The organism is Hahella sp. NS-SX17, from assembly GCF_057367735.1.
Genome location: NZ_CM170632.1, coordinates 5,585,359 through 5,640,820, shown reverse-complemented (window position 1 = coordinate 5,640,820; position 55,462 = coordinate 5,585,359). Strand labels below are relative to the sequence as shown.

56 protein-coding genes and 3 tRNA genes (2 of these 59 running past the window's edge) are annotated in these 55,462 nt (G+C 53.6%); 41 read left to right on the top strand and 18 right to left on the bottom strand.

The window, feature by feature from the left end; translation table 11 throughout:
- Positions 1–1,233: the 5' portion of a M48 family metalloprotease gene (locus tag AC2IBB_RS25110; RefSeq protein WP_486329449.1), read on the bottom strand. The gene continues 318 nt to the left of window position 1, outside the view; the window shows 1,233 of its 1,551 coding nt (coding positions 1–1,233); its start codon is at positions 1,231–1,233; the stop codon falls past the left edge of the window.
- Positions 1,234–1,312: 79 nt separating this feature from the next.
- Between AC2IBB_RS25110 and AC2IBB_RS25105 the strand changes: the two genes are divergently transcribed.
- From AC2IBB_RS25105 to AC2IBB_RS25095, 3 genes are all read left to right on the top strand, one after another.
- Positions 1,313–2,026: a DUF599 domain-containing protein gene (locus AC2IBB_RS25105; RefSeq protein ID WP_486329448.1), complete on the top strand. Its 714-nt coding sequence runs from the start codon at positions 1,313–1,315 to the stop codon at positions 2,024–2,026.
- Between the two features lie 136 nt (positions 2,027–2,162).
- Complete coding sequence (locus AC2IBB_RS25100) at positions 2,163–2,654, top strand: PaaI family thioesterase (protein ID WP_486329447.1); 492 nt, start codon at positions 2,163–2,165, stop codon at positions 2,652–2,654.
- A gap of 2 nt (positions 2,655–2,656) precedes the next feature.
- Positions 2,657–3,091, top strand: coding sequence for a PaaI family thioesterase (locus AC2IBB_RS25095; protein ID WP_011398699.1), 435 nt, complete (start codon positions 2,657–2,659; stop codon positions 3,089–3,091).
- 102 nt (positions 3,092–3,193) lie between these two features.
- On the opposite strand, the gene xseA is transcribed toward AC2IBB_RS25095, so the two are convergent.
- Positions 3,194–4,528: an exodeoxyribonuclease VII large subunit gene (gene xseA, locus AC2IBB_RS25090; RefSeq protein WP_486329446.1), complete on the bottom strand. Its 1,335-nt coding sequence runs from the start codon at positions 4,526–4,528 to the stop codon at positions 3,194–3,196.
- A 167-nt stretch (positions 4,529–4,695) separates the two neighbouring features.
- Here xseA and guaB point away from each other — a divergent pair, with 167 nt between their 5' ends.
- The 6 genes from guaB to AC2IBB_RS25060 all read left to right on the top strand — a co-directional run bounded on the left by guaB (position 4,696) and on the right by AC2IBB_RS25060 (position 11,438).
- The gene (guaB, locus tag AC2IBB_RS25085; RefSeq protein ID WP_486329445.1) at positions 4,696–6,168 is read left to right on the top strand and encodes an IMP dehydrogenase; all 1,473 of its coding nucleotides are present in this window, start codon (positions 4,696–4,698) and stop codon (positions 6,166–6,168) included.
- Positions 6,169–6,351: 183 nt separating this feature from the next.
- Positions 6,352–7,932: a glutamine-hydrolyzing GMP synthase gene (gene guaA / locus AC2IBB_RS25080; RefSeq protein ID WP_486329444.1), complete on the top strand. Its 1,581-nt coding sequence runs from the start codon at positions 6,352–6,354 to the stop codon at positions 7,930–7,932.
- A gap of 125 nt (positions 7,933–8,057) precedes the next feature.
- Positions 8,058–8,582, top strand: a complete 525-nt coding sequence (tadA, locus tag AC2IBB_RS25075) for a tRNA adenosine(34) deaminase TadA (protein ID WP_486329443.1) — start codon at positions 8,058–8,060, stop codon at positions 8,580–8,582.
- Positions 8,583–8,625: 43 nt separating this feature from the next.
- Entirely contained in the window at positions 8,626–9,615 is a 990-nt protein-coding gene (galE, locus tag AC2IBB_RS25070) for a UDP-glucose 4-epimerase GalE (RefSeq protein ID WP_486329442.1), read from the top strand.
- A gap of 25 nt (positions 9,616–9,640) precedes the next feature.
- Entirely contained in the window at positions 9,641–10,990 is a 1,350-nt protein-coding gene (locus AC2IBB_RS25065; protein ID WP_486329441.1) for a UDP-glucose dehydrogenase family protein, read from the top strand.
- A 22-nt stretch (positions 10,991–11,012) separates the two neighbouring features.
- On the top strand, positions 11,013–11,438 hold the full coding sequence (locus AC2IBB_RS25060) for an HIT domain-containing protein (RefSeq protein ID WP_486329440.1): 426 nt from the start codon (positions 11,013–11,015) through the stop codon (positions 11,436–11,438).
- A 10-nt stretch (positions 11,439–11,448) separates the two neighbouring features.
- On the opposite strand, the gene fabR is transcribed toward AC2IBB_RS25060, so the two are convergent.
- The 8 genes from fabR to AC2IBB_RS25020 all read right to left on the bottom strand — a co-directional run bounded on the left by fabR (position 11,449) and on the right by AC2IBB_RS25020 (position 19,658).
- Positions 11,449–12,093: an HTH-type transcriptional repressor FabR gene (gene fabR, locus AC2IBB_RS25055; protein WP_486329439.1), complete on the bottom strand. Its 645-nt coding sequence runs from the start codon at positions 12,091–12,093 to the stop codon at positions 11,449–11,451.
- A gap of 71 nt (positions 12,094–12,164) precedes the next feature.
- Entirely contained in the window at positions 12,165–13,283 is a 1,119-nt protein-coding gene (locus AC2IBB_RS25050) for an HD-GYP domain-containing protein (RefSeq protein WP_486329438.1), read from the bottom strand.
- Positions 13,284–13,406: 123 nt separating this feature from the next.
- The gene (locus tag AC2IBB_RS25045; protein ID WP_486329437.1) at positions 13,407–13,850 is read right to left on the bottom strand and encodes a ferritin-like domain-containing protein; all 444 of its coding nucleotides are present in this window, start codon (positions 13,848–13,850) and stop codon (positions 13,407–13,409) included.
- 307 nt (positions 13,851–14,157) lie between these two features.
- Positions 14,158–16,116 carry a response regulator gene (locus AC2IBB_RS25040; RefSeq protein WP_486329436.1) on the bottom strand — a complete coding sequence of 653 codons (1,959 nt, stop codon included), beginning with the start codon at positions 16,114–16,116 and terminating at the stop codon, positions 14,158–14,160.
- A 17-nt stretch (positions 16,117–16,133) separates the two neighbouring features.
- The gene (locus AC2IBB_RS25035) at positions 16,134–16,589 is read right to left on the bottom strand and encodes a response regulator (protein WP_486329435.1); all 456 of its coding nucleotides are present in this window, start codon (positions 16,587–16,589) and stop codon (positions 16,134–16,136) included.
- Entirely contained in the window at positions 16,582–18,072 is a 1,491-nt protein-coding gene (locus AC2IBB_RS25030) for a sensor histidine kinase (protein ID WP_486329434.1), read from the bottom strand. Before AC2IBB_RS25030 ends, AC2IBB_RS25035 begins: the two co-directional genes overlap by 8 nt.
- On the bottom strand, positions 18,062–18,286 hold the full coding sequence (locus AC2IBB_RS25025) for a histidine kinase dimerization/phospho-acceptor domain-containing protein (protein WP_486329432.1): 225 nt from the start codon (positions 18,284–18,286) through the stop codon (positions 18,062–18,064). The genes AC2IBB_RS25030 and AC2IBB_RS25025 overlap by 11 nt, the downstream gene beginning before the upstream one ends.
- Before the next feature lie 34 nt (positions 18,287–18,320).
- Positions 18,321–19,658, bottom strand: a complete 1,338-nt coding sequence (locus AC2IBB_RS25020) for a sigma-54-dependent transcriptional regulator (RefSeq protein ID WP_486329431.1) — start codon at positions 19,656–19,658, stop codon at positions 18,321–18,323.
- A 267-nt stretch (positions 19,659–19,925) separates the two neighbouring features.
- Between AC2IBB_RS25020 and AC2IBB_RS25015 the strand changes: the two genes are divergently transcribed.
- The 16 genes from AC2IBB_RS25015 to nadA all read left to right on the top strand — a co-directional run bounded on the left by AC2IBB_RS25015 (position 19,926) and on the right by nadA (position 32,334).
- The gene (locus tag AC2IBB_RS25015) at positions 19,926–20,192 is read left to right on the top strand and encodes an FmdB family zinc ribbon protein (RefSeq protein WP_486329430.1); all 267 of its coding nucleotides are present in this window, start codon (positions 19,926–19,928) and stop codon (positions 20,190–20,192) included.
- A gap of 98 nt (positions 20,193–20,290) precedes the next feature.
- Positions 20,291–22,063: an aspartate--tRNA ligase gene (aspS, locus tag AC2IBB_RS25010; protein ID WP_486329429.1), complete on the top strand. Its 1,773-nt coding sequence runs from the start codon at positions 20,291–20,293 to the stop codon at positions 22,061–22,063.
- An 84-nt stretch (positions 22,064–22,147) separates the two neighbouring features.
- A complete protein-coding gene (locus AC2IBB_RS25005) occupies positions 22,148–22,894 on the top strand; it encodes a YebC/PmpR family DNA-binding transcriptional regulator (RefSeq protein ID WP_486329428.1) in 747 nt (248 codons plus the stop codon).
- A 144-nt stretch (positions 22,895–23,038) separates the two neighbouring features.
- On the top strand, positions 23,039–23,557 hold the full coding sequence (ruvC, locus tag AC2IBB_RS25000; RefSeq protein WP_486329427.1) for a crossover junction endodeoxyribonuclease RuvC: 519 nt from the start codon (positions 23,039–23,041) through the stop codon (positions 23,555–23,557).
- A 106-nt stretch (positions 23,558–23,663) separates the two neighbouring features.
- Positions 23,664–24,278, top strand: a complete 615-nt coding sequence (gene ruvA / locus AC2IBB_RS24995) for a Holliday junction branch migration protein RuvA (protein WP_486329426.1) — start codon at positions 23,664–23,666, stop codon at positions 24,276–24,278.
- 54 nt (positions 24,279–24,332) lie between these two features.
- A complete protein-coding gene (gene ruvB, locus AC2IBB_RS24990; RefSeq protein WP_486329425.1) occupies positions 24,333–25,343 on the top strand; it encodes a Holliday junction branch migration DNA helicase RuvB in 1,011 nt (336 codons plus the stop codon).
- Between the two features lie 35 nt (positions 25,344–25,378).
- Positions 25,379–25,798 carry a tol-pal system-associated acyl-CoA thioesterase gene (ybgC, locus tag AC2IBB_RS24985; RefSeq protein WP_486329424.1) on the top strand — a complete coding sequence of 140 codons (420 nt, stop codon included), beginning with the start codon at positions 25,379–25,381 and terminating at the stop codon, positions 25,796–25,798.
- A gap of 69 nt (positions 25,799–25,867) precedes the next feature.
- Positions 25,868–26,551 carry a protein TolQ gene (gene tolQ / locus AC2IBB_RS24980; RefSeq protein ID WP_011398674.1) on the top strand — a complete coding sequence of 228 codons (684 nt, stop codon included), beginning with the start codon at positions 25,868–25,870 and terminating at the stop codon, positions 26,549–26,551.
- A gap of 15 nt (positions 26,552–26,566) precedes the next feature.
- The gene (gene tolR, locus AC2IBB_RS24975; protein WP_011398673.1) at positions 26,567–26,989 is read left to right on the top strand and encodes a protein TolR; all 423 of its coding nucleotides are present in this window, start codon (positions 26,567–26,569) and stop codon (positions 26,987–26,989) included.
- Between the two features lie 24 nt (positions 26,990–27,013).
- Complete coding sequence (gene tolA / locus AC2IBB_RS24970) at positions 27,014–28,012, top strand: cell envelope integrity protein TolA (RefSeq protein WP_486329423.1); 999 nt, start codon at positions 27,014–27,016, stop codon at positions 28,010–28,012.
- Positions 28,013–28,040: 28 nt separating this feature from the next.
- Positions 28,041–29,333, top strand: a complete 1,293-nt coding sequence (gene tolB / locus AC2IBB_RS24965) for a Tol-Pal system beta propeller repeat protein TolB (RefSeq protein ID WP_486329422.1) — start codon at positions 28,041–28,043, stop codon at positions 29,331–29,333.
- Positions 29,334–29,360: 27 nt separating this feature from the next.
- Positions 29,361–29,924, top strand: a complete 564-nt coding sequence (gene pal, locus AC2IBB_RS24960) for a peptidoglycan-associated lipoprotein Pal (RefSeq protein ID WP_486329421.1) — start codon at positions 29,361–29,363, stop codon at positions 29,922–29,924.
- Between the two features lie 37 nt (positions 29,925–29,961).
- A complete protein-coding gene (ybgF, locus tag AC2IBB_RS24955; protein WP_486329420.1) occupies positions 29,962–30,798 on the top strand; it encodes a tol-pal system protein YbgF in 837 nt (278 codons plus the stop codon).
- A 93-nt stretch (positions 30,799–30,891) separates the two neighbouring features.
- Positions 30,892–30,967: transfer RNA gene (locus tag AC2IBB_RS24950), tRNA-Lys, on the top strand.
- A 52-nt stretch (positions 30,968–31,019) separates the two neighbouring features.
- Positions 31,020–31,095: transfer RNA gene (locus tag AC2IBB_RS24945), tRNA-Lys, on the top strand.
- A gap of 177 nt (positions 31,096–31,272) precedes the next feature.
- Entirely contained in the window at positions 31,273–32,334 is a 1,062-nt protein-coding gene (gene nadA, locus AC2IBB_RS24940; protein ID WP_486329419.1) for a quinolinate synthase NadA, read from the top strand.
- Between the two features lie 41 nt (positions 32,335–32,375).
- Here the strand turns inward: nadA and AC2IBB_RS24935 are convergent, their stop codons facing one another.
- Positions 32,376–33,824 (bottom strand): M48 family metalloprotease, encoded by a 1,449-nt coding sequence (locus AC2IBB_RS24935; RefSeq protein WP_486329418.1) that lies wholly within the window; start codon positions 33,822–33,824, stop codon positions 32,376–32,378.
- Between the two features lie 198 nt (positions 33,825–34,022).
- Between AC2IBB_RS24935 and AC2IBB_RS24930 the strand changes: the two genes are divergently transcribed.
- A complete protein-coding gene (locus AC2IBB_RS24930) occupies positions 34,023–34,262 on the top strand; it encodes a sulfurtransferase TusA family protein (RefSeq protein WP_486329417.1) in 240 nt (79 codons plus the stop codon).
- A gap of 35 nt (positions 34,263–34,297) precedes the next feature.
- Entirely contained in the window at positions 34,298–35,359 is a 1,062-nt protein-coding gene (locus AC2IBB_RS24925) for an AI-2E family transporter (protein ID WP_486329416.1), read from the top strand.
- 122 nt (positions 35,360–35,481) lie between these two features.
- Here AC2IBB_RS24925 and AC2IBB_RS24920 read toward each other — a convergent pair whose 3' ends face one another.
- Positions 35,482–35,943 carry a peroxiredoxin gene (locus AC2IBB_RS24920; RefSeq protein WP_486329415.1) on the bottom strand — a complete coding sequence of 154 codons (462 nt, stop codon included), beginning with the start codon at positions 35,941–35,943 and terminating at the stop codon, positions 35,482–35,484.
- 111 nt (positions 35,944–36,054) lie between these two features.
- The gene (locus tag AC2IBB_RS24915) at positions 36,055–36,591 is read right to left on the bottom strand and encodes a glycine cleavage system transcriptional repressor (RefSeq protein WP_486329414.1); all 537 of its coding nucleotides are present in this window, start codon (positions 36,589–36,591) and stop codon (positions 36,055–36,057) included.
- Positions 36,592–36,944: 353 nt separating this feature from the next.
- On the opposite strand from AC2IBB_RS24915, the gene dapA reads away from it, so the two are divergent.
- The 10 genes from dapA (at position 36,945) to AC2IBB_RS24865 (ending at position 44,951) form a co-directional block, all read left to right on the top strand.
- Positions 36,945–37,826 (top strand): 4-hydroxy-tetrahydrodipicolinate synthase, encoded by an 882-nt coding sequence (dapA, locus tag AC2IBB_RS24910; RefSeq protein WP_486329413.1) that lies wholly within the window; start codon positions 36,945–36,947, stop codon positions 37,824–37,826.
- Positions 37,827–37,901: 75 nt separating this feature from the next.
- Complete coding sequence (bamC, locus tag AC2IBB_RS24905) at positions 37,902–38,873, top strand: outer membrane protein assembly factor BamC (RefSeq protein ID WP_486329412.1); 972 nt, start codon at positions 37,902–37,904, stop codon at positions 38,871–38,873.
- 26 nt (positions 38,874–38,899) lie between these two features.
- Positions 38,900–39,610, top strand: coding sequence for a phosphoribosylaminoimidazolesuccinocarboxamide synthase (gene purC, locus AC2IBB_RS24900; protein ID WP_486329411.1), 711 nt, complete (start codon positions 38,900–38,902; stop codon positions 39,608–39,610).
- Between the two features lie 197 nt (positions 39,611–39,807).
- On the top strand, positions 39,808–40,539 hold the full coding sequence (locus tag AC2IBB_RS24895) for a TIGR04219 family outer membrane beta-barrel protein (protein WP_486329410.1): 732 nt from the start codon (positions 39,808–39,810) through the stop codon (positions 40,537–40,539).
- Positions 40,540–40,649: 110 nt separating this feature from the next.
- On the top strand, positions 40,650–41,657 hold the full coding sequence (locus AC2IBB_RS24890) for an NAD-dependent epimerase (RefSeq protein WP_216737235.1): 1,008 nt from the start codon (positions 40,650–40,652) through the stop codon (positions 41,655–41,657).
- 3 nt (positions 41,658–41,660) lie between these two features.
- On the top strand, positions 41,661–42,296 hold the full coding sequence (can, locus tag AC2IBB_RS24885) for a carbonate dehydratase (protein WP_486329409.1): 636 nt from the start codon (positions 41,661–41,663) through the stop codon (positions 42,294–42,296).
- 54 nt (positions 42,297–42,350) lie between these two features.
- Positions 42,351–42,917 (top strand): molybdenum cofactor biosynthesis protein B, encoded by a 567-nt coding sequence (gene moaB, locus AC2IBB_RS24880; RefSeq protein WP_486329408.1) that lies wholly within the window; start codon positions 42,351–42,353, stop codon positions 42,915–42,917.
- Positions 42,914–44,185 (top strand): molybdopterin molybdotransferase MoeA, encoded by a 1,272-nt coding sequence (locus AC2IBB_RS24875; RefSeq protein ID WP_486329407.1) that lies wholly within the window; start codon positions 42,914–42,916, stop codon positions 44,183–44,185. Before moaB ends, AC2IBB_RS24875 begins: the two co-directional genes overlap by 4 nt.
- A gap of 118 nt (positions 44,186–44,303) precedes the next feature.
- A tRNA-Val gene (locus tag AC2IBB_RS24870) sits at positions 44,304–44,380 on the top strand.
- Positions 44,381–44,525: 145 nt separating this feature from the next.
- Positions 44,526–44,951, top strand: a complete 426-nt coding sequence (locus tag AC2IBB_RS24865) for a helix-turn-helix domain-containing protein (RefSeq protein ID WP_486329406.1) — start codon at positions 44,526–44,528, stop codon at positions 44,949–44,951.
- Between the two features lie 126 nt (positions 44,952–45,077).
- Here the strand turns inward: AC2IBB_RS24865 and galU are convergent, their stop codons facing one another.
- From galU to AC2IBB_RS24845, 4 genes are all read right to left on the bottom strand, one after another.
- Positions 45,078–45,917, bottom strand: coding sequence for a UTP--glucose-1-phosphate uridylyltransferase GalU (gene galU / locus AC2IBB_RS24860; RefSeq protein ID WP_011398653.1), 840 nt, complete (start codon positions 45,915–45,917; stop codon positions 45,078–45,080).
- A 147-nt stretch (positions 45,918–46,064) separates the two neighbouring features.
- Positions 46,065–46,754: a TSCPD domain-containing protein gene (locus AC2IBB_RS24855; RefSeq protein WP_486329405.1), complete on the bottom strand. Its 690-nt coding sequence runs from the start codon at positions 46,752–46,754 to the stop codon at positions 46,065–46,067.
- Between the two features lie 137 nt (positions 46,755–46,891).
- Positions 46,892–49,030: an adenosylcobalamin-dependent ribonucleoside-diphosphate reductase gene (locus AC2IBB_RS24850; protein ID WP_486329404.1), complete on the bottom strand. Its 2,139-nt coding sequence runs from the start codon at positions 49,028–49,030 to the stop codon at positions 46,892–46,894.
- A gap of 777 nt (positions 49,031–49,807) precedes the next feature.
- The gene (locus AC2IBB_RS24845; protein ID WP_486329403.1) at positions 49,808–50,848 is read right to left on the bottom strand and encodes an NAD-dependent epimerase/dehydratase family protein; all 1,041 of its coding nucleotides are present in this window, start codon (positions 50,846–50,848) and stop codon (positions 49,808–49,810) included.
- A 225-nt stretch (positions 50,849–51,073) separates the two neighbouring features.
- On the opposite strand from AC2IBB_RS24845, the gene AC2IBB_RS24840 reads away from it, so the two are divergent.
- The 4 genes from AC2IBB_RS24840 (at position 51,074) to AC2IBB_RS24825 (ending at position 54,858) form a co-directional block, all read left to right on the top strand.
- Positions 51,074–52,069, top strand: coding sequence for a metallophosphoesterase (locus AC2IBB_RS24840; RefSeq protein WP_486329402.1), 996 nt, complete (start codon positions 51,074–51,076; stop codon positions 52,067–52,069).
- Positions 52,070–52,250: 181 nt separating this feature from the next.
- The gene (locus AC2IBB_RS24835) at positions 52,251–53,795 is read left to right on the top strand and encodes a long-chain-fatty-acid--CoA ligase (protein ID WP_486329401.1); all 1,545 of its coding nucleotides are present in this window, start codon (positions 52,251–52,253) and stop codon (positions 53,793–53,795) included.
- A gap of 172 nt (positions 53,796–53,967) precedes the next feature.
- Complete coding sequence (locus AC2IBB_RS24830) at positions 53,968–54,171, top strand: hypothetical protein (RefSeq protein WP_486329400.1); 204 nt, start codon at positions 53,968–53,970, stop codon at positions 54,169–54,171.
- Between the two features lie 129 nt (positions 54,172–54,300).
- On the top strand, positions 54,301–54,858 hold the full coding sequence (locus AC2IBB_RS24825) for a sigma-70 family RNA polymerase sigma factor (RefSeq protein ID WP_011398644.1): 558 nt from the start codon (positions 54,301–54,303) through the stop codon (positions 54,856–54,858).
- Between the two features lie 14 nt (positions 54,859–54,872).
- On the opposite strand, the gene AC2IBB_RS24820 is transcribed toward AC2IBB_RS24825, so the two are convergent.
- Positions 54,873–55,462: the end of a serine/threonine protein kinase gene (locus AC2IBB_RS24820; RefSeq protein WP_486329399.1), read on the bottom strand. 703 nt of this gene lie beyond the right edge of the window; 590 of the gene's 1,293 nt are visible here — the last part of the coding sequence; its start codon lies off the right edge, out of view; the stop codon is at positions 54,873–54,875.

Here is a 55,462-nt window from a genome sequence, read left to right as displayed (position 1 = left end):
CTGGCCGTAAGCCCCAGACGCCTCCGCCGCTGCGGTGTAGTGGCTGATGGCGGCGGCGGAATTATTGCTTTGCGCTTCGATATCGCCTAGCGCCAGATTGGCTACGGAAGTCGGCAGTAAATCGTTGGCCCGGCGCAGATCCTGTGCGGCTTTGGCGCTGTCTCCCATCTCTTTATAGGCCAGGCCGCGTTTGAGGGGGTGGGCGAAGTATTCCGGGTTCAGCGATACTGCCTTGTCATACTCTTTTAGGGCCGCTGTCGCTTTGTTCTGTTTTTTGTAGATGTCGCCGCGCAGGGAATAAAACATCGCTTCTTCCGACTCCAGCCTGATGGCCTGATTGGCCAACTGCATTGCTTTGTCAGCGTCGCCGGCTTTCAGCGCTTGAACGCCTTTGTCATACGCCTCATAAGCGGGAACGGTTTTACGTAAGCGGGCAGTCGCTCTCATGAAGGCGTCTTTGCCGCGATAGTTTGATTTGGGCAATGTCAGTGCAGTGCGTCGATTTTCCTCCACGCGTTCAGGGGAGGGCGGATGTGAGGCGAACAAACCTTCCAGCCAGTTCTGCGAGCGGCCTTCAGAAAGTTGCACGAATAGTTGCTGCAGCTCTACCGCCGCCTGGGTGTCATAACCGGCGGCGGCCATGTACTGCATGCCGTAGTGGTCGGACTCCAATTCATGGTCGCGCCCATATTTCGCCACCGCCATGGTGGCGCCCATGGCGGCTCCGCCGACGAGAATGTCCCGATAGTCCTGGTTGTCCAGCGCCAGCCCCAGACCAGCGACGCCGGCTGATATGAGCAAATTCGACTGCATGCGCTTGGCGCTGTGGCGGGCGGCGGCGTGGACGATCTCGTGGCCGAGTACTGCGGCCAATTGCGCTTCGTCATCCAGCTTCGCCAGCAGCCCTCGGTTAATGGCGATTTTGCCGGAGGGCAGCGCCCAGGCGTTAGGGACGGAGTTGTTCAGCACGACGAATTCGTAGGGAAGGTCGGGGCGATCGCTGACTTTGGCGAGTTTGTCGCCCACTTGGCGCACATAGAAGGTCAGCTCTGGGTCAAGGTAGTAGAGTCCGCCCTGGGATTGTTGCGCGGGCCGATATTGTTCGTGTCCCAGGCTCATTTCCTGCTGCTCGCTGATGATCATGATTTCGCGTTTGCCGGTGACCGGGTTAACGCTGCACCCTTGCAGCAGGATCAAGATAAAGCACAGGCTACAAGTAAAGAGGCGTAGCATTCTCTTCTCCAAGCGTCTAAATGAATTTCTACAAAAAATGGTCAAAAATAGTATCAAAATATCTAACGATTAAGGTGTCATGAATCTACTTGATTATATTGCTCTCGTCTGGTTCTTACTGAATTGCGTCGGTTACACCTATTATTCGGAACACCGCGCCAAGACCCGTCCCTGTCTTTCCAACACGTTGGATTTATATCGCGCCGACTGGATGCGCCGCACCCTGATGCGCGACGCTCGCATCGCCGACGCTTCCGTAGTGGGCAGCCTGGAGCGCAACGGCGCCTTCTTCGCGTCCAGCAGTTTACTGATCCTTGCGGGTTTGATCACTGCTATAGGGTATACGGACAAGGCTATGTCCGTCTTTAGTGATCTACCCTATATCGCACAGACCGGCAAGTTTATGTGGGAGCTCAAGCTGGTGGTGCTGTGTGCGGTATTCGTGTACTCCTTTTTCAAATTCACCTGGTCAATGCGGCAGTACAATTTCTGCGGGGTGCTGATCAGTAGCGCGCCATTGACCTACGAGGACAAAGTCAGCTCCGGCGCGCGCGAAGCGCTGGCTAAGTCTGCGGCTCGGGTGGCGAATCTGGCCGGGGATTCTTTTAACCTGGGTTTACGTTCATACTATTATGGACTCGCCGTGTTGACTTGGTTTATCCATCCGATACTGTTTATGGCGATAACCAGCGCTGTGGTGGCTATCCTGTTTCAACGGGAGTTCCGGTCACGGGCATTGAAGGCGCTACGCGCCGGTAAAGCCTTTGAGGACCCTGCGGCGGGTAAAGAGTAATCGCTGGCGTCTGTTGCGTATGGCATGTGGAGGCGTCTGCGTGTCAGTCGCTTCCGCACTTCGACGGCTCGGGGGATAAACCCTGGCCAGATAAGGCGGATGTTTATGTAATTTATGTAAAACGGATAACTGAAACATGCAGCAGTACGAACCCTGGGAAAACGATGAGCTTCGTTTCGGCCGGGTATCGAGGTTTCTGGATAGCCTTAATCAATGCCGAGAGCTTGGCGTCAAGGTCACCTGCGCCAATGCAGATGGCTTGGAGCTGGAGCTGCCCTATAGCGATCATATTGTCGGCGACACGGATACGGGCGTCATTCATGGCGGGGCCATTACTACGTTGATGGATACCGCCTCCGGCGGCAGCGTCTTGTGTTGTCTGCCCGAGCTTGAGTTGTGCCCCACTCTGGATCTGCGGGTGGACTACATGCGCCCGGCGCAACCTGGAAAAACCGTTTTCGCCCGTGCTCGCTGTTATCGGGTAACCGGCACTATCGTTTTTACTCGCTGCGAAGCCTTCCAGCGCGGTCCGGACACGACAGTGGCCAACTGCGTCGCCACGTTCATGCGGATTGGGCGTGATGCGTCCCCCGACTGGTTCTGGGAAAAGATCGAGGGCAGGAAGTAATCATGGAGTCTTTACAGCAACACGTCGCTCAGGCGCACCGCAGCGGCGACTACAACAAGCTTCTGGAACTGATTCCTTACGCCAGCACCCTCGGCGTGCGCTGTGAGCGTTTCGGCAATGAAGTGGTGTTTATTCTGCCCAAGCGTGAGCAGAATCTGGGCAATCCCATTTTGCCGGCAATTCACGGTGGTGTGATCGGTGGGTTCATGGAGTTGTCGGCCGCCTTCCATCTGGCGATTTTTCTGGAGATTGACACCTTTCCCCGGATCGTCGACTTTTCTTTGGACTATCTGCGGGCGGGTCTGTATCAGGAGACCTATGCGGAGTGTAAGCTGACTCGTCGCGGCAACCGCGTCGCCAATGTCAGCGTCAGCGCCTGGCAGAAGAAACGAAAGGACCCGATTGCTTTGGCGCGCGCGCATTTTTTGCTCGGTTGAACCGCTTTGTCGAGCCGCGTGGCGTACCCTGCGGCTTTTCCTTTATATAACTCTTCTTATCTGTTCTTGGTATCCGAAGCTGTTTGTCTGTCTGATTAATAGCTAGCCGGGCGCGATCACTTCACAATGAATTTCACCGTCGCTGAGACGGGCTTTGACTTTTTGTCCCGTGCGCACCTCTTTCTCGCTGCGAATAATCTGGCCGTTTTCGTCAGAGACGATGGCGTATCCTCGCGCCAGGGTGGCGATAGGACTCACTGCTTCCATGTGACCACACAACTTGGCGAAGTGTTGAGACTTATGCCTTAACACAGACATAACGGCGGTTTGCAAACGGTGATCGAGGGCGTCCACCGTGGCGTAGCGGTTTTTTAAGGACTGCTTGGGGCTTGACGCCAACAGGCGCTCATGCAAATGCGTCAACTGATTACGACGGGCGGATAGCAGGTTTTGCGCCTGCCGATGCAGACGCATCTCCAGGTCATCCAGACGCTGCGCGGACTCCTGCAGACGGCGACCGGGATGTTTGAGGCGCTCCCGAAGCTGGTTGAGACGCATGCCTTCCTGGCGGAGCAGGCGCTGCGCGGCGGTCCCGAGCCTTTGTTCGTAAAGCTGAAAGCGATGCTTCCACTCGGCCTGATCCGGGCTGACTTTTTCCGCGGCGGCGGACGGCGTGGGCGCGCGCAGATCGGCGACCAGATCGGCGATGGTGATGTCGGTCTCGTGGCCGACGGCGTTGACGATAGGAATAGCGCTTGCGGCGATAGCGCGGGCCACGGGTTCTTCATTAAAGGCCCAGAGATCTTCCAGCGAGCCGCCGCCGCGGCCGACAATCAGCACATCGCAGGCATTGAGTCGGTTGGCGCTCGCTATCGCTGCAACGATGGCTGGCCCTGCCTCTTTGCCTTGAACGGGAACGGGGAACAACAAGACGGGAATGGCGGGAAAGCGTCTTTTCAGTACGGTTAGGATATCGCGCACTGCCGCGCCGGTCGGCGAGGTGATCACGCCAACCTGCTTGGGCATGGCCGGTAACGGGCGTTTGCGAGTTTCATCAAACAGGCCCTCGCGGGACAGCTTCAGCTTTAATTCCTCAAATGCGCGCCGCAGTTCGCCTTCTCCCGCCAGCTCCATGCCTTCCGCAATCAACTGAAACTCGCCGCGCCCTTCATAAAGACTGACTTTGGCGCGCAAAGTAACCGCCTCTCCGTCCCGGGGGCGCTGTTTCACAAACATATTGCGATTGCGAAACATTGCACAGCGCACCTGCGCTTTGTCGTCCTTTAGAGAGAAATACCAATGTCCCGAACTGGGGCAACTGAAGTTGGAGATTTCACCGGTCACCCAGACCTGCATGAAGCTGACTTCCAAAAGTCGGCGCACTTGACGGTTTAATTCGCTGACGGAAAGGGGAGAATGGGGGCTGAGTTCGCTCATTACGCTGTATTTTTATCCAACTCTGTGGCTTGTTTTGCCCATTTGCAGGCGAAATACGGAATTTCTTAGAGAAAAGCGGGTATTAGGGAAGTCCGTAAGTTTACTGATTATGCCTTAAAATTTATAATAGTCCGATTAACTTATTTGCAAGCAAAAAGGCGATTCATATGCTGCGCATAGCTCAAGAAGCGCTAACCTTCGACGACGTTCTCCTCATTCCCGGTTATTCTGAAGTCCTGCCCAAAGACGTCAGCCTGACCACCCGACTTACCCGCGACATCACGATCAACCTCCCCCTTGTCTCCGCCGCCATGGATACCGTAACGGAAGCCCGTTTGGCTATCGCATTGGCGCAGGAAGGCGGTATCGGCATTATTCATAAGAATATGACGACCGAACAACAAGCGGCGGAAGTGCGCACGGTGAAGAAATTTGAAAGTGGCGTGGTGAAAGACCCCATCACTGTTTCACCGAGCAACACGGTCAGTGAAGTCCGCGCCATCACCATGGCCAACAATATCTCTGGTCTGCCGGTAGTGGACGGTAAGGATCTGGTGGGCATTATCACCGGTCGCGACATCCGTTTTGAAAACAACCTGAACAAGAAAGTTCAGGAACTGATGACGCCGAAAGAGAAGCTGGTCACCGTCACCGAAGGTTACGACATGGAAACGGTGAAGAACCTGCTGCACCGCCACCGTATCGAAAAAGTGTTGGTGGTGAACAACGAGTTCGAGCTTAAGGGCTTGATCACGCTGAAAGATATCCAGAAGGCGCAGGACTACCCGCGCGCATCCAAGGACGAGCAGGGGCGTTTGCGCGTCGGCGCTGCGGTTGGCACTGGCGAAGGCACTGATGAGCGTATCGCAGCATTGGCCGCCGCTGGCGTAGACGTCATCGTGGTTGACACTGCGCATGGTCACTCCCGCGGTGTGTTGAATCGCGTGCGTTGGGTGAAGACTCATTTCCCTGAAGTACAGGTTATAGGCGGCAACATCGCCACGGGCGAAGCGGCTCTGGCGCTGGTGGAAGCCGGCGCAGACGGCGTCAAAGTGGGTATCGGTCCCGGTTCCATCTGTACTACCCGTATAGTCGCAGGCATCGGCGTACCGCAAATGTCAGCCATTGCGAATGTGGCGGCGGCCCTGAAAGACAGCGGCGTCCCCTTGATCGCAGACGGCGGCATCCGCTTCTCTGGCGATATCGCCAAAGCGATCGCCGCTGGCGCCTCCAGCGTCATGGTTGGCGGTCTGTTGGCGGGAACTGATGAGTCTCCAGGTGAGGTGGAGCTGTATCAGGGCCGTAGCTACAAAGCCTATCGTGGCATGGGCTCTCTGGGCGCCATGGCGCAAAGCCAGGGCTCCAGCGACCGTTACTTCCAGGACGCCAGTTCAGGCGTTGAAAAACTGGTGCCGGAAGGCATTGAAGGTCGCGTCGCCAGCAAGGGACCATTGACCAATGTCGTGCATCAGTTGATGGGCGGACTGCGTTCCTCCATGGGATACACTGGCTGTGCGACAATTGAAGAAATGCGCACCAAGCCCCAGTTCACCCGCATCACTAACGCCGGCATCCACGAAAGCCACGTGCATGACGTGACGATCACCAAGGAAGCGCCTAACTACCGTTCTGGCGGCTAGGGACGCTCGGGGTTGAAGATGGCGCTTATGCAATTCTCGTCAGGCGCGGCTCCTAAACCGGGCCGCGCGTCGAGATTGAGCGCTGCGGCGCCCAGTGAGAGCGGCTGGCGCCGAAAAGATGTTTTTTAAACTATGGCGGGGCTGAAAGGCCCCGCCCTTGTTTCTGTCTGAGGAAGGCTTCGAATGTCCGAAAATATTCATTCCCATCGTATTTTGATCCTGGATTTCGGTTCTCAATACACGCAGTTGATTGCTCGCCGGGTTCGCGAAATCGGCGTTTACTGCGAAATTTACCCCTTCGATATGAGCGAAGCGGATATTCGCGAGTTTAATCCTAAAGGCGTGATTCTGGCTGGCGGCCCCGAGTCTGTGACGGAAATGGGCTCGCCGCGTGCGCCTGAGTGCCTGTTCGGAATGGATCTTCCTCTGTTGGGGATTTGCTATGGCATGCAGACCATGGCCGAGCAGATGGGAGGCAAAGTTGCAGGCTCGCATGTGCGGGAATTCGGTTATGCGCAGGTGAAAATCGAGCGTTCCGAAGACGGTTTATTTGAAAATATCAAAGATCACGTGGCGGACGACGGCAAGCCTTTGCTGGATGTCTGGATGAGTCATGGCGATAAAGTCGTGACATTGCCGGAAAGCTTTGTGATTAGCGCCTCCACGCCCAGCGCGCCTATCGCTGCGATGCAGCATGAGAACAAGCCTTGGTTTGGCGTGCAGTTCCACCCGGAAGTGACCCATACGCTACAGGGGCGCCGCATGCTGGAGCGGTTCCTGGTGAATATCTGCGGATGTAAGCAACTGTGGACGCCTGGACGCATTATTGAAGACGCCATCACGCAGGTTCGTAATCAAGTGGGACAGGACAAGGTGCTGCTGGGTCTGTCCGGCGGTGTAGACTCCTCTGTGGTTGCGGCGCTGCTGCATCGCGCTATCGGCGATCAGCTGACCTGCGTGTTCGTGGACAATGGTCTGCTGCGTCTGCATGAGGGCGATCAGGTCATGGACATGTTCGCCAAGAACATGGGCATCAAAGTCGTGCGCGCCAATGCGCAGGAACAGTTCCTGAGCAAGCTGGCGGGCGAAAACGATCCAGAGCGCAAGCGCAAGATCATCGGCCATACCTTCATTGAAGTGTTTGATGAAGAGGCCGCCAAGATCAAAGACGTGAAGTGGCTGGCGCAGGGCACTATTTATCCTGACGTCATTGAGTCCGCCGCCGCGAAAACCGGTAAAGCCCATGTCATAAAATCCCACCACAATGTTGGCGGATTGCCGGAAGACATGGAGATGCAGCTGGTTGAGCCCCTGCGTGAGCTGTTCAAGGACGAAGTCCGTAAGATCGGTCTGGAGCTGGGTCTCCCTTACGATATGGTATATCGCCACCCCTTCCCGGGACCGGGTCTGGGCGTGCGTATCCTTGGCGAAGTAAAGAAAGAATATGCGGATATTCTGCGCGAAGCGGACGCGATCTTCATCGAAGAGCTGCATCACGCGGAGCTGTATCACAAAGTGTCGCAGGCGTTTGCAGTGTTTCTGCCTGTTAAGTCGGTTGGCGTGGTCGGCGACGCTCGTCGTTATGAATACGTCATCGCGCTGAGAGCGGTGGAGACCATCGACTTTATGACGGCTCGCTGGGCGCATCTGCCTTATGAACTATTGGAAAAGATCTCCAATCGTATTATTAATGAGATTTCCGGCGTGTCACGGGTGGTTTATGACGTTTCGTCCAAACCGCCTGCTACTATTGAGTGGGAATAACCGCGCCAATAGTAATGTGTTAATCGGAATAGCCTTAAGGGACCTATCCCCAAAATAAAAGGAGCCACTGGGCTCCTTTTTGCCGGAAAGTCCCTGGCGAATTTTTGTAAAGTTGAAAGAGTAATATGCAGGACGGTTTTGACTTGCTTCCCGGCCAGCCGGATGAGGACGAATACTGGATGCGGCGGGCGCTTGGCCTGGCGGCGCAGGCGCTGGCGTATGACGAGGTGCCCGTGGGCGCCATTCTGGTGCGGGATGGTCAGGTGCTGGGGGAAGGGTGGAATCAGCCCATTCGCAGCCATGATCCCACCGCTCATGCGGAAATCAGTGCGATTCGCAAAGCCTCCACGGTAGCGGGGAATTACCGCTTGCCGGGCTCCACGTTGTATGTGACGCTGGAGCCTTGCGTCATGTGTCTCGGCGCGCTGGTGCATGCGCGCGTGTCCAGACTGGTGTTTGGCGCCTATGAACCTAAAGCCGGCGCCGTATGCAGTAGCAGCCGCCTGCTGGATGAGCATAACTTTAATTGGAAACTGGAATGGACCGGCGGCGTGCTGGAACAACCCTGTTCGCAACTTCTCAGCGGCTTTTTTCAGCGTCGCCGCTCCGAAGCCAAAGACGAGCGTCGGAACCAGCAGTCATCATCTTAAGAATTCAGCTAACCTCAATGAAAATATTTAAGGATACGGATTAATGAAAGTATTAGTTACAGGCGGAGCCGGCTATATCGGCAGTCACGTAGTGCGTCAATTGGGCGAAGCCGGGCATGACATCGTGGTGTACGACAATCTGTCCACTGGGCACCCCTGGGCAGTCACATACGGTGAACTGGTGCAGGCTGACCTGGCGGACACGGAAGCGCTGGATGCGGTGTTCGAGAAAGGGCAATTTGAGGCGGTGCTGCACTTCGCCGCCAACATCGTGGTGCCCGAGTCCGTAGAAAACCCGCTTAAGTACTACAGCAACAATACCCGTAATACGCTCAATCTGTTGGGCGCGATTCAGAAGCACAAGGCTCCTTACTTGGTGTTCTCTTCCACGGCGGCGGTCTATGGCATGCCGGAGAACACGATGATTACTGAAGAAACCCCATTAATGCCGATCAATCCATATGGCGCTTCCAAAATGATGAGTGAGCGCATGATTCAGGATCTGGCGTTCGCGACGGACCTCAACTACACCATTCTGCGCTACTTCAATGTAGCGGGCGCTGACCTGGAGAGCCGCATCGGCCAGGCGACGCCGGAAGCGACCCACTTGATTAAAGTGGCTTGTGAGTGCGTACAGGGCGCGCGCGCAGGCATGAAGGTGTTCGGTACTGACTACGATACCCGCGATGGCACCTGCATCCGTGATTACATTCACGTGGATGACCTGGCCAAGGCGCATGTCATGGCGCTGGATCATATGAAAGCCGGCGGCGGCTCCAATATATTCAACTGTGGCTATGGACGCGGCTTCACAGTGAAAGAAGTGATTGATGTGGTGAAAGCGGAGTCCGGTAAAGACTTCCCTGTTGAGGAAGTTGACCGTCGCGCAGGCGATCCTGACGCGCTGGTGGCGATGAACGACAAGATCAAATCTGTCCTGGGCTGGAAGCCCGATCATGATGACCTCAATGTCATTGTTAAGTCCGCCTTGAACTGGGAAGCGGTCTGGCAGAAGAAGCAGAAAGCAAACTGAAAATAAGCAATAGGAACTTGCATCCATGAAAATAGCCATCTTCGGCACCGGATACGTAGGCTTGGTGACGGGCGCCTGTCTGGCGGACGTTGGACATCAAGTGCTCTGCGTCGACGTGGACGAAAAGAAGATCCAAAACCTGAAGAACGGTTTGATCCCCATCTATGAACCAGGACTTGAGCCCATCGTGAAGCTGAATGTAGAGGCGGGACGCCTGTCATTCACCACAAACGCAGAGGAAGCTGTGGCGTTTGGCGACTTGCAGTTTATCGCTGTCGGTACGCCGCCGGACGAAGATGGGTCTGCGGATCTGCAGTATGTTTTGACAGTGGCGCGAACAATCGGGCGTCACATGCAAGATTACAAAGTGGTCGTAGATAAATCGACGGTGCCGGTCGGTACTGGCGATAAGGTTCGCGACGCCATTAGCGAGGAATTGGTCAGCCGCGGCGTCTCTCTGGAATTTGATGTCGTCTCCAATCCTGAGTTTTTGAAAGAAGGCGATGCGGTGGGCGATTTTATGAAGCCGGACCGCATAGTGATTGGAGCGGAAAGTGAACGCGCCGTTAGCCAGATGCGGGAAGCCTACGAGCCATTTAACCGCAATCACGACAGAATGGTGGTGATGGATGTGCGCTCGGCGGAGCTGACCAAGTACGCCGCCAACGCCATGTTAGCCACCAAAATCAGCTTTATGAATGAAATCGCCAACCTGTCGGAGCTGCTTGGAGCGGACATTGAGCAGGTGCGTAAAGGCATCGGTTCTGATCCGCGTATCGGGTATCACTTCATCTATCCAGGTTGCGGCTACGGAGGCTCCTGTTTTCCGAAGGACGTGAAAGCGCTGGTGCGTACGGCTAAAGACGTGGCTTATGATGCAAAACTGCTGTCTTCGGTTGAGTCCGTGAATGACTCCCAGAAGCACGTGCTGTTCCGCAAACTCAGCGAGCACTTCAATGGCAAGCTGGCCGGGCGTACTTTTGCGTTATGGGGATTGGCGTTCAAGCCAAATACGGATGATATGCGGGAAGCGTCCAGTCGCGTTCTGATGGAGTCGCTGTGGGCGGCTGGCGCCAAGGTTCAGGCGTTTGACCCGAAAGCGATGGAGGAGACGCAGCGCATCTACGCCGAGAAGGACGAACTGATGTTGTGCGGCACCAAAGAGCAGGCCCTGAAAGGCGCTGATGCGTTGATTATCTGCACGGAATGGAAGGAGTTTCGCTCCCCTGATTTCGGCTATATCGTCAGTGCGCTGAAAGAGCCCGTGATTTTTGATGGTCGCAATCTGTATGACCCGGAACGTATGCAGCGTAAAGGCGTGCACTATTACGGCATTGGCCGTGGATTAAGCATTAGCAAGGGCGCGGAAGCTTGATTTCAGGTAGAGGAGAAACGCTGTGAGTTTCGAACTGCACGCGCAGTTGGCGAAGGACACGATAGTCGTTGGCGATTTGCCTTTGTGTCGTCTGTTGCTGATGAACGACGCCCAGTACCCGTGGTGCATTCTGGTTCCAAGAGTGGAGGGCGTTCGGGAAGCCTATGAGTTAAGCCATGAGGCTCAGGAGCAGTTGATGCGTGAGTCGGCGATGGTCGGTAAGACGCTGATGGCGCTGTTCGACGGCCATAAGCTAAATGTGGCGGCTTTGGGCAATATGGTCCCGCAGTTGCACATTCATCATGTTGTCCGCTTCTCCACAGATATCGCCTGGCCGAAGCCGGTCTGGGGCGTCAGCCCTGCTCAGTCCTATTCAGAGCAGGAAGCACAGGCGCGCAGACAGAAAATTCGCGCCGCGCTCCGCCAGGAAATTGAGATTACCGGCTGAACCGCTCAGGTCAAACACCCGGGCCCGCAGTCTTGGCGGGGCCGGGCTTTTTATCCAGGATCAGTCCTCCTCTCAAGACCATACGCAGCTGACTGGCCAGTTTCGATTTGAGTTGAACTCTTTCCGCGGCGTCGGCGTCCAGGCCTTCAGAGCCGCAATTGAACACCAGCACCACCAGCGCATCAGCGACCGCTTTCGGGTCCCTTAATGGCGCGCCGCCATTTTCTCCAAATCTTTCTAAATCCGCCGCCAGTTCAGTGATGAAGTGGTCAGTCTCTGCTTTGATGGCGGTGCGAAAGCGCAACGAAACGCCGTTTTTTTCCCGTAGCAGCAGGCGAAACAGATTGGCGTTGGAGTTCAGATACTCGAAAAAAGTATCAATGGAGGTTTCCACCAGCCCCCCTTTTCTGGCGACTCTTTTGCGCGCTTGCCGCATCAATCGACGCAGCGTGATTCCCGCTTCGTCTACCAGAGCCAGGCCAAGCTCCTCCAAATCGTTGAAATGGCGATAAAAAGAGGTGGGAGCGATTCCCGCTTCGCGAGCGACTTCTCTAAGGCTGAGACTGGCGAAGTTGCGATCCGGACCAAGTTGCCGCAGTGCGGCGTTCATCAGCGCCTGACGGGTGCGCTCTTTCTGTTGGGCTCTCGTGGTCAATGGAAGAATCCTGGTTGGACGGTCGACATGCACCGCACCCGACGAAGCGGGTGCGGTAAATTATAGGCGGGCTAGTATAACTCGTATTTGAGCGGCCGGATGACGGCGTTGAAAACATCAACCCACTTCTGGGAAAACTGACTGCCGGAACGACTATTAATCTCCAGCACTGCGCGGATAAATGGGCGTTTATAGCGACTGGAATAGATGCGAGGGTGAGAAATGGCCTCGAAAGCGTCGGCGATAGAGACGATCTTGGCTCCGTCGCAGATTTCGCGGTCACGCAGTCCAATAGGGTAACCCTTGCCGCTGACATGCTCATGGTGTTGGTCAATAATCCGGCGCGACTCCTGCCACTCCGGCATGTTGATCAGCAGGGCGCTACCCACGCTGGTGTGTTTGTGAATGCTGTGGTCCTCAGATTCGGAAAGACTGCTGCTTTTGTGCAGGATGTCGAGGGGGAGAAAAGACATGCCGATGTCGTGCACCAATGCTGCGGCGCTGAGTTGGGCCGGGTCGACGGGTTCCCGGGCATGCCTGTTCATCGCCAGAGCAAGCAGCAGGACGCGTCTATTTTTACCCAGCCAAAAACGTGATCGCGCTTCCGCCGGTGTCGCAAGGCTGAGAAAGAACAGCAGGTCTGCGTTGGCGTGCACGTCATACTTACGCCACAGCGCCAGCAGCTCGGAATAAACGTCGCTTGCGGGGCGACCCGCGCCTTGTTTGCTCACTTCCGGGGCAAGCAGCGCCAGGAGCTCCTGCATGGCTTCGTTGCGACCGTTCGCCACGGTTTTGGGAAGCTGACAGAGCAGGTCGCTGATCCTGGCGTTTTCCACCATTTGAATATTCTCGAAGCTGCCATTATCGATGGCGACGGCGCACGCTTGTATGCGCTCCATCGCCAGCAGCAGCAAATCGCTGATTTCCGGCCGAAAGGTCAGTTGCTTGTCAGCAATGCCGGCCATAATGGTGTAAACGCCCTGCATCAATGAGCCCAGCTCGATTTCCGCGAACTTTATTTCCTGCGCGATGGCTTCATAGTTCGCGCAAAGTCGGGCGACTAGTTGGGGGTCATTAGGCGTAGCTTCCAGCTCGACCAGATTTTTTTCGAAACTTTCACGCAAGTCCGACAGTACGTCTGGCCTGAGAGTGGTTGATTGGAAATAGGCGAGAGGGGATGGTTGGGCCATATCTTATTACCAGCATGGATACAGTCATACTTTGAAGTATAGCCACAAAAATAGTTATTGCCCGACTCTGCCGCACGGGCGCTATAGGCTTCCCGGCGGCGAGTGTGGACACACGGCGACCGATTACGCAGTAGCGCGCTGCAGGCGGTTCATTTCGTCGTGGCAGCGCTTCAGGGTTGGATAGATATCCTGCAAGGTGGCCTGAACGCCGGGGGCTTTCACTTCTTCAATGGCGTTGCGGATTTTTTCCAGGGTTTTGTCTTCCACCTCTTCCAACTGCTCAATATAAACGTGCTCTGAGTTATCCTTGATAGCGGCCAGGATTTTTGCGTAGTGCTCCCTCAGAACGCCGCCTAAGGTGTGCCCGGTTTCTTTTTCGCCTTTCTCGAAGACGATGTAGGGTTGCAGCCGACCAACCGCGCCTTCACGAATGGCTGACATGCGCTCGAACACCAGACGCACGGCATTGCTTCTCACTTTGTCTTTGGCTTCTGTATAAAAGTCGATACCATCGTTAAGCACTTTTACCAGGTCTCTCAAGCTGTCTGTTTCTGATTTAGTCATCATTGATCTCCTCAATATTCCTTTGATCTACTTCTTTGCGGGTTATCCGCATCTCGTTAGTAGTACAGCAACAGCTATGCCAGACTTGGATGTGTGTGCAATGCATTGAAAAATGGGCATTTTTTTGTTTTTGAAAAATGCTTTGAAGTTTCGGGTTGAAGCGGTCGTGTAAATAAGAAAAAAGGAAGGCCGGTTTGTTGTGGCTTTTACAAGCCGGCCTGCAGAGGTAGCAAAGTCGTTATTAACATATGCAGGCTCTGTCGTCGCAGACAAATTAGAAGGAAGCTATTTGTCTGCCAGATTAATAGCCTTAAACCGAGTTTCTGGCGGGAAGGACGGCTGTAAGTTCGCCCATGGAGACAGGTTTCATCAGGTGGTGCTGAAATCCGGCCTCTTCGGAGCGGCGTTTGTCTTCCGCATAACCGCTCAGGGCGATCAGACGTGCGTCAGAGAGTCCCTGGTCGCGTATTTTTCGAGCCAGGCTGTAGCCGTCTGTATCGGGAAGGTTTAAGTCCAGCACTACCGCAGCGGGCTTTATCCGCTCCGCCAGCTCCAGCGCCTCTGCGCCGTTGCCTGCGCAGTGTACGCGCCAGCCCAGGTGTTCCAGCAGGGCGGCAGTGGCGGCGCTGGCGTCAGCATTATCTTCCACCAGTAATAATGATGGCGCTTGGGTCCCTGCTTGCGGTAGATGGCGCTCGATCAGGGTGAATAACTGATTAACGTTGACCGGCTTGCTTAGGTGGTCCGTGCAGCCGCTGGCCAGGCAACGCTCCCGTTCGCCGCGCATGGTGGCGGCGGTCAGCGCCAGCACAGGAGTTTCATGTCCCCGGCGGCGCAGCTCGCGGGTGGCGGAATGTCCATCCAGCACCGGCATGTGCATATCCATTATCACTAAGTCAATTGGTGCGCCTGATTGCGCTGCGTCGGTTACCATGCGGACCGCCTCAGCGCCGTTCTCTGCGTAGCTGACTTGTGCGCCAGCGCTTTCCACCAGATGTCCGATTAAGCGGCGGATATCCGGCAGGTCGTCGGCGACTAATAAGTGGCCATGCACCCGATGCTTGTGTGTCGCGTGCGCTTGCGCGGCGCCTCCAGTTTCTAAGTCAGGCTGAGTGCGTTTTACGCCTTCCAGGGGGCCAGGTTTAACAATGGCGGTGAAATCGCTGCCTTCTCCGGGGCGACTGCTCAAGCGGATATCACCGCCCAGTCGGTGCGCCAACTGGCGGCTGATCGCCAGTCCCAACCCGGCGCCTTCGCCACGACGCATACTGTTGGCGTAGACTTGGGTGAATGGCTGAAAAAGTCGCTTTTGATCGGTAGCGCTTATGCCTGGGCCAGTATCGAGCACCTTGAACTGAACTTTTTCCTGTTCCTCTTCTTTGATCATCTGTACCCGAACTGTTACTTCACCTTGTTCGGTAAACTTGATAGCGTTGCCGATCAGGTTCAATAAAATCTGTCGTAGGCGAATGGGATCGGTTTCAATGTTTTCAGGCAGAGGCGTGTCGGCGATAAAGCGCAGTTGCAGGTTTTTGTCCTGTGCGGATACCGCCATGAGAGAATAGATATCAGCCAGAAAGGCTTGAAGATTGACGCGAACAAATTCCATTTCGAGCTTGCCTGCTTCAATCTTGGAAATATCCAGAATATCGTTCAGCAGGCTTAATAAGTGCTGCCCATTACGCTGGACGATCTGTAGATAGGACAGGCTGTCCGGGATGCTGTTCTGCGCAATGAGAAGTTCTGTATAACCAAGTATCGCAGTGAGCGGCGTGCGTAACTCATGACTGAGGTGCGCCAGGAACTCGCTCTTGGACCGGTTTTCCGCCTCGGCTCTCAGCCTCTCCAGTCTTTCGGTTTCCATTTCGCGTCGGGCCAACGCGTATCGAATGGATCTCGCCAGGTGGGCGGAATTCAGGTCGGACTTCACCAGATAATCTACGGCGCCGCCACGGAGGGCGTCGGCGTCGAGCCGACTGTCGTCCTGGCCGGTAAGCATGATGATCGGACCGTGAAACCCTAGTGTTGGCGCTTCACGCAACAGCTTCAGGCCGTCATCCGGTCCCAGCCGATAGTCCATGAGACAGACATGATGCTCGTCTCTGGCCAGGGCGGAGCGAGCGACTTCTGCGTTGCTGGCCCAGTCCAGCTCGAACTGAGAAGGCGCTATTTGCTCCAGCAGGTCTTTGGCGATGATGTAGTCGTCTTCGTCGTCCTCCACCAGTAACAATTTAATTGGCTTAGGGAAGTTCGTTTGGTTCTCTGTCATCAGCGCCTCCGTGCTAATCAGTGGCCGTGATTTGGCAGTTCCACGAACTCGACCCAGTAGTGCCCCAGTGCGCGCATGAGAGCAACCAGACCTTCAAACGTCACCGGTTTGGTGATGTAGGAGGCGGCGCCAAGGTCATAGCCGCGCAGCATATCCTGCTCAGCTTTCGAGGTGGTGAGAATGACGACAGGAGTGCGACGCAGGGCCGGGTCCGCCTTGATTTCCGCAAGGGCCTCGCGACCGTCTTTGCGGGGCATGTTAAGGTCCAGAAGAATGATGCCGGGCGTTGGCGAGTTGGCCGGGTCCTCGAATTCACCCTCTCTGCGTAAATATTGCATCAGCTCGAAGCCGTCCTTCACGAATCGCAGTTCGTTCAGCACGCGACTTTCGCGCATGGCCTCTAGGGCGAGCTGGCGGTCATCTTCGTCATCGTCGGCCATCAGGATGACCAGGGGTCTTTTGGTTTCAGGCATATAATTCAGGCTCCATTTCAGATATCGGCGTGTGTTGCAGCGGCAGGTTTACAATGAATGTGGCTCCCTGTCCGGGGATGCTTTCGGCGTTGATATTGCCCCTGTGGCGTTCCACAATGCGGCGGCATACCGCCAGTCCTATGCCGGTCCCTTCGTATTCTCCACGCTGATGCAGGCGCTGGAATGGCGTGAAAATCCGGTCTTTGAATTTTTCGTCAAAACCGATTCCATTGTCGCTGAAGCGAAGCTCGCACCACTCCGTTTCAGCTCCTCCTTCGAGTAGTGGCTTTTGATAGCTGCGCACGCTGATTGTAATAAGTGGCTGGTGCTCCGGCGGTATGAACTTTAATGAGTTGCCAATGAGGTTCTGCATAAGCTGGCGCATTTGGGTTGGGTCGGCATCCAGCGACGGCAGAGGAGAGGCCTCAATCACCGCGTCGCTTTCGCTGATAGGGATTTCCAGATCCTCCAGCACTCCGGCTAGAACCTCGTTTAAATCCACTTTCGTAAAGGGTTGCGCCTTGGTGGAGACCCGGGAAAACGAGAGCAGATCATTGATCAGTCGCGACATGCGCTCGGCGGCGGATTGCATGCGTCTAATATAGTCGGCGCCGCTGTCTTCGAGTTTATCAGCATACTTTTGCTGCAAGCGGTCGCCAAAGGCGCGAATTTTCCTCAGCGGCTCTTGCAGGTCATGGGAGGCGACGAAGGCGAAGTCCTGTAGCTCCCGATTGCTGCGCTCCAGCTCTTTGGAGAAGTGGGTCAGCACTGCAGTTCGCTCTGAGACTTTTTCCTCCAGTCGGTCATTCTCTGATCGCAGAATCTCTGTGATGCGCACATACTGTAGAAGGTTTCTCTGCAGCAGGTAATAAACGAAGCCGATCAACCCCAGGCTCGCCAGAGTGGCGGCTACCAGTGTGAAGATGGTTTCCCGCTGATTCTTATAGGATTCCTGGCGCCTCTGCGCCAGCAAAGCGTACTCTTCCGCCTCCATCTCCTCCACCAGCTTGCTGATGATGTCCATGAAGCGTTTGCCTTTGTCCGTATTCACGACTTTTGTAGCGGACCTCAAATCGCCGTTTTGACGAAGCTGGATAACTTCTTGCATTTCAGCGACTTTGCTTTCCGTGACCTTGCGCAGGCGCAGAAAGCGTTCCTGCTGCCCTGGAATTTCCGTGTTGGTTGACTGCAATTGGTTTAGATAGACTTCCAGCGAGTTCATGGCGTCATGGAAGGGCTCCAGGTATTTCAAGTCGCCAGTAATGACGTAGCCTCGTTGGCCCGTCTCTGCGCCCTGGATGGCCGAAAACGTGTTCCTGATGATGCCAATTACCTGCAGAGTATGAGAAACGCTGCTTTCTATTCTTACTAGTTCGCGTATGGAGCGGTAGGAAATAAAGCCGTTAACGACCAATAACACTGCCATAGTGGCGAAGGCGAAACGCCAGCGCCGACTCAGCAATAACGGACTTCTATTTGGCATTGTCCGCACCCGGCGCGCTGGCGTTGACGAAGTCGTTAATGTGCGCGCTGCACCGTTTGCATTCTTCCAGTATGCGCTCGACGCACACCAGAATTTCTTCTTTGTCGCGATTGGTCTGAAGTTGGAGTTTGGCTAGCTCCGCATTCATTGAAATAGTATTCAACGGGTTGCGAAGATCGTGCGCCAGTTTGGCGGCATTGGCGTCCTGGGTCATATAGGCGTCCTGTCTTGAATTCGCTGGCGATGGTTTATACGGGCGTTTCCGTATTTTCGTTCTCCCCATAGCTGTTCAGGCGGTTGTAGAGCGTCTTTAAGCTAATCCCGAGCATGTCAGCGGCCTTGCGCTTGTCGCCGTCCAGTTGGGCGAGGGTGAGGGTGATCAGTTCGCGCTCCATCTCTTCTATTGTTTTGCCTACCTGCAGTCCCGGCGACCCCTGACGCTCGCGGGCGAAGGGCGACGCCAGGTTATCAGGCAGGCTCAGCTCGGATTTAGCCGGATCGGTCATTATGAAGGCGCGGTGAATGGCGTGACGCAGCTCGCGAACATTGCCTGGCCAGTCATACTCCTGCAGACGTTTAAGGCTGGTCTCTCCCAAACCGAAGGCGCAACCGTTCTCTTCATTCAGCTCCTGAAGGAATCGTCGCGCAAGTAGAGGGATATCCTCCCTGCGCTGGCGCAAAGGCGGGATCTGGATGGGAAACACAGCCAGGCGAAAATATATGTCTTCGCGCAGGCACTCGTCTTCCGCCAGCTGTTGCTGAGTGCGGTTGGTGGCTGAAATCACCCGGCAATCCACCGGGATCTCCTCTGTACCGCCGACCCGGATGACCTTGTTGGTTTCCAGTACCCGTAGCAGGGTCGGTTGCATATCGATCGGCATCTCGGTGACTTCGTCGAGAAACAGCACGCCGCCTTTGGCTTGCTCGAATAAGCCCGGTTTCCTGCTGACCGCGCCGGTGAAAGCGCCTTTTTCATGGCCAAACAGTTCGCTGCCGATTAACTCTCGGGAGAGGGCGCCGCAGTTGGCTGCGACGAAAGGACCCTGAGCGCCGCCAGCGGCATGGACGGCGCGGGCGACAAGCTCTTTGCCGACGCCGCTTTCCCCTTGCAGCAGCACGTTGGCTCTGGTTTGGGCGACGCGCTCAATCATCTGATAAAGCTCGCGCATGGCTGGCGATTCGCCGATCAGGCTATTGAAGTGACGGGGCGCGTCGACTTCCGATGACTCCGGATTGGTCTTTTCGATAAGTGCCTTGATCTGTTGGATATCAATGGGCTTGATCAGATAGCTAATGTTGGGGCCGCAGACTGTCTTGACCAGGGATTTTACGGTCGGGTGGCCTGTGACGATAGCAATGTGGCCAGGCTGCTTGCGTGAGCCATTAAGGGCCTCCAGCACATGAAGGCCGCTTCCGTCTGGAAGCATTAAATCAAGTAAGACGATATCGAATTGGTCGGTCTGCAGAACGGCGTTTGCTTCCGCGACGCTGGCGGCGGAGCGTGCATCATGCCCCAGCATTTCCAAGAGTGTCCGCGTGGCTTGTACGAAGCCTTCATCGTCGTCCACGAGCAATATACTTGCCAAGGTGTGTTCCCTCGTGTGATTTTGAGTTCCCGCCGGTTAATATACCAACCGGCTGTATCAGGCGCTACCTGATAGTTGGGGCGAAAGTGGCTAGTATCAAGGCTTTACAGGTTAGGACTGATTTTGCTGAAAATAATGTTTATAATACAGCGCTTTTTTTGTCCGTCTGTGGCTTGTCCTCGTTGCGGGGCGGCCAGTCCAAAGGCGTCTAGAAGCCTTCTAACTTAATATGATTTTTGGTTTTTTCTGGAAAGAGGTCAGAGGAAAATGCCGATTTACGAATACGTTTGTAAATCCTGCGGGTTTAGTAAAGACGTTTTACAAAGCTTGAGCGAAGCGCCATTAACGGACTGCCCAAGCTGTGAAAAGCCCGAGTTTAAGAAGAAGATTTCAGCAGCGGGTTTTCGCCTGAAAGGCGGAGGCTGGTACGAGACAGATTTCAAAACCGGCAAGAAGAAAAACTTGGCGGGCGATAGCGGCTCTTCGTCCTCCAGCGCGGGTTCAAGCTCTAAAAGCAGCGGCTCCGCGGACTGATCGGCGCGGCCCTTTTTTATACATATCATGCAGTCGGAGCGCGGTCTCCGGCTGAAACTTAACAGACAGTAATCAGAATTTAAGACAGGATCAGGATTATGCGCAGTCATTATTGCGGTGAGGTCAACGAGTCTCTTGTAGATCAAGAAGTCACGCTTTGCGGTTGGGTTCACCGCCGTCGCGATCACGGAGGCGTTATCTTTTTGGATCTGCGAGATCGGGATGGTGTCGCGCAAGTAGTGTATGACCCTGATACGAATGAAGTTTTTCAGCTGGCCGAGCAGATTCGCGATGAATTCGTGGTGAAAGTCACGGGGCGTGTGCGCTTAAGGCCGGATGGTAAAGCCAACGCCGATATGTCCACCGGTATGGTGGAAGTGCTGGGCAAGCAGCTGGAAATTCTAAGTACTGCGAAAACGCCTCCCTTCCAGTTGGACGAATTCGTTCAGGTGGGTGAGGACGTGCGTCTGCGTTACCGTTACATGGACCTGCGCCGTCCGGAAATGCTCAACAAGCTGCGCTTCCGCTCCAAGGTCACCAGCTACATCCGTAACTTTCTTGACGGCAATGGCTTCATGGATGTGGAAACGCCGATTCTGACCCGGGCGACGCCAGAAGGCGCACGGGATTATCTGGTTCCCAGCCGTACGCATGAAGGCAGCTTCTTCGCCCTGCCGCAGTCTCCGCAGTTGTTCAAACAGTTGCTGATGATGTCCGGCGTAGACCGTTACTATCAAATCGCCAAGTGCTTCCGCGATGAAGACTTGCGCGCAGACCGTCAGCCTGAATTCACGCAGGTGGATATCGAAACCTCCTTCCTGAATGAAAACGAGATTATGTCCATCACCGAACGTCTGGTGCGGGATATGTTCCGTGATCTGTTGGAAGTGGAATTGCCAGAATTTCCGCGCATGCCCTTCGCCGAGGCGATGAACCGTTACGGTAGCGACAAACCTGATCTGCGTATTCCTTTGGAGCTGGTGGATGTGGGCGACCTGTTGACCAACGTGAGCTTCAATGTCTTCAGCGGCCCGGCTAATGATCCGAAGAGCCGGGTAGCGGCATTGCGTCTTCCAAAGGGCGGCGAACTGCTGTCTCGTAAACAGATCGACGACTATACCAAGTTTGTTGGTATCTACGGCGCCAAAGGCTTGCCTTATATTAAGGTTAACGAAAAAGCCAAAGGTCTGGAGGGACTGCAGTCTCCGATCGTTAAGCACATTGCTGACGTTATTGATCAGTTGTTGGAGCGCGTGGGGGCGGAAGATGGCGACATTATCTTCTTCGGCACCGACAAGACCCGTGTCGTCAACGAAGCGTTGGGCGCTTTGCGTGTGAAGCTGGGTCATGACCTTAACCTGCTTGAGAAACCATGGGCGCCGCTGTGGGTAGTGGACTTCCCGATGTTCGAAGAAGACGGCGAAGGCGGCTGGACCGCTATTCACCACCCGTTCACGGCGCCATCCTGCGCAGTGGAAATGCTGGAATCCGATCCTGAAAACGCCTTGTCCCGCGCTTATGACATGGTGTTGAACGGCACCGAATTGGGCGGCGGCTCCGTTCGTATACATGATTCCGACATGCAGGAGACCGTGCTGCGTATTCTGGGCATTGGCCAGGATGAGGCGCAAGAGAAGTTCGGCTTCCTGCTGGATGCGCTGAAGTTCGGCTGCCCGCCCCATGGTGGTTTGGCGTTCGGTCTGGATCGTCTGGTTATGTTGATGACCGGCGCTCAGTCTATTCGAGAAGTGATTGCGTTCCCGAAAACCCAGAGCGCGATGTGCATGATGACGCAGGCGCCGGGCAAAGTGGACCCGAGACAACTGCGCGAGCTTAATATTCGTCTGCGTAAAACCGAGCAGCCTGAATAAATTTGAGTGACGCCAATGCCTTGTCTTTGGCGTCGGCATGGCCAATCTATTTGTTGAAAGTAAAAGTATTTAGCGGAGAGTAACATGGCGGGGCACAGTAAGTGGGCCAATATCAAGCACCGTAAGGCGTCCCAGGACGCCAAGCGCGGAAAGATATTCACCAAGCTGATCCGGGAAATTACCGTGGCGGCGAAAAATGGAGCATTGCCTGAAGACAACCCAAGGTTGCGCGCGGTCATTGATAAAGCCCTGACCGTGAATATGAAAAAAGACACCATTGAGAAAGCGATTCAGCGCGGCGCAGGCGGCGGCGATGACTCCAACTTTGACGAGCTGACCTACGAGGGCTACGGTCCTGGCGGCGTCGCCGTGTATGTTGAGGTCATGACTGATAATCGTAATCGCACCGTAGCGGAAGTGCGTCATGCATTCAGCAAGCATGGCGGCAACCTGGGTACTGATGGCTCCGTTGCATACTTGTTCAGCAAAACCGGTGTGATTTTATTTGCGCCGGACGTCGATGAAGATGCGGTAATGGAAGCGGCCCTGGAAGCAGGCGCTCAGGATGTTATCGCCAATGATGACGGTTCTGTGGAAGTGCAAACCGCCGCTGAAGATTTTATGTCTGTCAAAGACGCGCTGATAGCGGCGGGCTTGACGCCGGAGTCGGCGGATGTCTCGATGGTGCCAGCGACCATGGCGCCATTGGATGTGGAAAACGGCGAAAAGGTCATGAAGCTGATCGAAATGCTGGAAGACCTGGATGATGTGCAGAATGTCTACAGTAATGCGGACATACCTGATGAAGTGCTGGAGAGCATTGGCGGTTAATCTGCGCAGACTTGATATCAGCTTTTCCTGCAAGGCGGCGTTAGCCGCCTTTTTTGTTGGCGCTTGCAACGTAATTGTGGGCTTGCGTTATTCGGGTGGCTTATATAGAAATGAAACGACTTTGATGGGCTAAGTGGCCAATTTATGTTGAAAGTGTTAGGTATAGATCCCGGTTCGCGATTTACGGGGTATGGCGTGGTGGAGTGGGGCGGAGGTAAGCCGAGCTATGTCGCCAGCGGTTGTATTCGCGTCACCGGAGAAACATTGGCGGAACGCTTGCGTTGTATTTATCTGGGGGTCACTCAGGTCGTCAGCATGTATGCGCCCCACGAGGCGGCGATTGAGCAGGTTTTTATGGCGCGTAACGCGGACTCTGCTCTGAAGCTGGGGCAAGCGCGAGGCGTGGCGATTCTGGCTATGGCGGAGCAGGGGTTGCAAGTGGCGGAGTATTCCGCCAAGAAGGTAAAGCAGTCTGTTGTAGGCAAAGGAAATGCGGAAAAGTGGCAGGTTCAGCATATGATGCAGGCTATGTTGGACTTGCAGGCTAAGCCACAGGCGGATGCGGCGGATGCGCTGGCGATCGCTGTCTGTCATCTGCATACCCAGCAAAGTCTGATGCGTATTGGCTCGGTATCAGGTAGTCGTCGTGGTCGTATGCGATAAGCGTTTTTATATGTTGGTTGCATCATGGCCGCTTAAATTTGCATGTTAGAGGTCCAGCGCGACTAAGTTCCCGAAATAATTGGTTCATATATAGAAGAGGTTTCCCTTGATCGGAAGACTGGTAGGTAAGTTGGCGGAAAACCATCCGCCCTTTGTGCTGCTGGATGTAAATGGCGTGGGTTACGAGGTGGAGGTGCCTTTGTCTGCGTTGGGTTACTTGCCTAAATTGGGCGAATCCTGCTCTCTATTTACGCATTTTGTCGTGCGCGAAGATGCGCAGCTGCTATACGGATTTATTCGTCGCGAAGACCGGGAATTATTTCGTTTGCTGTTGAAAGTAAACGGTGTGGGGCCAAAGATGGCTGTGGCGATACTGTCTCACATGTCTCCGAATGAATTTGTCGAATGCGTTCGCGGCGATAATCTGACCCGACTTACCAAGATGCCTGGTGTGGGAAAAAAGACGGCTGAAAGGCTGCTGATAGAAATGCGCGACCGGATCAAGGACTGGGGTGTGGGAGGCCGTGAAACGGCGACGCCGGAACTGCTGGATCAGCCTGCTGGCGGCCATTCCCATCTGGAAGAGGCGGAAGCCGCTTTGCTGGCGCTGGGCTACAAACCGCAAGAAGCCAGTCGCGCTATTAACGCCGTTTATAAGGACGGGATGGGGCGGGACGAGCTGATTCGTCTGGCTCTGAAGGGGATGGTAAAAACCAAGTAGCCACGCTATGATGCCCCCAACGTTTGACGCCAATAAAGACTTCAAAAGCACCCCATGATCGAAGCGGATCGCATAATCTCGCCAAACGCCACTCTGCAGGAAGATTCCCAAGACCGAGCCATTCGCCCCAAGAAGCTGGAAGACTATGTCGGCCAGCCGCAGGTGCGCGAGCAAATGGAAATCTTCATCAATGCTGCGCGTGGACGTCAGGAAGCATTAGACCATACCTTGATATTCGGCCCGCCAGGGCTGGGTAAAACCACGCTGGCGAATATCATCGCCAATGAGATGGACGTCTCCATCAAAACCACTTCTGGCCCCGTTCTTGAGAAAGCCGGCGATCTTGCTGCGTTACTGACGAATCTGGAGCCGAAGGACGTGTTGTTCATTGATGAAATTCATCGACTCAGCGCGGCGGTTGAAGAGGTGTTGTATCCGGCGATGGAAGACTATCAGTTGGACATCATGATCGGGGAAGGGCCGGCGGCGCGTTCCATCAAACTGGATCTGCCGCCGTTTACCTTGGTGGGCGCCACCACCCGGGCGGGACTGCTGACGTCGCCCCTGCGAGACCGTTTTGGAATCGTGCAGCGCTTGGAGTTTTACTCGGTTGAGGACTTGCGCCATATCGTTTCGCGCTCGGCCAGCTTGCTTGGGGTTTCTATAGATGACGGCGGCGCGCATGAAATCGCCAGACGCTCAAGAGGAACGCCCCGTATCGCTAACCGATTATTGCGACGAGTGCGCGATTATGCGGAAGTGAAGGCGGACGGAGCCATTACCAATGATGTGGCGGATAAGGCTCTCAACATGCTGAATGTGGATTTGCATGGCTTCGATCATATGGATCGTCGTCTGTTGTTGGCCGTCATGGAAAAATTTGACGGCGGCCCGGTGGGAGTGGAGAGTCTGGCTGCGGCCATTGGCGAAGAAAAGGGCACGATTGAGGATGTGGTGGAGCCATATCTGATTCAGCAGGGTTTCCTAATGCGCACGCCACGCGGCAGGGTGGCGACTCAAGCGGCGTACGACCACTTTGGTCTGGCTATGCCAGAGCAGAGATGACAAGGCTTTTGGCGAGATTTTATTAAGGGAATTTAATGACTTCCGGCTCGTTTGTGTGGCCCGTTCGAGTATATATTGAAGACACTGACGCTGGCGGTATCGTTTTTTACGCCAACTATCTGCGTTTTATGGAAAGAGCTCGCACCGAGTTCATCCGGTCTCTAGGGTTTCCCAGACTGGAAACGGTGGACCTTGACGCCCAGTTCGTCGTGCATAGTCTGGCTTTACAATATCACAGCCCGGCGCGTCTTGATGATGAAGTGGCTGTAAGCGCCCACATCGTCAAACTGGGGCGTACCTACATGGAATTTGAGCAGAACATCACTCGGGGCGAGAAGGTGGAAATGCTGGTCTCCGGGAGAGTCAAAGTCGCTTGCATAGACAAAGTCAGCTTCAGGCCGAGGCCAATCCCAGGAGATTTGGCCTCGGCGCTGCAAAAAGGTATAAACGTTTAGTTTTTGCGGCTCCCCGCTATGAAAGGCGGCGGTCCGCCCACGATAAAAACAGCAATAGGAGTCCTATAAGTGGAGGATAAACTTTCAATTTGGGCGCTGATTAGCAACGCCAGCTTTTTGGTGCAGATTGTCATGCTGATCCTGCTCGCAGCCTCGATTGTCTCCTGGATGATTATCTTCCAGCGCGCCAGAATCTTCGGCTTGGCGCGCAGGGCGACCACCAAGTTTGAGGAGCGTTTCTGGTCCGGTATGGACCTTAATCAGCTCTATCGTGAATCCAGCGCTGCGCCAAATCCCAACAGCGGTATGGAACAGATTTTCCGTTCAGGTTTCAAAGAATTCTCCCGTTTGCGCCAGCAAGCAGGCGTCGATCCTGATGCGGTAATGGAAGGTACGCAGCGCTCTATGCGCGTTGCGATGTCCAGAGAAATGGACAGGCTGGAGGCGCATTTGCCGTTTTTAGCTACAGTCGGCTCAACGACTCCTTATATCGGACTATTCGGCACTGTTTGGGGAATTATGAACTCCTTTCGTGGGTTGGCTCACCTTCAGCAAGCGACTATTTCAACGGTGGCGCCGGGTATTTCTGAGGCGTTGATTGCGACGGCTATGGGGCTTTTCGCCGCTATTCCTGCGGTAATCGCTTACAACCGTTACTCGGCCAGAAGTGAGAGTCTCGCCAATTCCTTTCAGACTTTTGCGGAAGAGTTTTCCAGCATCCTGCATCGCAGAGTTCACGCAAAGTCCTCTTAAAAGGAGAACCAATCCTTGGATTTTACCCGCGTAAAGAAAAAGCAGATGGCGGAAATCAACGTCGTGCCTTATATCGACGTCATGCTGGTGTTGCTGGTCATTTTTATGATCACCGCGCCGATGCTGATGCAGGGCGTGAATGTGGATTTGCCGCAAACGGAGTCGGAAGCGTTGCAGATCTCACCCGAGACGCCGCCTCTAGTGGTGTCGGTGGACGCATTTGGCGCTTATTTTGTAGAAGTCGGCGATGATCGTTCCAAGCCCATGCCGCTGGATGATGTGGTGAAACGGGTAAGCTTGGTGCGGGAGACCAACAAGGCGGTAATGGTCCTGGTGCGAGGCGATCGTAACGTTCCGTACGGAACGATAGTGGGGCTGATGGCGGCGTTGAAGGACGCCGGCGTGGCGAACGTCGGGCTGATTACAGAGAAGCCTTAAGCTGTTATGGGTGAAAGATAAGCTGTGAAGGATAGCTCCGGTAATCAACCAAAAAGCGGATACATCGGTCCGGCGCTGTTTTCCGTCATATTGCATTTGGGTATCGCAGGTCTGGCGTTTCTGGGCTGGTCCGCCCATACGCCGCCTACTCCCGTCATTCCGCACATGCAGGCGATGGTGATTGACGCTGACGCACTGAAACAAATGACTAAGCCTGAGCCTAAACCTGCCGTCAAGAAAGAAGAGCCGAAAAGGGAAGACGAACAGCAAAAGAAACAGCAAGAGCTGGAAAAGCAGCGCCAGGAAGAATTGAAGCGGCGGGAGCAGGCGAAGCAAGAAGCTGAGCGCAAGGCTGCGGCGGAAAAAAAGCGTGAACAAGAAGCGATTGCGCTGAAGAAAAAGCAGGAAGAAGAGCGTAAGAAGAAAGAGGAAGAAAAACGCCAGGAAGAGGAAAAGCGTAAGGCCGAAGAGAAGAAGCAGGCTGAAGAGAAACGCAAGGCGGAAGAAGAGCGTAAAAAGAAAGAAGCTGAACGCAAGAAAAAAGAGGAAGAGAAGCGTCTGGCTGAGCAAAAGCAAAAAGAGCTTGAGCGTCAGATGAAAGAGGCGCGCGAGAAAAAGCGCCAGGAAGAGCTGAAAAAAGCGGAAGAGCTGAAAATGGCTCAAGAGGCGGCTGAGTATGAGCGTCGACTGCAAGAGCAGCTTGAAGCGGAGAGCGCCGCTCAGCGGCAACAGCGTGAATTAACTGAAGTTGAGAAGTACAGGGCGCTGATTTACTCCGCCGTGACTCAGGCTTGGCTGCAGCCCCCAGGAGAAATCAAAGGTTTAAAAGCGGAGCTACAATTGCAGTTGTTGCCGACAGGTGAACTTTTATCCGTGAAGGTTGTTAAGTCCAGCGGTAACAGCGCTTTTGATCAGTCGGCGATTAGTGCGGCCAATGCGGTAAGAAAATACTCCGTGCCTTCTGATCCCGGTTTATTTAATCGGGAATTTAGAAACGTAACCTTTATTTTTAATCCCAAATAAAAATCACTGCCTATTTGTAAGTGTTCCAATGAAAAAACGAATTTTTTTTACACTGGTTTTATTGATAAGCGGGTTGGCGCGAGCTGACCTGGTCATTGAAATTGATAAAGGAAGCCGGGCCGCTATACCCGTAGCGGTGGTTCCGTTCGCCAATGAGTCAGGGCAATCGTTGGCGGAAGATATTGGGCAAATTGTCACTGAGGACTTAAAGCGTTCCGGAGATATAGAGCCTTTGGATCGCACCAAAATGCTAAGCATCCCCAGTAAGGCGGAGGAAATTTATTTTCGCGATTGGGGGCTGCTGGGGCAGCGCTACCTGTTGGTTGGCGGAGTGCAATACGATGCGCCATCGCAAGTATATAAGGTGCGCTATGAGCTCTATAACGTTCAGTCGCAACAAAGAGTGATCGGCAAAATCATCAGTGGAAAGAGTGAGCAGCTGAGAGATTTGGGGCATGCCATTGCGGATGCTGTATATGAGGCGGTTACTGGAATTCGTGGTGTATTCTCTACGCGCATCGCTTACGTCACTTTGGAGAAAAATGGATCCAAAAACCTTTATAAGCTGGAAGTGGCGGACGCCGATGGGCGTCGTTCAAAACTGGTTTACAAATCACCAATGCCTATTATTTCTCCTGCTTGGTCTCCTGACGGTAAAAAGCTGGCGTACGTTTCCTTTGAGTCCCAGCGCCCAGCTATATACGTGCAAGATGTCGCCAGCGGAGTGCGCACGCAGGTCACCTCCTATAAAGGTTTGAACAGCGCGCCCACCTGGTCTCCAGACGGCAGCAAGCTGGCGGTGACGTTGTCGAAAGATGGCAATGCTGAAATATATGTTCTGGATTTGCGCAATAACTCCCTGAAGCGGTTGACCAATCACTGGGCGATTGACACAGAAGCTTCCTGGTCGCCAGACGGAAGAACCATTGCGTTCACTTCAGATCGCGGCGGCGGCCCGCAGATCTACTTGATGGATGCCTCGGGCGGCTCTCCCCGCAGATTGACCTTCGAAGGGCGCTATAATTCACGTCCTCGTTTTAGCGTTGACGGCAAGAAGGTCTATTATGTTCATCAACGTGACGGTTCATTCAATGTGGCGTCACTGGATTTGGAGTCTGGACAGGATCAGATTTTGACGCAAACCGAAATGGATGAATCTCCAAGTGTCGCGCCCAATGGAAGTATGATAATTTATGCAACCCAGAAAAACGGTAAGGGCGTATTGGCGGTTGTAGGAGTCAACTCCGGATCGAAGTATACCCTGCCGGCCCAGTTTGGCGACGTGCGGGAACCGGCCTGGTCCCCGTATATTTCAAGATAAAACAAGCTAAGTATGTAAGGAAAAGCTATGAATGTACTGAGTATTCGTAATATTTTCGCGCTGGTGTTGGTCTCTTTTATTGCTGCGGGTTGTACTTCAACCGATACCAAACCAGACGAAACTGTTGGTGTAGTTGATCAAGACGGCGCTGATGCTGGCGGCGTTGGTTTGGGCGATGGGTCAGGTTTGTCTGAAGAGGAGCTGGCTGAGCAGCGACGTCTGGCTGAGCAAAACGCAATGACCGCAGAGCAAGATGCACTGCGTGAAGTTCGCGTATTCTATTTCGATTTTGACAAAACTATCGTGAAGCCAGAGTCTCACATGGCTCTGCGCGCTCACGCGGCGTTGCTGGCGGCCAACCCTGCTGTAAAGGTTGTTCTGAACGGTTATGCGGATGAGCGCGGCACCAAAGAATACAACCTTGCATTGGGCGAGCGTCGCGCGCAGGCGATTGAACGCTTTTTGGTAGTGAATGGCGCCAGCGGCAGCCAGATCGAAACCGTCAGCTATGGCGAAGAGTTCCCTGTCGATACGGCTCACAATGAAGCGGCTTGGAACAAAAATCGTCGCGTAGTGGTTGAGTACAAGTAATATTTTTTGAACCTATAAAGGACGGATAGCCGAACTGATGTCTAAGAAAACTATTCGGAATGTAACTCTCCTTGGCGTATTGGCGTATGGAGCGTTGTCTCCGCTGGCGTTGGCGGCATCGTCAACGACGACGCCCGTATTGCAGGTGCGCCCGGCGCAACAGCAAGCTCCTTCAGCGGGCGGCTCTGCGGCGGAAATGCTCTACATGTTTGAGCAAATGCAACAGGAGGTGAGGGAGCTCAGAGGACAAGTGGAAGAGCTCAGGCATCAGGTTGACCAGATGAAGAAGCAGGAACGTGAACGCTATATTGATCTGGATCGGCGAATTTTAGAACTGCAGCGCCAGGGGACTCAGACGCGGGAAACCCGTCCCCCTGTCGCTGTTGACGGACCTGCTGCGACTCCTGGCGTGGATGCGTCAGTGAGGCCAACACCTGAACCTGCAGCCAGCTCTGATGAAGAGGCGCTTGTGCTGACTCCAAATAAAGCGCCTCCGTCTGTAGCGGAGCAGCAGGAATACGATCAGGCGTTTGATTTGATAAAGCGTCGTGAGTACGACAAAGCGGTAGAGGCTCTGCATGCTTTCATCAAGAAGTATCCAGAATCGGACCTGTCCGCCAATGCGTACTATTGGTTGGGAGAAGTGTATCTGGTGATTCCCAAGCTGGAGCAGGCGCGTCAGGCGTTTGTGGTTGTTGTGGGAAAGTATCCAGAGCATAGAAAGGCTCCTGACGCCATGTATAAGCTTGGCGTTACCTATCATCGCTTGGGCGACAACGCCGAGGCGAAGAAATATTTGAGTCAAGCCGTAAGTCGTTTTCCGGGGACTTCCCCTGCAAATTTGGCGAAGGATTATTTAAGACAGGTGCAGTGAGGGCGCCTGAAAAAAGATGTGTTTTTTTCTGAAAAAAATTTGAAAAAACCTCTTGTCATTTCCCTCAGAATCAGTAGTATATGCGCCTCGCTTGGGTCGTTAGCTCAGTCGGTAGAGCAGTTGGCTTTTAACCAATTGGTCGATGGTTCGAATCCATCACGACCCACCATTAAATTCCGGATTGTCGCCATTATGGCGGCAGCCATCCAAGAAAGTTTCTTGGGTCGTTAGCTCAGTCGGTAGAGCAGTTGGCTTTTAACCAATTGGTCGATGGTTCGAATCCATCACGACCCACCATGATATGCAAAACGGGACCTTCAAGGTCCCGTTTTTGTTTCTGCTCCTTTCTCTACTAATCGGCCTGTTTCCTGCAGATTGATGAAAAGCTTAATCGGCGCGCATCATGTCGTATAATGTCGCTGTGACGGCAAATTGCTGTGTATACAAAATATTATTAAACACGGGTCAAAATTGATGAGTGCTATAAGCGACCGAATTTTTGTTCAGGAGCATCTCGCTCGAGAGCACGAAGCCAGTGAGTTGAGTCCAGAAGAGGCGGAGCGTCTAAGGGCGGAGATAAAGGAGCTGTTAGTGCAGGAGGACGCTGTACTGGTGGCGCACTACTACACAGATCCCATGCTGCAGGCGCTGGCTGAGGAAACGGGAGGTTGCGTAGCGGACTCTCTGGAGATGGCTCGCTTTGGCAATCAGCACCCAGCGTCGACTCTGATGGTGTGTGGTGTCCGCTTTATGGGGGAAACGGCGAAGATCCTTAACCCTGAGAAAACGGTTCTCATGCCCACTCTGGAGGCGACCTGTTCGCTGGATATCGGTTGTCCTATAGAAGAGTTTTCTGCGTTCTGTGATGAGCACAAGGATCGTACGGTAGTGGTGTATGCGAATACTTCCGCTGCGGTCAAAGCGCGGGCGGACTGGGTTGTCACATCCAGTATCGCCTTGGATATCGTCGAGTATTTGCATGAGCAGGGCGAGAAGATCATTTGGGCTCCTGACAAGCACTTGGGCGGCTATGTGAAGAATAAAACAGGGGCGGACATTTTGCTGTGGGACGGCTCCTGTATCGTGCATGAGGAGTTCAAGTCAAAAGGCTTGTCCGATCTTAAGCAGTTGTATCCTGGCGCGGCGGTGTTGGTGCATCCTGAATCGCCGGAAGCTGTCGTAGATATGGCGGATGTCGTAGGTTCCACATCGCAGTTGATCAATGCGGTCAAAAATATGTCGAATGAGCAATTCATTGTCGCCACTGACGCCGGTATTTTTTACAAAATGCAGCAGATGGCTCCAGAGAAAACCCTCATTGAGGCGCCCACTGCCGGGAATGGGGCGACGTGCAGAAGTTGTGCGCACTGCCCCTGGATGGCGATGAATGGCTTGGAAAATCTGCGTGATGTCCTGATTAATAAGCGTCAGGAGATTATTGTAGAAGCGGATTTACGAGAGAAGGCGCTGATCCCTCTGCAGCGAATGCTTAACTTCTCCAAAGAACGCCAGGTGGCGATAAAAGGTAACGCCTAACTTTATGCGTCAAGGCGTACCCATGTGGTGCGCCTGGAGTTTTAAAACTTAAACTCCTTGCCTGCGTTGCTGAAATCTTTCATCCGCTTTTGGATAATCGCCATCCTCTGATAGTTGCCTTCACTTTTACTTTGCGCCTGACGTAACTGTTGGGTGGCTTTACTTATATTTCCAGTAAGGTAGAAATATTCCGCCCGTGCCAGGTGTAGCTCGGCGATTGAGCCCGCCAGTCCGTGGGTCTCCGCCAGTTCGTACCAAAGGCTGGGTTCTGCGCTATAGCTTGCAGTCAGCCCTCGCAGCAGGCGCTCTGCTTCTTTGTGTTCGCCCTGCTGGTTCAGGAGGCGAGCCAGATCCATGCTTAATGGGTAGTTGCCAGGGCTGCGCTGAAGGTGTTTTCTGAGAACCTGAATGGCTTCTTCGCTTCTTTTGCTTGCCGCCAGCCAGTCTGCATAAGCGACTACTATCGATATTCGATTGCTGTCAATTTTGAGTAGCTGCTCCATGGCGTCTTTGGCGTCTTGCGGACGCTCTACTTTATTGGCGCTGATGACTTGTCCGTACAGCGCCGCCAGGCGAGAGTTCTCCGTGCCGCCTGTGGCTTGCGCTTTGAATAGGTTGAATGCGTCCTCTGCATTCTTGGCGTAATGCAGTAGTACGCGACTTTGCATAATGTAGTAGTCCGGGTCTTCCTTGTAGGCGCCGGCGGGATAGTTGGCGGCTCTGGCGGCGGTGTCGGAAACTCGGCTCTCTGTGAGAGGGTGGGTCCGCAGGTATTCGGGAAATTGCTGTGCATAACGGCTGTTGCGCAGCATTTTTTCAAACATGCTGGACATGGCGCGAGGCTCCATGCCGCTTGCAGCGAGAGTCTCCAGACCGAGCCGATCCGCTTCCTGCTCATTCTGTCTGCTATAGCTCAATTGTTCCTGTATGGAGTAAGCCTGAGTTGACGCCAAAGCCGCTACGCCAGCGTCAGAACCGGCGGTGGCTGCGATAATGACGCTCGCCAGGATCCCCGCCATATTCAAAGCGGTGTGCATCTTGCTCTCTTCCAGGCGGCGAGCAAAATGGCGCTGGCTTAAATGGGCGATTTCGTGGGCCAGTACTCCCGCCATTTCCTGCTCGCTTTGCGCATAAAGAAACAGGCCGGCGTTGACGCCTATAACGCCGCCAGGAACGGCGAATGCGTTCAATATGTTGGAGTCGACCACAACGGTGGTCAGGTTGTGATCTTGCAGCTCGCTGTTGGGCGCCAGCTTAAAGATCAGATCTCTCACATAAACCGTCAGCAAGGGGTCGGCGTACATAGGGAGTTGCGAGCGCAGAGAGCGCAGCCAGGCTTGGCCCAGTGCTTGCTCCTGAGCCGGCGTAATAATAGCGCCGCTGCTGTCCCCCAGTTCAGGTAGTGCGGACTCGTCTGCGTAAGTGACGGGAGAAAGGGTCAGGCTGAACAATAATGGAATAAGGTATTTTTTGCGCATGGAATCAGGCATCGGCAGCAGAATCCGCTATTTGGCGGAATGCGGGATTTACACGACTTTAAGCTGTTTGAGAGAAATCTTCTAATACTTTAACGCCTGAGATTGTACGTCAATCAGCAGAAAGAAGTGACGTCTTATCAATTACAATATAGCAATATGTGGTTGATATCCCTATCATGCGGAGCAAATCAACCGGTAGTTGGAGGATCAATGTCTAATCAGGATGCAGCGGTCAGCACGCTTGATTTAAGGGGCTTGAAATGCCCGATGCCGTTGTTGAAGACTAAGCAGAAGCTGAACGCGATGGCCGCGGGTGAGCAACTATTGGTGGTGACGACAGACCCTGGCTCGCAAAGGGATTTTTCATCCTATCTGCAACTCAGTGCGCACACTCTGGTGGAGAGCAGGGTGGAGAGCGGCGAGTTCCATTTTCTGATTTTGCGCGGCTGATTCTCTCTCATGACATTAAGTGTGAGCGCATTTCGATGTTAAAAGTGTTTAAGAGTTGGTTTGACAAGTACTTCTCAGACGAGGAGGCCGTCATTCTGTTTTTCCTGCTGGTGGCGGGCGTACTGGTCATGGCGTTTTTTGGCGCCATGCTGGCGCCGGTAATTGGCAGTATTGTTATCGCCTATATTCTGCAGGGGCTGGTGATTAAGCTGCAACGCTTGGGTATGGGGCATATTTACGCCGTGCTTTCTGTGTTTATGCTGTTTGTGGGCGTGACTCTGGCGATAGTTCTGTTGATTCTTCCGCTCATGGTGCGTCAGGTCACCTCCTTGTTTCAGGAGTTGCCCACTATGATGACCAACTTGCAGGCGCTGATTAAGCTTTTGCCTCAGCAGTATCCCCAATTTTTCACGGAAGAGAGTGTGGTGGGGCTGTATCGTCAATTGACGACGGAGGTGAGTAAGATCACGCAGTTGGTGTTTTCCTTTTCGCTGTCCAGTATTCCCACTTTGTTGGCGATCATGATCTATGCGGTGCTAGTGCCGATTATGGTGTTCTTTTTCCTGAAGGACCGGGCGGTCATTCTGAACTCTCTGTCGACCCTGTTGCCGACGGAACGCCGACTGATGACCAATATCTGGGCGGAGGCCAACATGCAGTTCGCCAACTATATCCGCGGCAAGGTGCTGGAAATTCTGATTGTTGGCGTGGCGACTTATGTTGCGTTTGTTTTGATGGGACTTAACTATTCATTGTTGCTGGCGGTGTTGGTGGGGCTGTCGGTGGTGGTTCCCTATATCGGCGCTGCGATTGTGACTATTCCTGTGGCGCTTATCGCATTGTTTCAATGGGGATGGGGGCCGGACTTCATTTGGTTGATGGTAGCCTACGGCGTGATTCAGGCGCTGGATGGCAATGTGCTGGTGCCGTTGCTGTTCTCTGAAGTTGTGAATCTGCACCCGGTGGTAATTATTGTCAGTGTTCTTGTATTTGGGGGGCTATGGGGAATCTGGGGAGTGTTTTTTGCGATTCCTTTGGCGACGCTATTGAAGGCGATCTTTTCCGCCTGGCCAACCGTCAAAGCGGCGGGGGTCTGAAGCGAGGGCGGGCCCGGATAGGCGGGCTCGCCTTTTATCATCAGGCAGACAAATAACTTCCTTCTATTTGTCTGCAACAACAGGCTCCGCACATGGCGGGCCCTGTCTCCCGCGGTCTGGCGCTAAAGCGCTTTGACTGCATCCAGCACTTCTGTTACATGCCCTTTCACCTTTACTTTGCGCCACTCTTTGCGCAGTACGCCCTCTGCGTCAATGAGAAAAGTGGAGCGCTCAATGCCCATGTATTCCTTGCCATAAAGTTTTTTTAGCTTGATGACGTCAAAAACTTTGCATACGACCTCGTCTGGATCTGTGATGAGCTCGAAGGGAAAGTTATGTTTGGCTTTGAAGTTCTGGTGGGTTTTCAGGCTGTCTTTAGAGACGCCAAACACCACAGTGTTCAGTTTTTCGAGTTCGGCATAGTTATCTCTAAAGTCCTGGCCTTCAGTCGTACATCCTGGAGTATGGTCTTTGGGGTAGAAATAAATTACGACGTTTTTGCCCTTCAGGTCGCTCAGTCGAACGGTTTGATCCGGGGTGGCCTGAGCCTCAAAATCGGTAACGGTTTGTCCTGGCTGCGCCATGGCGGCTCCTTAACTCTATCTAAGTTAGTTTTATGTTTCGTGGTTTATGTGGGGTGTGTTGCACGTCTATTCTACGGCGGCGTCATCACGATGGATGCGTATCGCATGGCGTTATATCGAGCGCACTGGCTCCAGTACTGCATCCAGGTTCAAGTCATCGCAGAACAGCATGAACTCTTCGCGTAAACTCGCCAAATGCATGTCCGCGGGTATGTTTACGGTCATGTTGATGTTGAACATCTGCGTGCCGGAGTGTGGGGCGCTGTAGGTGTTTGTCTGCAACTCATCGATATTGATTTTGCGGGAATAAAAGAACTGCGCAATCCGGTAGACGATGCCTGGGTGGTCCAGCGCCACTACATTGACGTTATAAGTGAGGGCGCGCGCCGGGCGCCGGGCCTGGGTCTGTTTAATAATCAAGTTCAGGTCAAGCTTGCGGGCCAGTGGTGGAATCATGTTTTCCAGCTTGGCGATGGCGTCCCAGCTGCCGGACACCATCATGACCAGGGCGAATTCGGCGCCCAGCACTGTCATGCGGCTGTCGACAATGTTGCACTGGTAGTCTGAGCAGGCCTTGGCCAATTCATTAACGATCCCTGGGCGGTCTTCGCCAATAGCGGAAATGACCAGATAATTTTCTCTAGGCAATGTATTTCCCATTCTTAATGTAAATGTGTAGATGGATTGCAACGCACATAGTCCTCCGGGCCCATGCCACTGTCAAGTGTCGCCGGGCGCGGCGCTGGGGCGCTTTTGTCCGCGCCAGTCTTGTTAATATCAAGGGTGGGAAGTACCATACCCGGGTTAATAGAGGAAGGGCTCTCGGCGCCGTCCAAACGCTGATGTGAAATCGCTTTACAGCCTATTCCGGGATTATTCATGACATACCAATTCCGTATGGGTGGCGAGCGTTGTCCACAGGCGGCGTGTTTTATTCCACATGCGCCCTGCGACGCCGGTTTAGTGCGTAAAGAACTAGTTGTTAATACGTGGAGAACAAAATGATTAAAGGTAGCTTGGTTGCATTGGTGACTCCCATGCTTGAGGATGGCGCCATTGACTGGCCAAACCTTGACCGATTGCTCGATTTTCATATTGATAACGGCTCTCACGGCATCGTTGCCGTTGGCACCACTGGGGAGTCCGCGACCCTGGATTTTGAAGAGCATGAAGCTGTTATCAAACGAGTGGTGGATTACGTTAATGGACGCATTCCTGTCATTGCGGGTACTGGCGCAAACTCCACGACAGAAGCTCTGCACCTCACCGCACAGGCGAAAAAAGCCGGCGCCGACGCCTGTCTCTTGGTGACCCCCTACTACAACAAGCCTACTCAGGAAGGCCTTTTTCAGCACTTTAAAAAGCTGGCGGAGACCGTGGATATCCCGCAGATTCTCTACAATGTTCCAGGTCGCACTGCTTGTGATATGTCCAATGAGACTGCCCTGCGTCTGGCGCAGATTCCCAATATCGTAGGCATCAAGGACGCTACCGGAAATCTGGATCGCGGCCGTCAGCTTATTAACGCTTCGCCTGAGGGGTTTGCGGTATACTCTGGCGATGACGGCACTGCGGTTGAACTAATGTTGGCTGGCGGCAAAGGTAACATCTCCGTTACCGCCAACGTGGCGCCTAAATTGTTGTCCAGCCTGTGTGAGTTTGCTTTGAAGGGCGAGGCGGACGCAGCCCGCGCTTTGCAGGAAAAACTACAGTCGTTGCACAGCGCGATGTTTGTTGAATCCAACCCTATCCCAGTGAAGTGGGCGATGGCTGAAATGGGGCTGATCAGCTCCGGCATTCGCCTCCCATTGACGGAGTTGAGCCCTGAACGCAGACCCCAAGTGCGCGACGCTTTGCTGGCGTTGGATCTGATTAGCGAATAACGGACGGCCTCTGTTTTGATGAAACGTTTATTGAGTAGTGTTGTTATTGCGGCGGGGTTGTCGGGATGCAGTCTCATGACTGACCGCTCCAATCAATATATGCAGGCGGAGCGCGGCGACCCTCTGGTGGTTCCAGAGTGGTATTCCTCACGACGTCTACAGGACCGTTATCCTGTGCCCCATGCGGAAAAGGCGTTTGTCGCCAGCGAAGACTTCGTGGTTCCGCCTCCGCCAGCTCCCGGCTCCGATTTGTTGCAGGAGCATTTCGCCATCAAAAAGACGGCTGACGATATCTGGTTGCTGGCCAGCGAGCCGCCGGGGAAAGTCTGGCCTGCGCTGAAGCGCTACTGGGAGTCCCTCGGCGGGGGCGTGACAGAAGTGGATACGGCGGAAGGACGTATGCAGGCGAGCCTGCCTATGAACTCTCTGAAAGCGTCTGAATTCGTCAATAAAATGCAGCTCCAGTCATACGTGAATAATGAGCGGTTATTGCTACAGGTAAGAGTGCAGCAGGGGCTGAAGCGTCTCAGCTCTGAAGTGCGTGTGACGGTTCAAGGCATGCCGTTGGCTGGTCCAACGCAGCAGCAGGAAAACCTGTTGACGGATATGCGTCAGTATATGAGCGACCAGGGCGAGAACCTGGGCAGCTACTCGCTCGTGGCGCAAAATATAGGCGGTGAGTCTCGCGTCTCGTTGGTGGAGAGCGCTGAGCAGCCTTATCTCCGGGTGGATCTCAATTATGATCGCGCTTGGTTTGCGTTAGGGCAAGCGCTGACTGATAGTCGCATTCCCGTCATTGATATTAACCGTAGCGAGGGGGTGTACTTCGTGCGCTTCGTCGAGAAGGAGCATGAAAAAACCACCAGCTGGTGGTCTGGCTGGTTTGGCGGCGACGAAGAAGAGAAGCTGTCCGATAGATTCAATTTCCGCATTCTGCTGTCTCCCGCAGACGACGGCGTGCATATTTCCTCCGAGCCGACGTCGACTGGCGTGGGTCGGCAAGAGCAGTTGATTCTGCTTAACAAGATTCTGGATAACATGTCCTAATTCAACTAACTGCGGAGACGCCCTCAATGCAAAAGCTCGAAGAGCTGTATTCTGGAAAAGCCAAGTCGATCTTTAAAACGGATGACGCGGACCTGTTTGTAATGGAGTTCCGTGACGATACTTCCGCTTTCGACGGTGTAAAGAAAGCCAAGCTGAGCCGCAAGGGTGAAGTAAACAATAAATTCAATGCTTTCATTATGAGCAAGCTGGCGGAAGCTGGCGTGCCCGTGCATTTTGTTCGTCTGCTTTCCGAGCGTGAGTCCCTGGTCAAGCGTCTGCAGATGATTCCGGTAGAGTGTGTTGTGCGTAATGTGGCCGCTGGCAGCTTGTGTCGTCGCTTGGGGATTCGTGAAGGAATGGAGCTGAGCCCTCCTACTTACGAACTGTTCCTGAAGAACGACGAACTGCATGATCCGATGATCAACGAACACCACGCGCGCGCGTTCGGTTGGGCGACGGATGAGCAATTGGATGAAATGAAGGCGCTGACATTCAAAGTGAACGAGATTCTGAAATCTTTGTTTGACGCCGCCGGCATGACCCTGGTGGATTACAAGCTGGAGTTTGGTCTGGTTGACGGCAAGGTCGCGCTGGGCGATGAATTCAGCCCCGACGGCTGCCGTATCTGGGACAAGGCTACCGGAGAAAAAATGGACAAGGACCGTTTTCGTCAGGATCTGGGCGACGTCATCGAATATTACGAAGAAGTCGGCCGCAGGTTAGGCGTCCAGTTCTAATCACTCTCCTAATCGGGTCGGCCATCGCCGACCCTTTTTGTAAATAAAGTTGGTTCAGCAAGCGTTCATAATCAATAATTAAGCTGTGCCCGGGAGCCTTCGCACGACGCCCGGCCTGACGCAGGCTCCTCTAATGACTTTAAGCCCATCTGGTAATGCGGTGAGGGCTATTCGCCAATGAAATAGAGGAATGATTAATGAAAAGAGCAACAATGACGTTATTGGCGGTTATGGCCTGTAACGGCGCTTATGCTGATACGATTGGTCTGTTCGCCGGCGTGAGTGGTTGGAATGCGGACTTTACCGGCGACGTCCAGTCGGGTTCAGAATCCGTGGATCTGGAAAAGGATCTGGGACTGGGTGACGACACATTCATTCAAGGCTATGTGGCGTTTGAGCACTTCGTTCCCGGGCTGCCCAATTTTCGCCTGCAGTACACCGAGCTGAGCCAGAACGGCCAAGGCACACTAACCAAAACATTTGATGGCGTGACCTTTACTGGCGATGTCGACACCGACGTGGATCTGACCCATACCGACCTTATAGCCTATTGGCGTCTTTTAGATAATGTCGTATCACTTGACCTTGGTCTGCAGGCCCGTATTTTTGACGGTGAGATCAGTGTTAAGCAAAAAGGCGCATCCACGAATGAAAGCACCACGGCTATCGATGAAGTTGTGCCGATGCTGTACGGCGCAGTGGGTGTGGACCTTCCTCTTACCGGCTTAAGCGTCGGCGCCTCTCTTGCAGGCCTGAAATACAGCGACAACCGTATGCTCGACGTCGCCGCCCGCATCAACTATGAAATTGAGGTGGTGGGCGTTGAGCTTGGTTGGCGTGAAATGCAACTGGAGCTGGACGATGTCAGCGATGTGGACGCTGATGTGGATATCGGCGGACCATATCTCGGAGTAAGCGTTCATTTCTGATGTGATTGCGCCCTGATTGTTTGTGGGGCGTTTGAGTTGTTTTTGAGCGCCTGGCGCACTGCTTTTCGCCAGGCGCGCTTCGAGACTGAATTCGTATAGGGGGATGTAAAATGAAAGTATTAGTAACAGGAACGGCCGGCTTTATCGGCTCTCATGTCGCATTGAGGCTGCTGGATCGTGGGGATGAGGTTATCGGTGTTGATAACCTCAATGATTATTATGAAGTTTCCCTGAAAGAAGCCCGTCTCGCACGCTTGACGCCATACAAAGGCTTTACTGATGTGCGTCTGGATGTCGCGGATCGCGAAGGCATTGAAGCGCTATTCGCCAAACACAAGCCTGATCGCGTGGTTCACCTCGCCGCTCAGGCCGGTGTTCGTTACTCCATCGAAAACCCGCACGCCTATGTGTCAGCGAACCTGGTGGGGCACATGAATATTCTGGAAGGCTGTCGCCATAATAAGGTCGATCACCTGGTGTACGCTTCCAGCAGTTCTGTATACGGCGCCAACGAGTCCATGCCGTTCTCCGTGCATGATAACGTGGACCACCCTTTGAGCCTGTACGCTGCGACTAAAAAGTCCAACGAACTGATGTCGCATACTTACAGCTCGCTGTATGGCATTCCTACGACCGGCCTACGCTTTTTCACTGTATATGGTCCATGGGGACGTCCGGATATGGCGCTGTTTATTTTTACGCGCAAAATCATCGCTGGCGAGCCAATCGACGTATTCAATTATGGCAAGCACAAGCGCGACTTCACTTATATCGACGATATTGTGGAAGGCATCATCCGCACGCTGGATCATGTGGCGCCCGGCAACCTGGAATGGGACGGCATGCAGCCTGATCCAGGCACCAGTAAAGCGCCGTATCGCATTTACAATATCGGCAGCAACAACCCGGTGGAGCTGTCCCGCTATATAGAAATTCTGGAAGAGTGTTTGGGCAAAAAAGCGGAAAGAAATCTGCTGCCCATGCAGCCAGGCGATGTGCCCGCCACCTATGCGGATGTGCAGGCGCTGATCGACGATGTGGGTTATCGCCCTTCCACGACTGTGGAAGAGGGCGTTAAGAAATTTGTTGAATGGTATCGTGACTATTATCGTGTGTGATAGATGAACGAAATTAATCAGCTTCTTATAAATAACAAAAAGTGGTCGGAGAAAATCCGTAAGGCCAATCCCGACTTTTTCCCAACACTGGAGCGTCAGCAGGCGCCCACTTACATGTGGATTGGCTGCTCCGACAGTCGCGTGCCGGCGAATGAAATCGTCGGCATGCTGCCCGGAGAGGTCTTTGTGCACCGTAACGTCGCTAACGTGGTGGTGAACTCTGATCTCAATTGCCTGTCCTCCATTCAGTTTGCGGTGGAAGTCCTGAAGGTGCGGCACATTATCGTCACAGGCCATTACGGTTGTGGCGGCGTGCGTGCGGCGCTGGGCGCGGATCAGTTCGGCTTGATCGACAACTGGCTGCGGCATATCAAGGATATCTACGCCCAACATCAGGATGAAGTGGACGCCATTGACGACATGGGCGAGCGCGTCAATCGCATGTGCGAGCTCAATGTCATGCATCAGGTGCGCCACGTTTGCCACACAGGCATCGTTCAGAACGCCTGGAGCAGAGGGCAGCCGTTGTCGGTGCATGGATGGTGTTATGGGCTTAGTGACGGGTTGCTTAAAGATCTGCAGGTGACTCAGTCCGGGCCTGAGCAACTGGGTTCCGTGTATACCTATATTGGGAAATAGTAATTTCTGTCTGCTCCCGGCAGAATCCGACACAAATGGTCAAGGTGTAAAATCATGGGACAGCATATCGTAGCCGAGTTCATGCCCCTCAATGTGGCGGTACTGACCGTTTCCGATACGCGCACGCAGGAGACGGATACCTCCGGACAGGCTCTTGTGGACGGCGCGCGGGGAGCGGGGCATGAGATTATCGATCGGACGTTGATTCCGGATGACGTCTATCTTATGAGGGCGGTAGTTTCCGCCTGGATTGCGGACCCGCAGGTGCAGGTGGTGTTGATCACTGGCGGTACGGGCTTTACCGGCAGAGACAGCACGCCGGAGGCGATCAAGCCGCTGTTCGATAAAGAAGTGGAAGGGTTTGGAGAGCTGTTTCGCGCCATTTCCTATCAAGAGATTGGCACCTCCACGGTGCAGTCCAGGGCTATTGCAGGACTGGCAAATGGTACGGTGATCTTCTGCATGCCGGGCTCTACCAACGCCTGTAAAACCGCTTGGAATAAAATCATCGCCGAACAACTGGATGCGCGACATAAGCCTTGTAACTTTGTTGGCTTGTTGAAGCAGCCGGGAAAGGCGGTGGAGGACTCTGAGAAGCCTGGCTGTGGACCTCGCGGATGAGTACTTCCAACTTTCAGGCGCATAGTCGTCACAGTTGTGACGCGCCGTTTTCTGGACTGCGTTCTGTCGCGGACGCCAAGCGTATTCTGCAGGCGGCTGCGCAGCCTATCGTAGGGGATGAGGTTATCCCTCTGCTTGAAGCGGCTGGAAGAGTGCTGGCGGAGGATGTGGTATCGACCATTATGGTCCCTCCGACGGATAACAGCGCTGTAGATGGTTACGCTATTCCCAGAGACGCCTGCGAGGCGGAGTTGGAAATAGCGCTGCCAATTTCTCAGCGTATTCCTGCGGGAGAAAGTCCGGCGCCCTTAAAAGCGGGCTCTGCGGCGCGCATTTTTACGGGGGCGGCCATCCCTGAGAACGCCGCCGCTGTCGTCATGCAGGAGCATTGTCGACAGGAAGGCGAGACAGTGGTTATTCCCGCTGGGGTGCGGCAAGGCAATAATCTGCGTCCGGCCGGTCAGGATATACAGGTAGGCCAGATTGTTGTCAGGGCAGGCAAAAAGCTGCTTCCGCAGGACCTGGGTTTGATTGCCTCCGTTGGCGTGGCGCAGGTTAAAGTGCGTCGCAAACTTCGGGTGGCGGTGTTGTCCACGGGGGATGAGTTGGTTGAACCGGGCGCGTCTTTACCGGCGGGAAAGATCTATAACTCGAACCGCTACACGCTGTGTGGCCTGTTATCTCGCTTTCAGTGCGAGATTATCGATCTTGGCGTGATAGCCGACACATACGAGGCGACGGAGCGGGCGTTATTGCAGGCGGCCGAGGATGCGGATTTGATTATCTCCAGCGGCGGCGTTTCGGTGGGAGAAGAGGATCATGTCAAGGCTGCGGTGGAAGCGAACGGGGAGCTGAATATGTGGCGGTTAGCTATAAAGCCTGGTAAGCCCCTCGCGTTTGGTCAGGTTGGCGCGACCCCGTTTCTCGGCCTTCCTGGTAACCCTGCCGCAGTGTTCGTGACTTTTTGCATACTGGCGCGCCCCTATATTTTGAAGATGCAGGGCGCTGGTGAGAGTGAGGCGTCTGCGTTAGCGCGCCTGCCTGCGTTGTTTGATATTCCCAAGCCTGGCGGGCGTGAGGAATACCTACGCGTGAGAGTCTCTGTGGACGATGAGGGAAGGGCGGGGCTGGAGATGCACCCCAATCAAAGCTCAGGCGTGTTGTCTTCAGCGAGCTGGGCGGATGGCTTTGCTGTAGCGCCTGCAAATGCGACGATTCAGCGTGGGGATCTGGTGGAGTATATTTCCTTTATCTCCATGGGCTTGTGAGTACGTTTTTTGTCCTCGTTTCGTTGAAGGAATCAAACATTTAACGGATGTGCGTAATATGAATAAAAGTGCTTGCTCAGGTCGGGCTTCTTTGTTATCTTACGCACCCGCTGACAGCAGGACCGTAGCTCAGTTGGTTAGAGCGCCACGTTGACATCGTGGAGGTCACCAGTTCGAATCTGGTCGGTCCTACCAATTCCTTTCTTTGTCAGTGATCTTTTTTGGTTTCCAAAATTATTCAAAAATAGTTTGTTGTCTTCGGCCCTCGTGGTGTCCGAATGGCTGGTTTGTATTGACTTTTTAGTGATACGATTGCTGAAAACCAGTCACGGAGCGGGGCATGAAGTATCTTCGAACCTTCTATCAGCGCCTTCGGGATTTTCGACACAAGAAAAAGCTTACCCTTGAGGACATCGCTACCTTTTGTCAGGTGGATGTCACGGTTGTGGCTGGTTGGGAAAGTCCCATTGAATCCCAGCGTTGTTACCCTTCTATCGATAATCTGTTTGATCTCTGCGTAAAGACGGGCGTTTCCCTGGATGCGCTGCTGGACTTTGATCAGAACGAAAAAACCAATTCTCAGTTGGACTTACCCGGTTTTGAGTTGGGCGAGGATGGGGATTTGGATACGGTCATTGAGCGCCTGACCAAAGTGATGGAAGAGGCATTGCCCGACACGACGGAGCGGCTGTTGCTGAAACGCTTTCGCGCCAGCGATGAGGATAAAAAGCGTTTTATCCTGCAGTTAATGAATAGCGGAGAATAATGCCTCCCTCTATCCGAGTCTGCTTTCTTTTGTTTTGTCTGTATGCTCTGTTCCAGATGGCAGGGCGCTCCAAATAAAAAAGCGCCAGTTTAGGCGCTTTTTTGGTGCACGGAAAAAGGTGGTGATTTACATCAGGCCTTTTTTGTACACGTTTTCGTAGACATAGTTGGTGGCTTCAACAAAGCCATCAATGCTGCCACAGTCAAAGCGACGTCCCTTGAACTTATACGCCAGCACGCAGCCATCTTTGGCTTGTTTCAGCAGTGCGTCGGTCACTTGAACTTCGCCGTTCTTACCGGGCTCTGTGTCGCGGATGATGTCGAAAATATCCGGCGTCAGAATATAGCGGCCGATAATGGCGTAGTTGGATGGAGCCTGATCGGCGGGGGGCTTTTCAACCATGTCCGTGACGCGGAACAGGCCTTCTTTCATTGGGTCGCCAGCGATGACGCCATACTTGTGCACTTCATCGTGTGGAACTTCCTGGATGGCCACAATGCTGCAACGGAACTGATTGTACAGCTTGGTCATCTGCGCCAGCACGCTGTCTTCGCCTTCTTCCACCATGCAGAGGTCGTCTGCTAGTACGACTGCGAACGGCTCGTCGCCGATCAGAGTCTGTCCAGAAAGAATAGCGTGTCCTAAACCTTTCATTTCATTTTGGCGGGTGAATGAGAATTTATTGTTATTTATCAGGCTGCGAATGCTGGAAAGAAGCTCTTCTTTACCGGTTCCCTTGATCTGTTGTTCCAGCTCATAAGAAATATCAAAGTGGTCCGCGATGGCCCGCTTACCCCGGCCGGTAACAAAACCAAATGAGTTCATGCCTGCGGCGACTGCTTCTTCAACGCCGTATTGAACCAGTGGTTTGCTTACGACAGGCAGCATTTCTTTAGGCATGGCTTTGGTGGCGGGCAGGAAGCGAGTTCCGTAACCTGCTACCGGAAACAGACACTTTTTAATCATATATTCTCCTTGAAGTTGTGTAGGGCGTTAGTCTACTTGGATTTAGTTATCTTGCAAATGTCGGTCCATCACTTCCCAAAACGAAAAAAGGAGGGACTTACCCTCCTATTTTGACATTGATTTCATAACAACTTTATTAACAGTTGTTCAGCCGCACTTGCTATCTCCACAATTGAGACATGTTTGGCATCCATCCATCAAGATCACGGATTTTTGGCTGCATTTCTTACACATTGTCGCGTTTGCGGGGAAGGCGGAGCCGTCCGCATTCGCCTCATTTTTCTGTCTCGCCTCGTACTCTGCGCGTTTCTCCGCAATCATGCGCTTGTGAGCGTCGCTCATTTCCTCGGACTCGATAATGCCCAGCGCCTTCATGTGTTTCTCGATGACTGCGCCGATTTCGGCTACCAGGGAGGGGACGAAAATACCACCCTTCTTGTAGTAGCCGCCGCTGGGATCGTGCACTGACAGCAGCTCCTCCAGCAGGAAGGTGATGTCGCCGCCTTTACGGAACACGGCGGAGATAACCCGCGTCAGTGCGATAACCCACTGGAAGTGTTCCATGGATTTGGAGTTGATGAAGATTTCATACGGACGACGAGTTTCATGGTCGGTGCCTTCATTCAACAGGATGTCGTTGATGGTGATATAAAACGCATGCTCCGACACCGGGGGTTTGATCTTGTACGTCGTGCCGAGAAGGAAATCTGGGCGCTCGATTTTTTCATTCATTTCAACCGGCTGTGGTTGCTCTTGAACCGGTTCGCTGGCCGGCGCAACGTCACTGGGCTTGTGAACTTTGTAGCCGACAATTTTCTTTTCAATTTTAACAGCCATGACTGTATACCCTTGTGTACGGTGGCTTTGCTCAGGTTTTTCCGGGAAAACCTGGCTGCAGGCGCATATTATGCGCCCATTTTTCACATTTTCTATGGAGAAACCTGGCGATTTTACGAAATCGCCAGGACTTCGCCTCAGTATTTTCCGTAAGTGCCTTCTTTTAAGGCGTCGAACAGGTTGGCGGCAGTGTGGGTTTCACCGTCGTACTCAACTTCTTCGTTGCCTTTCAGCTTAATGGTTTGGCCATCTTCGGTGGTGAACTCGTAAAAGGTGTTCTCCAGGTCTTTCTCTTTGACCAGTACGCCTTGGAAGGCTTCCGGGTTGAAGCGGAAGGTGGTGCAGCCTTTCAGGCCTTTTTCATAAGCGTACATATAGATGTCCTTGAAATTTCCGTACGGGAAATCAGTGGGGACATTCGCCGTTTTGGAGATAGAAGAGTCAACCCACAGTTGCGCTGCAGCTTGGATGTCCACGTGCTGCATTGGCGTCACATCGTCGCTGGTGGTGAAGTAGTCAGGCAGCTGCGCTTCGGGGTCTTCGGAAAACGGCATTGCTTTTGAATTCACCAAGTGGCGGTAGGCCAGCAGCTCAAAGGAGAAGACGTCCATTTTCTCTTTGGTTTTCTTGCCCTGACGGATCACGTTGCGGGAATAGTGATGGGCGAAGCTGGGCTCAATTCCGTTGCTGGCGTTGTTGGCCAGAGACAGGGAAATAGTGCCTGTCGGTGCAATGGACGTATGGTGCGTGAAGCGCGCGCCTTTTTTGGCCAGCGCGTCAACCAGCTTGGGATCGGCTTCCGCCACACGTTGCATGTAGCGGCTGTATTTGGCGTGTAGTACTTTGCCTTTCAGTTTGTCGCCGGCTTTAACGCCGTCTTTCGCCATTTCCGGGCGCAGACGCAGCATTTCTTCGGTGACGACAAAGGTGTCTTCCATGATAGGGGCTGGTCCTTTTTCTTTCGCCAGCTCTAATCCCTGACGCCAGCCTTCCAGCGCCATTTCACGGCAGACCTCTTCGGTGAAGCTGACGGACTCGTCTGAACCGTATGGCATACGCAGCATAGCCAGCGTGGAGCCCAGGCCCAGAATACCCATGCCGTGGCGGCGCTTGTATTGAATTTCATGGCGCTGGCCTTCCAGCGGCAGGCCATTGATCTCCACCACGTTGTCCAGCATGCGGGTGAAAATAGCCACAACTTTACGATACTTGTCGAAGTTGAATTTGGCGTTTTCAGTGAATGGGTATTCCACGAATTTGGTCAGGTTCACTGAGCCCAGCAGGCAGCTGCCGTAAGGTGGCAGAGGCTGTTCGCCGCAGGGGTTGGTGGCGCGAATGTTTTCACAGAACCAGTTGTTGTTCATTTCGTTGACTTTGTCGATCAGGATGAATCCCGGTTCGGCGAAGTCGTAAGTGGAGGTCATGATGGCGTCCCAGATGGAGCGCGCTTTGACTGAACGATAAATGCGGCATGCGACGCGGCCGCTTTCATCCGTGATATAGCCTTCTTTTACCGGGAAATCGCGATACAGATATTGCGTTTCATCGTTGACGTCAATGTTGTCTTCTTCTGCTTCTTTGCGTGTGATAGGGAAAGAGAAACGCCAATCTTCGTCGTTTTGAACCGCTTTAATAAAGTCTTCTGTGATTAGTAAAGACAGGTTGAATTGACGCAGACGGCCGTCTTCACGTTTGGCGCGCACGAAGTCGAAGACATCAGGGTGGTGTACGTCGAAAGTCGCCATCTGCGCGCCGCGGCGTCCGCCGGCGGATGAGACGGTGAAACACATCTTGTCGAAGATATCCATGAACGACAATGGACCGGAGGTGGTGGCGCCAGCGCCAGCTACGTATGCGCCTTTTGGACGCAGTGTAGAGAATTCATAACCAATGCCGCAGCCAGCCTTGAGGGTGAGGCCGGCTTCGTGGTTTTTCAGCAGGATATCGTCCATGGAGTCCATGATGCTGCCGGAGACGGTGCAGTTGATCGTGGACGTGGCGGGCTTATGTTCTTCCGCGCCAGCGTTGGACATGATGCGACCGGCTGGAATAGCTCCGTTCTCCAGCGCCCATACGAAGTCCGCCAGCACCTTCTCGCGTATGCTGTCGGCTTCCACGGAGGACAGCGCCTTGGCGACGCGCTCGTAGGTGCCCAGGATGTCTTTATCCACTGGGCCTCCGGATTTGGTTTTCAGTTGGTATTTGGTTTCCCAGATATCGACGGAAGCGGGCTGCATATCAATAGGAGCGATAAGCTGCTGGACTTTGGCGTTCATAATATCCCTCAAATCTTCTAACCCCGAACAAGGTTTATTTTAAAACTGCAGTGTTGTTGGTCAGACCGCCAATTCCAGATAGCGCTGCGAGATACGACTGATTCGCAAGGTAAACTTCCTGTGTTGCGTTACCAAAACTGGCGACCACAATATGTTGTGCACCTTACTTGTGCGGCAGGCTGTGAAAAACCTGATGTCCGATGAAGTTCTGTGTATGTCCGGGCCTTTGCGGCCCTGGAGAGAACACGCCATTTTACGGGTAAAGACTCCCATCGTAGACTTGACTGTCATAGTGTGGGCTGTTAGTGACTTTGACCCTATATATGGCGATTTGCGCAAAGTATAGCACTATATAATGTGATGTGAAGGCTTGAGAAAAAAATCATTTTAGCGTAGGTGAAGGCCTTCAAAAGACTTTTTTCAGACCTTTGGCCGCCGCATTTATGGGCTGGCGGCGAATATGACAGCAGGGTTGCATAGTAAAAATATGTCTATCAGGCAGGCACTATATATAGTGTTGCTATAAGGCCTAAAATTTAACCGGAATGTTACGCGGTAAAGAGGTTTGCGAGTGAAGGAAATAAGGCGGTGTCAGCCTTACTTTCTATTAATCAGGCAGACAAGCAAATAGCTTCCTTCTATTTATCTGCAACGACAGGGTCTGCGCATGGCAGATTTTGTCTCCCGCGGCCAGCCGCCGCGCAGGCGCATCCATGCGCCAGATTATAAAGATGCCAATATCATTGCCAGATTAATATAGGGGGATCGCAGGTCGGCTCAGGCTGAAGCTGGATGGGTGGGGATCTTGGGCGCCACTTTGGCGGCTACCCGGGGTTTCAACTTATTCTGTGACAAGAGCCACGCGATGCAGTCTTTCAGTGTCTCTTCCGCGTCACGTGACTTGACGCCCAGATCTCTGGTCGCGTCGCTGCAATCATAATAAGCGTAGCGTCCCACCACCTCGTAGACGAGGTCGTAAGTAAATGGCGGCTTTATATGCAGCAGTTTGCATAGCGTCTCTACTACACGAGCAAAAGCCAGAGTCAGGCCGCGGCCTGTCGGGAGATGGATCGGTTTGACGCCGGTCAGGCGTTTCAGTGCGACTCCGATATCCTTTACTTCGATATTTTCGCCGCCCACTACGTAACGCTTGCAGTTTTCGCCTTGGGTCAAGGCGGCGACGTGAGCCGCGGCGACATCGCGCACATCCACCAGATTGAGGCCCCCTGGGTAGGTCTGCCCGAAGCCGTTCAACCAGTCCATCACCAACTGATTGGACGGGGTTATGCGGTAGTCGTTGGCGCCGAGCACGATGGCGGGACAAATGACCACCAGATGGATGTCATAGTCGCGGGCCAACTTTTGCGCGGCCTTTTCGCTGCGGGTTTTGGCCACGTAATAGGCGTTTTGCGCATCTTCATTCCAATCGTCGCCGCTGCGCAATGCATGAGGGTCGTATGAAAAGCCAATGGATGCCACGGAGCTGGTGTACACCACGCGCTTGACGCCATGTTTATGGGCGGCCTTGAATACATTTTCCGCGCCTTGCAGTGCGGGTTCGACGATTTCCTCTACGGACTTGGCGATAGTTTTGTATACCGCCGCCATATGAATGATGGCGTCGCAACCTTCGGCGGCGGCTTCCACTGCAGTGGGATCTTTGACGTCGCCATAGGCGAATTCCGGCTTGAGGCCATTGAGCCCGCGCAAGTCTGAGCTTTTGCGCACAAATGCGCGCACTTCATGGTTCTGGTCGAGCAGTTGCCTTACCACGTGGGAGCCGATATGTCCGTTTGCTCCGGTTACCAATACTTTCATGATGTCTCCAGCGTGATGGTCTTGTCTTTGTCAGTTGTAATAATCTAATCGGTCATAAGTACTATTAGCATTGGAATGCGGGTAGCTTACCTTCATCAGAGACGCTAGCCCAGACGAAATGCCCCCTGGGGGCGATTTTTTTGTCCTTTCTCGACTATGCTTAGTTCACATTGGTTATAAGTTATTCGGCCGATGGCGGATCAACCCAAGGGATCGCAACTTCTCATGAGCGATATGAACCGGACGCTTGCCCGCTCCATTCCAGAAACTGATATTCATGATGACGCGGACTTACTGACCAGGTTGGAGCAGCGCCTGGGTTTTGTGCATGCCCGCCAACGTTTAGGGATTGAACAGGATCACGCGCAACGCGTGTTTGGCGGCGGAGGCATTAACTTTTTTCATCCGGAAAACTGGTATTCCATGCAAACCCTGATGCGCTGGGCTTTCAAGCTCGCGGGTGTGTATGAATGGGGGCGACGTAACGCCAGAAACATTCAGGTGACCCACAACCCGGTGCGGCGCGAAAAAATACCGGCGGCGTTCGAAGGTTTTCGCTTGCTGCACCTGACTGACCTGCACGTCGATATGGATGAGGCGATCACTGCCAGGTTGCTGGAAATTACGCGGAGCCTGGAGTACGACTTATGCGTGATAACCGGCGATTATCGCGCGCAGACCTATGGACCGGAGGACGCCGCTCTGGAAGGAATGCAGCGATTGCGCGAGAGCTTGCGCGGCGAGGTCTATGCGATATTCGGCAACCATGACAGCATCCGTATGTTGCCGCCGCTGGAGGACATGGGCTATCGCATGCTGATGAACGAGTCAGTGCTGATCGAGAGAGACGGGGAGAAAATTCAGGTCGTTGGCGTGGATGATCCTCATTATTATCGGGTAGACAACCTGCAGATGGCGGTCCGGGGGCTGGATATGTCCCGTTATACCGTGCTGTTGTCGCATACGCCGGAAATTTTCAAACAGGCGGCGCACGCCGGCATTGATCTTATGTTGTGCGGCCATACTCATGGCGGCCAAGTATGTTTGCCGGGAGGGGGCGCTATTACGCTTGATTCGGATTGCCCACGTTTCGTCGGCAAAGGCGTATGGCGCTGGCGCGAGATGGATGGTTACACCAGCACCGGCGCAGGCAGTTCTTTAGCGCCGGTGAGGTTTAATTGTCCTCCTGAGGTGGTCGTGCATACTTTTTATCCGGGTTAAACGTGTGCACTGGGTAGTTCTGACGCCGACTGTAACCTTATCTTCCTCGTTTTTCTTGCCCGCCATGGATGTAGCGGATTGTCCCAACCTTTGTCTTGACTGGCTGTTTCCCTAAGCGGCGGGCAAGACTATGATGAATAATTATCTGCCCATACAAGAATAATATTAGCGGAGGGAGTCCATGTTGAATTTGGCTACTATTCTTACTGAAAGCGCAAAACGCTATCCTCAAAAGGAAGCGCTGGTGTGTGGCGCTGTTCGCCTGACCTACGCTCAGGTTGAGCGTCTAACGAACCAAGTCGCTAACAATTTGCTGGCGGCGGGTATTCTACCCGGCGACCGAGTGGCGTTAAGTTGCCCCAACCTGCATTATTTTCCTGTCGCCTACTTTGGCGTCGTTAAGGCAGGCGCCGTAGTTGTCCCTTTAAACGTTCTGCTTAGTGAAGATGAAATCGCCTATCATTTGCGTGACTCGCAAGCCAAGGCTTATATCTGTTTTGAGGGGACTCCAGATATGCCCTTGGGGCCAAGAGGCGTCGCGGCTTTTAATCTAGTCGATCACTGCGAGCGCTTCTGGTTGATTCCCAGTGGAGCCTCTTTGGTGAAAGACGAAAAGCCCTCACTTTTTGACGAACTTTTAGTTGGAGAGGCGCCAGCCCCGGATGTCGTCACTCAGGCGGATGACACGGTGGTAGTGCTATACACTTCCGGGACTACTGGTAAACCCAAAGGCGCCGAGCTGACGCACGCCAATATATTTCTCAATGTGGCGCAATTTGCGCGCCTCAGTGAGGCTCGCCTCGAAGATAATCAACTGGTGGCGCTGCCGTTATTTCATACCTTCGGCCAGACCGTGCAGATGTGCGGCGGTTTTTACAATAGCAACAAGCTGGTGTTGATTCCCCGCTTTGACCCAAAAGCCGTTGTGGACGCCATGGTGGAAGAGGACATTACTGTATTCTGCGGCGTTCCCACTATGTATTGGGCGCTACTGAACGGTATTGAACTGGATGAAGCCACCGTTGCGCAGATCCGTGATCGCCTGCGCTTATGCGGGGCGGGCGGTTCTTCTTTGGCGATAGAGATTCTGCGTGGTTTTGAGGCCAAGTTTCAGGTGCCTATTCTGGAAGGTTATGGTCTCTCCGAAACGTCGCCGGTCGCGTCTTTTAATGTCTTGGATCGACCTCGTAAACCCGGCTCAGTGGGTGTGCCTATCTGGGGTGTGGATATTAAGGTTGTTGATGAGAAAGGCGCTGAGGTCGCCAGAGGAGATCGGGGAGAAATCGTGATCCGCGGGCATAACATAATGAAGGGGTATTTGAATCGCCCTGAGGCGACTGCAGACGCAATTCGCGATGGTTGGTTCCATTCCGGCGATATCGGTTACATGGATGACGATGGCTATCTATTCATCGTTGACCGCTTGAAGGACATGATCATTCGTGGTGGTTATAACGTTTACCCTCGTGAGCTGGAAGAAACCCTGTTGACGCATCCGGCGGTGTCCCTGGCGGCGGTGGTAGGCGTGCCTGACTCGCAGTACGGAGAGGAGATCAAGGCCTTCGTTATATTGAAAGAGGGCGACAGGGCTGACGCAGAGGAGATCAGAGATTGGTGCAAAAGCAAAATGGCGGCGTACAAATACCCGCGCCTGATTGAAGTCTGCGACAGCCTGCCGATGACGGCCACTGGAAAAATTCTGAAACGCGAGCTTAAGGAACATTAGGAGGGGCGAACGCCAATGTCCTTGAGTTGAAATCGGGAAGGGCATAGGCGTTTTGTTATAAAAAATTACGAAAAGATGACGGCTTTTTCTCTTTCAGGGCGCTTATTAGGGGGAAACAGGCAGTAACGACCCTGATATTTGACTGAGGCCTCCCCGGCCTAAGGGAAATAAAATGAAAGCTCACATCTTTGCAGCACTGCTTGCGTTAATGCTGGTGATGTTCCAAGTATTTCTGATGCAGAATGGCAGTGAGAAGCCCGTTACTCAAAAAAATGGCGAGCAAGAAAAAACACACGCCTCCATCCAAGAAGTCGCATTCAACTTCACTTGGCAAGAGCCGCAACTGCTGAAAGCCGTTGACGAGCAGTGGAACTAGCGCGAAGGATCGCGCTGTCTGAAAATCCAGTTTGCTAGCCGCCCCTTAGCTCCCTAAAATACGAAGAATACACAAGATTCTTAAGCATAGGGAATGCATGTTCCCCCGAATTCAGCAGGATTAAAGACTATGGCTGGCTCTCGCAACGTAACTCAGCTACTGGCCGACTGGCAGGCCGGTGACTCCCAGGCCCTTAATCACATTATCGAATCTTTACACGGTGAATTGCGCACCATTGCGGGGCGTTATATGGCCGGCGAGCGCCAGGGCCACATGTTGCAGGCTACTGCGCTGGTGAACGAGGCGTATTTGCATCTGGTCGATGCGGAAGTGGCCTGGAACGACCGTATCCACTTTCTCGCCGTGGCGGCGCAAACCATGCGTCGTATTCTGGTCGATCACGCCCGCGCGCAGAAACGCAAGAAGCGCGGCGGCGATGACATTCAGGTGACGCTGCACGAAGCGCAGATTTGCGATGATGGCAGTCAGCCTGACTTGCTTGACTTGGAAGATATCCTGCAAAAACTGTCCAACGTAGATGAACGTAAAGCGCGTATTGTGGAAATGAGCTTCTTTGGGGGAATGACCCAGGAAGAAATCGCAGAATACCTGCAGGTATCCCTCTCCACCGTGGAAAGGGATTTGCGTTTCGCCAAAGCCTGGCTGGTGAAAGAGCTTAAAATCTAGTCATGGCGCTCTGTTCAGAGCGCTATCTCTTTCAATTGCTGACTGACGATTTGCCGGAACTGGGGCTTGATATGCCCCACTAGTGAATTGATCAGAACTTCACGATTATCTGACGTGGATGCGTAACGCTGTATCAGTTTGGGAGCGGCCGGGCCTACATGTGCGGTGAGAGCGGCAGCCAGACGCAGCAGGTACAAATCTGTCAATTCCTCCTTCACTACCGCTTCCTGATTCTCAATGCGCTGATCCTGTCGGGCCCTGTTTTTGGCCCCGGCCTGAGCGATAGGCTGAATAGTGGTGAGCCATTGCAATACTTTGCCCATGGAGTCGAGGCGTTTTTCCGGTTTTTTGTGCAGCATCGCCGTCAATAATCGCTTGAATAGCGGATACTCCTGAAAAATCGCCAGACTGTAGTCTGGTTCCTCGTGCATGACAGCGTGTAATACAGTGGAGGACTTTTCGCCGTCAAACATTTCCCTGCCAGTCAGCATTTCGTAAATCAATGTGGCTACAGACCAGACGTCGGTCTGCAGTCCCATGTCGCGGCCCTGCAGTTGCTCCGGGGACATGTAGCGCAAGGTGCCCATGCGGGCGCCGCCAAGGG

What these genes read in the sequence shown, in the direction of transcription:
- AC2IBB_RS25105 (WP_486329448.1), top strand. Translation starts at nt 1,313, where the DNA reads ATGAATCTACTTGATTATATTGCTCTCGTCTGGTTCTTACTGAATTGC.
- AC2IBB_RS25100 (WP_486329447.1), top strand. Translation starts at nt 2,163, where the DNA reads ATGCAGCAGTACGAACCCTGGGAAAACGATGAGCTTCGTTTCGGCCGG.
- AC2IBB_RS25095 (WP_011398699.1), top strand. Translation starts at nt 2,657, where the DNA reads ATGGAGTCTTTACAGCAACACGTCGCTCAGGCGCACCGCAGCGGCGAC.
- xseA (WP_486329446.1), bottom strand. Translation starts at nt 4,528, where the DNA reads ATGAGCGAACTCAGCCCCCATTCTCCCCTTTCCGTCAGCGAATTAAAC.
- guaB (WP_486329445.1), top strand. Translation starts at nt 4,696, where the DNA reads ATGCTGCGCATAGCTCAAGAAGCGCTAACCTTCGACGACGTTCTCCTC.
- guaA (WP_486329444.1), top strand. Translation starts at nt 6,352, where the DNA reads ATGTCCGAAAATATTCATTCCCATCGTATTTTGATCCTGGATTTCGGT.
- tadA (WP_486329443.1), top strand. Translation starts at nt 8,058, where the DNA reads ATGCAGGACGGTTTTGACTTGCTTCCCGGCCAGCCGGATGAGGACGAA.
- galE (WP_486329442.1), top strand. Translation starts at nt 8,626, where the DNA reads ATGAAAGTATTAGTTACAGGCGGAGCCGGCTATATCGGCAGTCACGTA.
- AC2IBB_RS25065 (WP_486329441.1), top strand. Translation starts at nt 9,641, where the DNA reads ATGAAAATAGCCATCTTCGGCACCGGATACGTAGGCTTGGTGACGGGC.
- AC2IBB_RS25050 (WP_486329438.1), bottom strand. Translation starts at nt 13,283, where the DNA reads ATGGCCCAACCATCCCCTCTCGCCTATTTCCAATCAACCACTCTCAGG.
- AC2IBB_RS25045 (WP_486329437.1), bottom strand. Translation starts at nt 13,850, where the DNA reads ATGATGACTAAATCAGAAACAGACAGCTTGAGAGACCTGGTAAAAGTG.
- AC2IBB_RS25040 (WP_486329436.1), bottom strand. Translation starts at nt 16,116, where the DNA reads ATGACAGAGAACCAAACGAACTTCCCTAAGCCAATTAAATTGTTACTG.
- AC2IBB_RS25035 (WP_486329435.1), bottom strand. Translation starts at nt 16,589, where the DNA reads ATGCCTGAAACCAAAAGACCCCTGGTCATCCTGATGGCCGACGATGAC.
- AC2IBB_RS25030 (WP_486329434.1), bottom strand. Translation starts at nt 18,072, where the DNA reads ATGCCAAATAGAAGTCCGTTATTGCTGAGTCGGCGCTGGCGTTTCGCC.
- AC2IBB_RS25025 (WP_486329432.1), bottom strand. Translation starts at nt 18,286, where the DNA reads ATGACCCAGGACGCCAATGCCGCCAAACTGGCGCACGATCTTCGCAAC.
- AC2IBB_RS25015 (WP_486329430.1), top strand. Translation starts at nt 19,926, where the DNA reads ATGCCGATTTACGAATACGTTTGTAAATCCTGCGGGTTTAGTAAAGAC.
- aspS (WP_486329429.1), top strand. Translation starts at nt 20,291, where the DNA reads ATGCGCAGTCATTATTGCGGTGAGGTCAACGAGTCTCTTGTAGATCAA.
- AC2IBB_RS25005 (WP_486329428.1), top strand. Translation starts at nt 22,148, where the DNA reads ATGGCGGGGCACAGTAAGTGGGCCAATATCAAGCACCGTAAGGCGTCC.
- ruvC (WP_486329427.1), top strand. Translation starts at nt 23,039, where the DNA reads ATGTTGAAAGTGTTAGGTATAGATCCCGGTTCGCGATTTACGGGGTAT.
- ruvB (WP_486329425.1), top strand. Translation starts at nt 24,333, where the DNA reads ATGATCGAAGCGGATCGCATAATCTCGCCAAACGCCACTCTGCAGGAA.
- ybgC (WP_486329424.1), top strand. Translation starts at nt 25,379, where the DNA reads ATGACTTCCGGCTCGTTTGTGTGGCCCGTTCGAGTATATATTGAAGAC.
- tolB (WP_486329422.1), top strand. Translation starts at nt 28,041, where the DNA reads ATGAAAAAACGAATTTTTTTTACACTGGTTTTATTGATAAGCGGGTTG.
- pal (WP_486329421.1), top strand. Translation starts at nt 29,361, where the DNA reads ATGAATGTACTGAGTATTCGTAATATTTTCGCGCTGGTGTTGGTCTCT.
- ybgF (WP_486329420.1), top strand. Translation starts at nt 29,962, where the DNA reads ATGTCTAAGAAAACTATTCGGAATGTAACTCTCCTTGGCGTATTGGCG.
- nadA (WP_486329419.1), top strand. Translation starts at nt 31,273, where the DNA reads ATGAGTGCTATAAGCGACCGAATTTTTGTTCAGGAGCATCTCGCTCGA.
- AC2IBB_RS24935 (WP_486329418.1), bottom strand. Translation starts at nt 33,824, where the DNA reads ATGCCTGATTCCATGCGCAAAAAATACCTTATTCCATTATTGTTCAGC.
- AC2IBB_RS24930 (WP_486329417.1), top strand. Translation starts at nt 34,023, where the DNA reads ATGTCTAATCAGGATGCAGCGGTCAGCACGCTTGATTTAAGGGGCTTG.
- AC2IBB_RS24925 (WP_486329416.1), top strand. Translation starts at nt 34,298, where the DNA reads ATGTTAAAAGTGTTTAAGAGTTGGTTTGACAAGTACTTCTCAGACGAG.
- AC2IBB_RS24920 (WP_486329415.1), bottom strand. Translation starts at nt 35,943, where the DNA reads ATGGCGCAGCCAGGACAAACCGTTACCGATTTTGAGGCTCAGGCCACC.
- dapA (WP_486329413.1), top strand. Translation starts at nt 36,945, where the DNA reads ATGATTAAAGGTAGCTTGGTTGCATTGGTGACTCCCATGCTTGAGGAT.
- bamC (WP_486329412.1), top strand. Translation starts at nt 37,902, where the DNA reads ATGACTGACCGCTCCAATCAATATATGCAGGCGGAGCGCGGCGACCCT.
- purC (WP_486329411.1), top strand. Translation starts at nt 38,900, where the DNA reads ATGCAAAAGCTCGAAGAGCTGTATTCTGGAAAAGCCAAGTCGATCTTT.
- AC2IBB_RS24895 (WP_486329410.1), top strand. Translation starts at nt 39,808, where the DNA reads ATGAAAAGAGCAACAATGACGTTATTGGCGGTTATGGCCTGTAACGGC.
- AC2IBB_RS24890 (WP_216737235.1), top strand. Translation starts at nt 40,650, where the DNA reads ATGAAAGTATTAGTAACAGGAACGGCCGGCTTTATCGGCTCTCATGTC.
- can (WP_486329409.1), top strand. Translation starts at nt 41,661, where the DNA reads ATGAACGAAATTAATCAGCTTCTTATAAATAACAAAAAGTGGTCGGAG.
- moaB (WP_486329408.1), top strand. Translation starts at nt 42,351, where the DNA reads ATGGGACAGCATATCGTAGCCGAGTTCATGCCCCTCAATGTGGCGGTA.
- AC2IBB_RS24875 (WP_486329407.1), top strand. Translation starts at nt 42,914, where the DNA reads ATGAGTACTTCCAACTTTCAGGCGCATAGTCGTCACAGTTGTGACGCG.
- AC2IBB_RS24865 (WP_486329406.1), top strand. Translation starts at nt 44,526, where the DNA reads ATGAAGTATCTTCGAACCTTCTATCAGCGCCTTCGGGATTTTCGACAC.
- galU (WP_011398653.1), bottom strand. Translation starts at nt 45,917, where the DNA reads ATGATTAAAAAGTGTCTGTTTCCGGTAGCAGGTTACGGAACTCGCTTC.
- AC2IBB_RS24855 (WP_486329405.1), bottom strand. Translation starts at nt 46,754, where the DNA reads ATGGCTGTTAAAATTGAAAAGAAAATTGTCGGCTACAAAGTTCACAAG.
- AC2IBB_RS24850 (WP_486329404.1), bottom strand. Translation starts at nt 49,030, where the DNA reads ATGAACGCCAAAGTCCAGCAGCTTATCGCTCCTATTGATATGCAGCCC.
- AC2IBB_RS24845 (WP_486329403.1), bottom strand. Translation starts at nt 50,848, where the DNA reads ATGAAAGTATTGGTAACCGGAGCAAACGGACATATCGGCTCCCACGTG.
- AC2IBB_RS24840 (WP_486329402.1), top strand. Translation starts at nt 51,074, where the DNA reads ATGAGCGATATGAACCGGACGCTTGCCCGCTCCATTCCAGAAACTGAT.
- AC2IBB_RS24835 (WP_486329401.1), top strand. Translation starts at nt 52,251, where the DNA reads ATGTTGAATTTGGCTACTATTCTTACTGAAAGCGCAAAACGCTATCCT.
- AC2IBB_RS24830 (WP_486329400.1), top strand. Translation starts at nt 53,968, where the DNA reads ATGAAAGCTCACATCTTTGCAGCACTGCTTGCGTTAATGCTGGTGATG.
- AC2IBB_RS24825 (WP_011398644.1), top strand. Translation starts at nt 54,301, where the DNA reads ATGGCTGGCTCTCGCAACGTAACTCAGCTACTGGCCGACTGGCAGGCC.